Below are 45,924 nucleotides of genomic sequence, written 5' to 3' on the forward strand. Positions count from 1 at the left end.
GGCCATGCGCTCGATCGAGTCGGTGTCGATGGACCCGCGCACGCGCGAGACCTACACGGTGCGCATCCTGGGGCAGGCTCTCAAGGTGGTGCTGAGCAGCAACGCCCGGCCGGATGCCAGGGTGGGGTCACACCCGGCCACCGAGTCAGGGCTTCGCGACGGGCTCGAGCGGTCCTACCGGGCCCTGGCCCGTGACGCCACCGAGCACCGGCAACGTGTCGAGCTCGTCAACCAGGCCAACGCCGTAAGGATGTGGACGCTGACATGACCGACACCCAGACCTGTCCGGCCTGCGCGGCGGACATGCCCGCCGGCACGCTCTTCTGCGAGAGCTGCGGTGCCTCCCTCAGCGGTGCTGCCGCCCCGGACCCGGGTGCCCGCCCGGTGGACCTCAAGGGTGCGCTGCCCGCCGACGGCGCGACGCCGCTCGACGAGGCCGCCCCGATCAGCGCCGCCACCCGGCCGGCCGCGCCGGCAGCGGCTGCCGCGGCCGAGACCGTCCCGGCCCGGGTGCCCTGCCACAGCTGCGGCGGACCGATCGGGCCCGACGGCTACTGCGAGCAGTGCGGCACCAAGGCACCCAGCGAACGCGACCACTTCCGCGAGGCCCCCGCCGACTGGGTCGCCGGGGTCTGCGACCGCGGCATCCGCCACAGCCGCAACGAGGACGCGATGGCGCTGCTGGCCTCACCCGTGGCCGGGGAGCGCGCCCTGCTCCTGGTGCTCGACGGCGTCTCCAACACCGACGACTCCCACATCGCCTCGCTCGCCGGGGCGCGCGCCGCCCGCGAGGTGCTGCGTACGCCGCTGCCGCAGGGCATGGGCACGCCGGAAGGCCGGGTCGCCGCGGTGACGAAGGTGTTCACCGACGCGGTCGCGGCCGCCCAGGAAGCCGTCGTGGCGACCACCCCCGCGGGGTCGGTCAGCCCGCCGTCGGCGACGTTCGTCTGCGTGGTCGTCGAGGGCAACCGCCTGTCGTACGCCAACATCGGCGACTCCCGCGCCTACTGGTTCCCCGACGGCGCCCCCGGGGTGCAGCTCTCCGTCGACGACTCGGTCGCCCAGCAGATGATCGCGTCGGGGATCTCGCGCGCGCAGGCCGAGACGTCGCCGCAGGCGCACGCGATCACCAAGTGGCTCGGCCGCGACGCTCCCGACCTGGCCCCGACGGTCGGTGAGCTCGACGTCACCGGACCCGGGTGGGTGATGGTCTGCTCCGACGGGCTGTGGAACTACGCCTCGACTCCGGAGGAGCTCACGGCCCAGATGCAGGCGGCCGGGGTCACCGAGCCGGCCGCGCTCGCGCTCGCCCTGACCGACTTCGCCAACGCCCGGGGCGGCATCGACAACATCACCGTGACGTTGGCACGACTACCAGGCGCCCCGGCGGGGCAGAATGCCCCTGCTGAGACCGGTTCCGCCGGCTCTGTCGTCGATCCCGAGGAGAAGAACTGATGGCTGAGTTCACCGCGTCCGTCTACCAGAACGAGTTCCTGCCCGACGGCGGCACCGACGTCAACGCGATCGTCACCGTCACCTGCACCGGCGCGGGCACGGCCGGGCAGTCCGGCGGCGGCGCCGCGGGCGAGGTGATCATCGTCGACACGTCGGGCTCCATGGGTCCGCAGACGATGGCCGCGGCCAAGCAGGCCGCCATGGCCGCGATCGCCGAGATCGTCGACGGCACCTGGTTCGCGGTGATCGCCGGGTCCGACCGGGCGATGCTGGCCTACCCGCAGGTGCAGTCCGGGCCGGGCCTGGTCCAGGCCAACGACGCCACCCGGGCCGAGGCGACGACCGCGGTGAGCCGCTTCGTCGGCAGCGGCGGTACGGCGATCAGCACCTGGCTCGACCTCGCCGGCACGCTGTTCGCGTCGGTGCCCGAGGCGACCCAGCGGCACGCGATCCTGCTCACCGACGGCGAGAATCGCGAGCAGCCCGGCTCGCTCGACGCGGCCATCCGTCGGGCCACCGGCGTCTTCCAGTGCGACTGCCGCGGTGCCGGCACCGACTGGCAGGTCGAGGAGATCCGCCGGATCGCCCAGGCGCTGCTCGGCACCGTCGACATCATCCCGGAGCCCTCGCAGATGCAGGCGCAGTTCGAGGAGATGATGCGCAGCTCGATGGCGCGCGGCGTCGCCGACGCGCAGCTGCGGATCTGGACGCCCCAGGGCGCGCAGGTGCTGTTCGTCCGCCAGGTCTCGCCGACCGTCGAGGACCTTACCGACCGCCGGGTCGTGGTCAACCCGCTGACCGGCGGCTACCCGACCGGCGCGTGGGCCGACGAGTCGCGTGACTACCACGTGGCGGTGCGGGTCGCGGCCAAGGCGATCGGCCAGGAGCAGCTCGCGGCGCGGGTCCAGCTGGCGATCGGCGACAACGTCGCCACGCAGGGCCTGGTGAAGGCCACCTGGTCCAACAACTCCGAGCTGACCACGCGGATCGACCAGCAGGTCGCCCACTACACCGGGCAGACCGAGCTCGCCGCGATGATCCAGGAGGGGCTCGCGGCCAAGGCCGCGGGCGACGAGGCGACCGCCACCACCAAGCTCGGGCGCGCCGTGCAGCTCGCGGCCGAGACCGGCAACGACGAGGCCACCTCCAAGCTCAAGAAGGTCGTCGACATCCAGGACGAGCGCGAGGGCACGGTCCGGCTCAAGGCGGCCATCGCGAAGGCCGACGAGATGGCCCTCGACACCGCGTCGACCAAGACGACCCGGATCAAGAAGTGAACGTCTGCCCGGCGGGCCACGACACTGCTGCCACCGACTACTGCGACGTCTGCGGCATCGCCATGGGCGACCAGCCCGCATCGTCTACGGACGACACGGGCACCCTGCCGGTGGTCCCGCCGGCGGCGCCCGACACGACGTCGTGCCCCAACTGCTCGGCGGCCAACCCGGCCAACGCGCTGTTCTGCGAGGCGTGTGGCTACGACTTCACCACCGGCACGATGCCGCGCCCGCTCAACCCGCTCGACGTGTCGTCGGGCTCGACGCCGGCTGCGGGCGCCGCACCAGCTGCCCCGGCCGACCCCAATCCGGCGCCCGCGCTCACCGACGCGTGGGTGGCCGAGATCTGGATCGACCCCGACTGGTACACCGACCAGAAGAGCACCGACCCGCTGCCCTCGCCCGGCCTGCCGACCGTCGTACCTCTCAAGCACACGTCGGTGCTGATCGGCCGCGCCTCGCGCAGCCGCAACATCACCCCCGACATCGACCTGTCCTCCGACAACGGCATCAGCCGGCGCCACGCGCAGCTGACCACCGACGGCACCCGCTGGTGGGTCGAGGACCTCGGCTCCTCCAACGGCACCTACGTCGGCAGCTCGGTCGGCAGACTCCCGAGCACGCCGGTCCCGGTCGGACGGAAGTTGGAGATCGCCCCCGACGAGCGCGTCTACGTCGGCGCCTGGACCCGCATCGTCATCCGCCGCGCCACCGACGGGGAGGTGGCGTGACTTCGTCCCGCCATTGGGAGTACTCGCTGCGCTCGTACGTCCCGGTTTGAGGTTGACCCGCCCGAAACTTTCGGGCGGGTCAACGCACTAGGCGGTGAGTTTCGGGCGGGTCAACGCTTGGTGGCGATGAGGGTGGAGGCGTCGGAGGCGACCATGACCTCGACGGTGGTGAAGCGGTCGTCGGTCAGCCAGCTCTCGCGCAGGGTGTCGACGCGGCCGCCGGTGATCGGGGGCCACACCTCGCAGGGGGTGAAGTCGTCGAGCACCACGATGCCGCCGTCCTCGACCAGGTCGGCCACGGCGTCGACGCCCACCTCGCCCGGCTGACCGGAGTCGAGGAAGAGCAGCGAGAACGGGCCCTTGTCGAGCAGGGTCGACCAGTCGGCGGCGAGCACCTCGACCTGCGGGTCGTCGACGAAGATCTCCGCCGCGGCTCCGGCGAGCTTGGCATCGAGCTCGGCGGTGATGATCTTGGCGTCACCGCGTACGCCGGAGCGCAGCCACGCGGTGCCCACGCCGCAGCCGGTCCCGAACTCCGCCATCGTGCCCTCGCGGGTGGCCGCCAGGGTCGCGAGCAGGCGGCCGGTCTCGTTGCGGCAGAAGGACACGTAGCCCGCCTTGCGCGAGACGGCGAAGGCGCGGTTGACCACGTCGGGAAGGTCGGGGGAGGCGCTCACCCCAAGAGTCTTTCATCCTGGGACGGACGTCTCAGCATGCGAGCAGTTCCCCGAAGGCGTGGCCGACCGCGACGCGAGCCCCCTACTCTGACCTCACCATGCGGAGCGTATTCGTACTCATCGAGCGCCGCGGCGAGGCCTAGCAGTAGATCTGCTCATAGAGGCCACCTCGCCGCGGGTGTTCGGCGTCGTGCGGTCTCTTACCTCGTCTCTCGCTCCGCCGCAGGATCCCGATCAGCGTTCGCGCGATCCGCATCCTGCTCGGTCCAGCTCCTCTCACGCGATCCGTGGGTCCCGCCTCTCCTGCGGCGGAGCGAAGACGTTTCGTCTTCCCATCCGACGGTCCGGCCCATCCGGACCCAGCCAGTGAAAGCCAGGAGCAGCGCCATGTACGACATGTATCCCGAGTGGGGACCCGCCAGCCACAACCCGGACAACCCGCGCAGCCACGAGGCCGTCCAGGCCTCGCTTGACCTGCGAGACAACGGCGGCCTGCGCCCCGACGACAACTAACGTTCGCCCACATGACCACCACTGACTCGAACGCGCCCACCGGCGCAGACACCGGCTCGGGCACCCTCAAGCTCGCCGTCATCCCCGGCGACGGCATCGGGCAGGAGGTCACCGCCGAGGCCCTCAAGGTCCTCGAGCTGGCCGCCCCCGCGGGAGTGAAGTTCGAGCCGACCCGCTACGACCTCGGCGCGGAGCGCTACCTCGCGACCGGCGAGGTGCTGCCCGACTCCGTGCTCGCCGAGATCCGCGACCACGACGCCATCCTGCTCGGCGCGGTCGGCGGCAAGCCCAACGACCCGAACCTGCCGCCGGGCATCCTCGAGCGCGGCCTGCTGCTGCGGCTGCGCTTCGAGCTCGACCACTACGTCAACCTGCGCCCCTCGCGCATCTTCCCGGGCGTGGCCTCACCCCTGGCCAACCCTGGAGACGTCGACTTCGTCGTGGTCCGCGAAGGCACCGAAGGCCCCTACACGGGTAACGGTGGCGCCCTGCGCGTCGGTACGCCGCACGAGATCGCCACCGAGGTCTCGGTCAACACCGCGTTCGGCGTCGAGCGGGTGGTCCGCGACGCGTTCGCCCGAGCGCAGCGCCGCGCCCGCAAGAAGCTCACCCTGGTCCACAAGACCAACGTGCTCGTCAACGCCGGCTCCGTGTGGTGGCGGCTGACCCAGGAGGTCGCCCGCGAGTTCCCGGAGGTCACCGTCGACTACATGCACATCGACGCGGCCATGATCTACATGACGACCGACCCGTCGCGCTTCGACGTGATCGTCACCGACAACCTCTTCGGCGACATCATCACCGACCTCGCCGCCGCCATCACCGGCGGCATCGGCCTCGCGGCGTCCGGCAACATCAACCCGGACCGCACCGCCCCCTCGATGTTCGAGCCCGTGCACGGCTCGGCGCCCGACATCGCCGGGCAGGAGAAGGCCGACCCCACCGCCGCCATCCTCTCGGTGTCGCTCCTGCTCGACCACCTCGGGCACTCCGACGCCGCCGCCGTGGTCGAGGCGGCGGTCATCGCCGACCTGGCCGAGCGCAGCCCGGCGACCATCCGTCGTACCTCTGAGATCGGCGACGCCATCGCGTCACGAGTAGGCGGCTAGCCCCGCCAGCACCACGACGCAGGCGCCGGGCACGGGACACGTGCCCGGCGTTCGTCATTTCCCACACATCCCAATACCGAGGGGTCAGATACCGTGACGTCCATGCAGATCAGCACCACCGCCAACCCGTCGCCCGTCGACGACGCCCGCCTCGCGGAGATCCTCGCCAACCCCGGCTTCGGGGTGCACTTCACCGACCACATGTTCCTGGTCGAGTGGACGCCCGACGCCGGCTGGCACAACGCCCGGATCGAGCCCTACGGGCCGCTGTCGATGGACCCCGCGACCGCCGTCCTGCACTACGCGCAGGAGACCTTTGAGGGCATGAAGGCCTACCGGCACGACGACGGCTCGGTCTGGACGTTCCGGCCCGAGGAGAACGCCGCCCGGATGGTGCGCTCGAGCAAGCGTCTGGCGTTCCCCGAGCTGCCGGTCGAGGACTTCGTGCAGGCCGTCGACGCCCTGGTCGAGGTCGACCAGCGCTGGGTGCCCGACCAGGCGGGGGAGAAGAGCCTCTACCTGCGCCCGTTCATGATCGCCACCGAGGTGTTCCTCGGCGTGCGCCCGGCGCAGCACGTCACGTTCCTCGTCATCGCCAGTCCCGCGGGCGCCTACTTCAAAGGCGGCGTCAAGCCGGTCACGCTGTGGCTGACCGAGGACTACACCCGGGCCGGGCGTGGCGGCATGGGAGCGGCCAAGACCGGCGGCAACTACGCCAGCTCGCTCGTCGCGCAGCAGGAGGCGACCGCCCAGGGCTGCGACCAGGTCGTGTTCCTCGACGCCCAGGAGGGCAAGTACGTCGAGGAGCTCGGCGGCATGAACCTCTACTTCGTCCACGACGACGGCCGCATCGTCACCCCCGAGACCGGCACCATCCTCGAGGGCATCACCCGCGCCAGCATCATCGAGCTCGCCGGCAAGCTCGGCCACCAGGTCGAGGAGCGGAAGTTCTCGATCGACGAGTGGCGCGACGGGGTGAGCAGCGGCCGGATCACCGAGATCTTCGCCTGTGGCACCGCCGCTGTGGTCACGCCGGTCGGCTCCCTGAAGTGGGACGGCGGCGAGGCGCCGGCTCCGGCCAGCACCGACCTCACCATGCGGGTGCGGCAGGCGCTGGTCGACATCCAGTACGGCCGTTCCGAGGACACCTTCGGCTGGATGCACCGCGCCGTCTGAAGGTTGACCCGCCCGAAAGTTTCGGGCGGGTCAACGTCGGGGGCGGCGGATCTCGGTGTCGAGGGCATCGAGGCGCTGCTCCCAGAACGCGCGGAACGGGGTGAGCCACGCGTCCACCTCGGCCAGGGGTCCGGCCGACACGGCGTAGATCCGGCGGCGTCCCTCCGCGCGTACGTCGGCGAAGCCGTTGTCGCGCAGCACCCGGAGCTGCATCGACACGGCCGGCTGCCCGATCCCGAACTCCTCGGAAATCACCTCGACGACCTCACCTGCCGACTGGTCGCCCTCGGCCAGGAGCTCGAGGATGCGGCGCCGGACCGGGTCGCCCAGGACGTCGAGGGCGTGCACGTCACTCCTCGGGGGCAGCGGTATAGGCCTCGGCGGTACGACGGGCAGCGGCCCGGGCGGTGTCCGGGTCGGCGCCCGCATCGATGTCGACCTGACCCCACTCGGCGCTGGAGGCGACCATGTAGTCGGTGAGGTCGGGCATGGTCTCGCGCGGCGGGCGCTCGGCGTCCGGTGCCGCGAGGTGCTCGGCCAGCCCCATCAGGCCCAGCTCCCAGCCGATGCCGACCGCCCCGGGGCCGAACTGCTCCCACATCTCGGGCGGCACGGGGGCCGAGTGGTCGAGCTGGAGCAGCGTGCCGTCCGGGGTCGGGCGCAGGCTGAGGTCGACCCAGCTCACCTGACCGCCGTACTCCCACGTGAGCGCGAGCCGTTCCGGCGGGACGCATCCGAGGACCTCACCGCCGGCGTTGCCCTCGAGCTGGAAGCGCCCGCCGACCTCGAGGTCGCCGGTCACGGGCATCATCCAGCGCTCGATCCGCTCGGCCGTGGTGAGGGCGCTCCAGACCTCGTCGGGCGAGGCGTCGTACGTGCGCGTGACGGTGAGCAGTCGCAGCTCCTGCCCCTCGCGGGTGATCGTCGTGAGCTGGCGCTGCACCGCGCCCAGGTGGTCGGCAGGAGTGAAGGTCATGCGGCGAATATATCAGGATCAACTGATATGGCAACCACGAGTGGGCCTGCGGATCAGGCAAGGACTAAGGTTAACCTTGCCTAATAATAAGTCGGGCTGGGAAGGAGGGACGGGTGTCTCTGCTTGCGCCTCCGCGCCCGGCCCGTGAGTCCGTACGCCGTCCGCGCACGGCGCTGCGCGGCTCGCTGGCCGTGGTCGTGCTGCTCGCCCTGTTGGTGCTGCTGGCGTTCGCCAGCCTGATGTGGGGCGCCCGCGACATCGCGCCCGCGGACGTGTGGGCCGCGCTCGTCTCGCCGGTCACCGGCGGCAACGACCACGGCGTGGTGCGCAACGAGCGGGTGCCCCGGACCCTCATCGGGCTCGTCGCCGGCGCCGCGCTCGGTGCCGCCGGTGCGCTGATGCAGGGCGTGACCCGCAACCCGATCGCCGACCCCGGCCTGCTCGGCCTCAACTCCGGCGCCTCGCTCGCGGTCATCGTCGCGATCGCCGGCTTCCACGTGACCTCGGTCGACGGCTACGTCTGGTTCGCGTTCCTCGGTGCCGGCGTCGCTGCCCTGATCGTCTACGGCGCCGCCTCGATGGGCTGGGAGGGCGTCACCCCGGTCAAGCTGGCCCTGGTGGGCGCTGCCGTGACCGCCACCGCGACCTCGCTGATCACGGTCGTGCTGCTGATGGACCGCAACACCCTGCGCGAGTTCCGCTTCTGGCAGGTGGGCTCGCTGGCCAACCGGTCGCTCGACGCCCTTACCTCGGTGCTCCCGTTCGTGGCCGTCGGGCTGCTGGTGGCCCTGGCCGCCGGCCGGGTGCTCAATGCGCTCGCCCTCGGCGACGACGTCGCCCGGGGCCTCGGTCAGGACGTGACCCGCGGCCGCCTGCTCGTCGTACTCGCGGTGGTGCTGCTGTGCGGCTCCGCGGTGTCGCTGGTCGGGCCGATCGCCTTCGTCGGGCTGGTCGTGCCGCACGTCGCCCGGGCGGTCGTCGGCCCGGACTACCGCTGGATCGTCGCGCTCTCGATGCTGATCGGCCCGCTCCTCCTCCTCGCCGCCGACGTGATCGGCCGGCTGGTGGTGGCGGGGGAGCTGGAGGCCGGGCTGGTGGTCGCCTTCGTGGGCGCCCCCGTCCTCCTGGCTCTCGTGCGCGGCTCGCGGAGCGTGGCCGCGTGAGCGCCCTCCTGGTGCCAGATGCCGAGCGCGACACGACGCCCGCGGACGTCGCGCGCGCCGGGCTGCGTACGACGCGCCTCCGACGCCGAGCCCGGACGTTCGCGACCACCCTGACGCTGGTCGTCGTGGCGGCGGCAGTGGCGGTCACGGCGTTGATGCTCGGCGACTACCCGCTCTCGGCGACGGACGTCGTCCGTGCCCTGGTCGGCCTCGATGACGGGCCGGCCCGGATCGTGGTCTTCGACTTCCGGCTGCCCCGGGTGGTGCTCGGCATCCTCGTCGGCGTCGCCTTCGGCCTCGCGGGCGCGCTCTTCCAGTCGGTGCTGCGCAACACCCTGGCCAGCCCGGACGTGATCGGCGTGTCCCAGGGTGCGAGCGCCGGCGCTGTCGGCGCCCTGCTCCTCGCGGGCGTCACCGGCTTCTGGGTCTCGGTCGCGGCGTTCGCCGGCGGCGCCGCCGTCGGCCTCCTGCTGTACGCCGTGTCGTGGCGCGGCGGCATGACCGGCTACCGGTTCGTGCTGTCGGGGATCGGGGTGGCCTACGTCTGCACCAGCGTCGTGGGCTACCTGCTCACCCGCAGCGACGTCCAGGAGGCACAGGCGGCGCTGCTGTGGATGACCGGGAGCGTCGCCCAGGCCGACTGGCCGCTCGTCACCACGCTCGCCGTCGCCCTGGCCGCACTGGTGCCGCTGGTCGTCCTGGTCGCGCGCGGCCTGGACCTGTTGCTGCTCGGCGACGAGCAGTCGGCCGGTCTCGGGCTACGCCCCGAGCTCACCCGCGCCGCGGTCATCGCCCTCGGGGTCGCGCTGGCCTGCGCGGCCACCGCGGCGGCCGGCCCGGTGGCGTTCGTCGCCCTGATCGCCGCGCCTGTCGCGCGCCGGCTGCTCGGCGACGGCTCGCTCGCCCTCGTCCAGTCCGCGCTGGTGGGCGTCGTGCTCGTCACCGGCGCCGACCTGGTCGCCCAGCACCTCCTGCCCGCCCTGCTTCCCGTCGAGTTCTCCGTCCCCGTCGGCGTCGTCACCGGCGCCATCGGTGGGCCCTACCTGATCTGGCTGATGGCGGCCGGACGAACGTGCACCTCGTGAAGGAGCAGCCATGAGCCTCGTCGCCCACGACGTCCACCTCGCCTACGACCGCCGTACCGTCGTTCACGGCGTGGACTTCGCCGTCCCCACCGGCGAGGTCACGGTGATCGTGGGCGCCAACGGCTGCGGCAAGTCGACCCTGCTGCGTGGCCTGGGCCGGATCATGCGGCCCACCCAGGGCCGGGTGGAGCTCGACGGGACGGACCTGCGCCGGCTCCGTCCGCGCGACGTCGCCACCCGGCTGGGACTGCTGCCGCAGCAGCCCACGGCGCCCGACGGCATCACGGTGGCCGACCTGGTCGGTCGGGGTCGGCACCCCCACCAGGGCGCGTTCCGCCGGTGGAGCGCCGGCGACGCGGAGGCCGTCTCCAACGCGTTGGCGCTCACCAGCACCCACCAGCTCGCCGGCCGGCGCGTCGAGGAGCTCTCCGGAGGCCAGCGGCAGCGGGTCTGGATCGCGATGATGCTCGCCCAGGACCCCGGGACGATGCTGCTCGACGAGCCGACGACGTACCTCGACATCGCCCACCAGGTGGAGGTGCTGGACCTCCTGGCCGAGCTCAACGCCGAGCGCGGTACGACGGTCGTGATGGTGCTGCACGACCTCAACCTCGCCGCCCGCTACGCCGACCACCTCGTGGTGATGAAGGAGGGGCGGGTGCTGCGCTGCGGGCATCCCGGTGACGTGCTGGACGCCGACTGCGTGCGCGAGGCCTTCGGGCTCGAGTCGCGGGTGCTGCCCGACCCGGTGGCCGGGTGTCCGATGGTCGTGCCCATCGGACGCCACGTGCCGACCCTCCCGGCGACCGCGATGCCAGCATGAAGTAAGGTGAGGCTGACCTAATCATAACCGGGCATCCGGTCCGACCCCGAGGAGTGACGTGTCTCCGAACCGTCTCCCGCACCGCACCCGCCGATCCCGCGCCCGCGCCTTCGCGCCCCTGGCCGCCGTCCTGCTGGCGCTGCCGCTGGCCGCCTGCGGCTCGGAGGGCGACGCCGACGCCGACGCCTCCCAGGACGGCGCGTCGTTCGAGGCCGTCACCATCGAGCACGCCTTCGGGAGCACCGAGATCGACGACAAGCCCGAGCGCGTCGTGACCTGGGGCTGGGGCTCGCCGGACGCCGCGATCGCCCTCGGCGTGACGCCGGTCGCGATGGAGGCCCTCACCTACGGCGCCTCGGAGGACGGCTTCATGCCGTGGCAGGAGGAGGCGTTCGAGGAGTCCGGCGACGACGTGCCCACCACCCTGACGCCCGGTGAGGCGCCGCCGTTCGAGGAGATCCTCGCCGCCGAGCCCGACCTCATCCTGGCCAACTACTCCGGAATCACCCAGGCCGACTACGACAAGCTGTCCAAGATCGCCGACACCGTGGCCTACCCCGACCAGCCGTGGTCGACGCCGTGGCGCGACGTGATCACCACGGTCGGCCAGGCCCTGGGTGAGGCGGAGCAGGCGGAGACGCTCCTCTCGGACATCGACGCCGAGGTCGCGGCCGCCGCCGAGGCCCACCCCGAGTTCGAGGGCAAGACGATCGCGGCCGTGGCCATCGACCCCAGCGCGTTCTATGTCTACCGCGGCGCCGACCCGCGCGTGCAGTTCCTCGAGGACCTCGGCTTCACCCTCGCGCCCAGCGTCGGCGCGCTCGACACCGAGGAGGCCAGCTTCTACTACACGATCAGCCCCGAGGTGGTCGACCAGCTGACCTCCGACGTGTTGCTCTCCTACGTGCCCAACGAGGAGGCCGCGACCACGATCGCGGAGGACCCGACCTACCAGGTCATGTCGCAGTTCAAGGAGGACCGCGTGGCCACCGTGGTCGGCGAGGCCGTCGTCTCGTCCGTCTCGCCGCCGACCGCGCTCTCCCTCACCTGGGGCCTGGACGCGTTCGTCGAGGCGCTGGTGCCTGCCGTGGAAGCCGCCAGCTGAGACAGACCCGCCGCGCCTCGGCGAAAGCGCCGGGGCGCGGCAGCCACGGGTAGATTTCCTCCCGTGTCCGAGCTGCCCGTGCCCCCGCTCCAGCGGGTGGGCGCCTACACGCTGCTCTCCAAGATCGGCGAGGGCGGCATGGGCGTGGTCCACCTCGCCCGCCGGGAGGGCGGCGACCGGGTCGCGCTCAAGATGCTGCGTCCCCACATCGTGGGTGACGACGAGGCTCGCGCCCGGTTCGCCCGTGAGGTCAACTCGCTGCGCCGGATCCGCAGCCGCTGGGTCGCCGAGATCGTCGACGCCGACCCGTGGGCGCCGGTCCCGTTCGTGGCCACCCGCTACGTGCCGGGGCTCTCGCTGCACGACCACGTGGTCGAGGAGGGCCCGGTCGAGGGCCGCAACCTGACCTGGTTCGCCGGCTGCCTCGCCGAGGGGCTCGCGTCGGTGCACGACGTCGGCGTACTCCACCGCGACGTCAAGCCGTCCAACGTCCTGATGGAGGGCCGCACCCCGATCCTGATCGACTTCGGCCTGGCCCGGGTGGCCGACGACCCCAAGCTCACCCACACCGGCTGGCTGCTGGGCACGCCTGGCTACCTCGCGCCCGAGATCCTGTACGGCGACGACGCGACCGCCGCCTCCGACGTCCACTCGTGGGCGGCCACGGTTGCCTACGCCGGCACCGGCAACCCGCCCTTCGGTCGCGGGCCGAGCATGGCGATCATGGACCGCGTACGCCGCGGCGAGCACGACCTGACCGGGCTGCCCTACGACCTGCGCCAGCTGCTCGAGGCGGCGCTTGACCCCGACCCGGCGCGACGCCCCACCCTGGACTCGATCCTGGCGTGGCTGCGCCCGCAGACCACGCGCCCCGGGCCCGAGAGGCCGCCCGTGCCCACCGGCCCCGACGACCCGTTCACGATCCCGCTGGCGCTCGCGGGTGCCCAGGACGCCGAGGCTCCGACCGTCTACGAGGCGCGGGACACGCGGCTGCTGCCTCAGGACACGCGGGTCGAGGCCTATCCGCCCCCGCAGGCGTGGCCCCCGTTGGGACCTGAAGTCGTGGTGGCACCGCCGGTCCCGGTGGTGCAACGTCTGCGCCGGGCGGGGCTGTTGGTGACCGGCGCGCTCGCGCTCGCCGCCGCCCTCACTGCTGCCCCCTGGGTCACCTCCGCCGTGGTGTTCCTTGCCGTCTGGGTGCTGCGCAGCGGCTCGCTGGCGGCGAGCGCTGCCGGCGACCGCAGGCTGCGCCGCGGCCGCAAGTGGTACGACGGCGCCCAGTTCCTGGTGGCCGCCCCCTGGCACCTCGTGCAGTCCATCGGCGGCACCCTGATGCTGCTGCTGTGGAGCGCGGGACTCGCCGTGTCGGCCGCACTGATCTGCTACGCCCTCGCGACGGGGGTCGAGGCCACTCTGTTCGCCAGCGGTCTGGTCTTCGCGGTCTCGCTGTGGTGGGGCCCGGGCGGCACCCGCGTGCGCGGCCCGGTGTCGCGGGTCGTCCAGCCGCTCTCGCGCAGCCTCGGCCCGTGGGCGGCAGGGCTGGCCGTGCTCGCCGTCGTCGCCCTGCTGATGGGCATCCGGGTCGCCAACAGCGGTGTCGCCTGGGCGCCGGCGGGCGGGCAGCCGTTCGCCTCCACCACGTCGCTGCGTTGAGCTGCTGCGCTGCCGCCCGGATGGCGAGACCCCTGTCCACCGGCTGGGCGTCGTGGCACGATGGAGCCATGCAGCACCGCGTCATCATCATTCGCTAGCGCATCGAGCACCCCGCCCGATGCGCCACCTCTCGTACCCCGAGAGGTTTTTTTGTGCCCGAAAGAGACTCCGGAGGAACGACGGAGTCTCTTGAGAAGCTTGAAGATCAAGGACTCCCGATGGACCTGCACGGCGCCTTCCACGTCTACGACACCACCCTTCGCGACGGCGCGCAGCAGGAGGGTCTCAACCTCTCGGTCGCCGACAAGCTGAGCATTGCCCGCCAGCTCGACGGGCTGGGCGTGGGCTACATCGAGGGCGGCTGGCCGGGCGCCAACCCCAAGGACACCGAGTTCTTCCGCCGGGCCGCCCAGGAGCTCGACCTGCGCCACGCCAAGCTCGCGGCGTTCGGCGCGACCCGCAAGGCCGGCGTCCGCGCCGCCGACGACCCGCAGGTCGCGGCGCTGCGCGACAGCGGCGCCGGGGTCGTGACCCTGGTCGCCAAGTCGCACGACCGGCACGTCGAGCTCGCACTGCGCACCACGCTCGAGGAGAACCTCGAGATGATCCGCGACACCGTCAGCCACCTCAAGGCCGAGGGTCAGCAGGTCTTCCTCGACGCCGAGCACTTCTTCGACGGCTACCGCGCCAACCGCGACTACGCGCTCGAGGTCCTGCGGACGGCGTACGGCGCGGGCGCCGAGGTCATCGCGCTGTGCGACACCAACGGCGGGATGTTGCCGCCGTGGGTGTCCGACGTGGTCCACGACGTGATCGAGTCGACCGGCGTGCGCGTCGGCATCCACTGCCACAACGACACCGGCTGCGCGGTGGCCAACACGCTGGCCGCGGTCGACGCCGGGGCCACCCACGTGCAGGGCTGTATCAACGGCTACGGCGAGCGCACCGGCAACGCCGACCTGATCTCGGTGGTCGCCAACCTCGAGCTCAAGCTGGACCGCGAGGTGCTGCCCGCCGGGCTGCTCAAGGAGTCGACCCGGATCGCGCACGCCGTCGCGGAGGTCACCAACTTCCCGCCCGCGTCTCGTCAGCCGTACGTCGGCACCTCGGCGTTCGCCCACAAGGCCGGGCTGCACGCCAGCGCGATCAAGGTCGACCCCAACCTCTACCAGCACATGGACCCGGTCGGCGTCGGCAACGACATGCGGCTGCTGATCTCCGACATGGCCGGCCGCGCCTCGATCGAGCTCAAGGGCAAGGAGCTCGGCTTCGACCTGTCCGGCGACCGCGAGCTGGTCGGCCGGGTCACGGCACGCGTGAAGGAGCTGGAGCAGCGCGGCTACACCTTCGAGGCCGCGGACGCCTCGTTCGAGCTGCTGCTGGTCGAGGAGGCCGAGGGCACGCGGCCGTCGTACTTCGAGGTCGAGTCGTGGCGGGTCATCACCGAGACGCTCACCCACGCGCAGGCGGGGGAGGAGGCGGTCTCGGAGGCCACTGTGAAGCTGAAGGCCGCCGACGTGCGCTACGTCGTGACCGGCGAGGGCAACGGCCCGGTCAACGCACTGGACTCGGCGCTGCGCACGGCGATCGTGCAGGCGTTCCCGGAGGTCGCGAAGTTCGAGCTGATCGACTACAAGGTGCGCATCCTCGACCAGGGGCACGGCACCGACGCGATCACCCGGGTGCTGATCGAGACCACCGACGGCGAGTCGTCGTGGGTGACGGTCGGCGTCGGGCACAACGTCATCGAGGCGTCGTGGGGCGCCCTGGTCGACGGGCTGACCTACGGGCTACGGCGCCACCACGTCGACTGAGTCGGGCGGGTCGGCGGTGACCACCCGTCGTACGAGGTCGTCCCAGCCGCGGCGGATCCGGTCCAGCGGCAGCTGCTCGATGTGGGTCTGCTGCTGGAGGATGACCTGCTCCAGGGGCGCGAGCAGCGCGGTGGTCAGGATCGGGATGTCGCCGCACACGCCGATCTCGTTGAGCAGGTAGCGCACGTGCATCGCCGCGAACGACACGGCGGCGAACGCCCTCGCGCCGGAGTGGCCGGCGGCCTGGATCAGGTCGCCGTGCAGCAGGTTGGTCTCCATGCGGGAGTGGCCGAACGCCAGCAGGCGCTCGAGCGGCGGGGCGCCGGGCCCGAGCGGCGGGGGACCGGACAGGACGGAGGCCTGCCACGCCGTCTCGGAATGGTTGAGCAGGGCGGCCATCAGGCCCTCGCGGCTCTCGAAGCGGCGGTAGACGGTCCCCTTGCCCACGCCGGCGCGGGCGGCGACGGCGTCCATCGTCACGGCCTCCACCCCGCAGCGGCTGACCAGCTCCTGGGCCGCGGCGAGCAGCGCCTCGCGGTTGCGGGCCGCGTCGCTGCGCTCGACGGGAGCGCCGTCGAGGAGCGGCAGCAGTCGGAGCCCGTCCATGCCCGAACTCTAGGGCGAAGGAAAACCTCGCGCCTCCGGGAATAGAAAGCGGACCACAGTCCGTTTAGTCCAGCATGACTCAGACACCCACCCGCATCGTGGCCCTCGTCGGCAGCCTCCGCGCCGACTCCCTGAACCGTCGCATCGCCGAGGCGCTGCGTGACCAGGCTCCCGAGGGAGTCGTCGTCGAGATCGCCTCCGGGCTGGCCGACCTGCCGTTCTACAACGAGGACGTCGACGCGACCCAGACGCCCGCCGCCGCGGCTGCGCTGCGTGAGCTCGTCGCCGGCGCGGACGCGGTGCTCGCGGTGACGCCGGAGTACAACGGCACCATGCCGGCCGTGCTCAACAACGCCATCGACTGGCTCTCGCGGCCCTACGGTGCGGCCGCCCTCTCCGGCAAGCCGTTCGGTGTCGTCGGCGCCACCCCCACGCCGTACGGCGGCAAGTGGGCGCACGAGGACGCCGTCCGGTCCTTCGGTGTCGCCGGCGCGGTCGTCGTCGACGGTGCCGTGCACTCGCAGTCGGCCATCGACGTCAACGTGCTCGAGGACGCCGACATCCTCGGTCGCCTCCAGGCGGTCGTCGAGTCGCTCGCGGCCTTCCAGCCCACCGCTGCCTGACCCTTCGACTAGTGCGGTGCCCCCTCGGGGGGCCTGCCGTGCCGGGCGGCGTACTCCGCGGAGTACGCCGCCACGGCCGTCGGCAGCGTGGGGTAGATCCGCTCCGGACCGATCCGCTCGCTCAGCCCGTAGCGGTCGAGGTCCACGCGTAGGTCCTGCTTGACCCGGGTGAGCGCGAGCGTCGTACCGGACGACGCGAGCTCCTCGCGCAGGTCCTCGAGCGCGTCGAGCGCGGTCAGGTCGACCTCCACGTTGGCCTCCATGTTGACCAGCAGCCAGGCGACCGGCTCGTGGGTCGCCCGCTCGGCGTCGGTGACGGCGGCCAGCGCCCGGTGCCGGAAGTCCTCCGCGTTGGCGAAGAACAGCGGTGAGTCGTAGCGGTAGACGACGAGCCCCTGCACCGTCGTGGCGACGGGGTAGTCGTCGACGTCGTGCATGCCCGGCAGGTCGGGCACGTAGCCGAGGATGCCGTCGTGCCCGCGTGCCACCCGGCGCAGCAGGTCGAGGATCGAGAGGCCGATGGCGAGCCCGATACCGGGCAGGATGCCCAGCGTCAGTACGCCGGCGGTCGTGGTCGCGGTGAGCACCAGCTCGCTGCGCCGGAACCGCGCGATCCGCCGGACCTCGGCCACGTCGACCAGCCGGATGGCGGCGTAGGCCACCACCCCGGCCAGGGCGGCGTTGGGGAAGGTGGACAGCACCGGCGCCAGCGCCACCATCACCACGAGCACCGTCGCCAGCGCCACGAGCGAGTGCAGCTGGGTCTTGACGCCGAGGGTGTCGCCGATGACGGTCCGGCTACCACTGCTGCTGACCGGGAAGCCCTGGGTCAGGCCGACGGCGATGTTGGCCGCGCCCAGGGCGAGCAGCTCCTGGTCGGCGTCGACGTGCTCGTGGTGGCGGGCCGCGAACGCGCGCGCGGTCAGCACGTTGTCGGTGTAGCCGACGACCGCGATGCCGAACGCGGGCAGTGCCAGCTCGAGCATCACGTCGAGGGGTACGTCGGGCAGGCCGGGCGTCGGCAGCCCGCGCGGGATGTCGCTGACGGTGGAGACCCCCCGGGCCTCGAGGTCGGCCAGCCAGGTGACCGCGGCCGCGAGCAGCATGGCCACCATCGGGCTGGGCCAGCTCGGCCGGAACCGCTGCGCGACCAGCAGCCCGAGGGTGACGGCCAGCGCCATCGTGATCGTCGGGCCGTGGACGTCGGGCAGGTGCCGGGCGGCGTAGGCGACCTGCTCCAGCGGGTCGTCGGCCTCGATGGTGAGCCCCGTGAGCTTGCCGAGCTGGCCCGCGATCATGAGCACGGCGATCCCCGCCATGTAGCCGATCAGCACCGGTCGCGACAGCAGGTCGGCCACGAACCCGAGCCGGACCAGGCGACCGACCAGGCACATCAGGCCGACCAGCACCGCCAGCATCGCCGCGGCGGCGGCGTACCGATCCGGGTCGCCCGCGGTGACCGCGCCGACGGCTGCGGCGCTCATCAGCGCGGTCGTCGACTCCGGACCGACCGACAGCCGCCGCGACGACCCGAGGAGCGTGTAGACGAGCAGCGGCGCGAGCGCGGCCCACAACCCCGCGACCGGCGCCAGCCCCGCGACCGCGGCGTACGCCATCACCTGCGGCACGAGGTACGCCGCCACGGTGACGCCGCCGAGCAGGTCACCGCGCAGCCACGTGCGGTCGTAGTGGCGCAGCACCGCGAGCCCGGGCAGTAGTGGGCCGGGCGCCGAGCGGTTGCGGGTGAGCTGGTGGGCCACGTGGCCAGTCAACCGCGTCGATGACCACTAACGTCGTGGCATGGCCGAACTGCACGACCTGACCGCGCTCGAGCAGGGCGCACTCGTGCGCGCGGGGGAGGTCTCCGCCCTCGAGCTGACCGAGCACTACCTCGACCGGGCCGCACGGCTGGACGACGTCGGCGCGTTCGTCACGCTGACGCCGGACCTGGCCCGCGAGCGCGCGCGGTCGCTGCCGCCCGGCGACGGCCCGCTGCACGGCGTGCCGACGGCGATCAAGGACCTCAACCTCACCGCCGGCGTGCGCACGACCTTCGGCTCGGCGGCGTTCGCCGAGTTCGTGCCGGACGTCTCCGACGGCGTGACGCTGTCGATCGAGGCCGCGGGCCTGGTGAGCATCGGCAAGACCAGCACGCCGGAGTTCGGCTCGCCCTGCTACACCGAGCCCGAGGGCCGACCGCCCGCGGTGACCCCGTGGGACCGCACCCGGATGGCCGGCGGCTCCTCCGGCGGCGCGGCCGCGGCCGTGGCGGCCGGGCTCGTCCCGGTGGCGCAGGGCTCCGACGGAGGTGGCTCGATCCGGATCCCCGCGTCGTGCTGCGGTCTGGTCGGGCTCAAGCCCTCGCGCGGCCGGATCTCCGGCTTCCCGATGTACGGCGACCCGGTCGGGCTGGCGACCTCCGGCTCGATCGCGCGCACGGTGCGCGACGCGGCGGCCCTGCTCGACGTGCTCGCCGGGCGGCGTCCTGGTGACCCCTCGTGGGCCCCACCTCCGTCCTCGACCTTCCTGAGTGCCTGCGACCGCGACCCGGGGCGCCTCCGGGTCGCTCGCTTCATCACACCAGTGATCGCCGACATCGCGGTCGACCCCGAGTGCGTGCAGGCCTACGACGACGCCTCGCGGCTGCTGGAGTCGCTCGGCCACGAGGTCGTCGACGTACCCGTCCCGCTGCCGCGCGACTCGGTGCCGCTCTTCGAGACCTGCTGGGCGGTCCTGACCGCGCTCTCCGTCGTGCCGCCCGAGCAGGAGCCGCTGCTGCGGCCGCTGACCCGCTGGCTGAGCGCCCGCGGCAACGCCGTCAGCGGACCGGAGTTCGGGCTGGCGATCGGCGCGATCCGCCGCCTCGCCGCCCAGGCGCTGACCGCGCTGGCGCCGTACGACGCGGTGCTGACGCCGACGCTAGCGACGCCGCCGCTGCCGGTAGGTGCCCTGCGCAACGACGACGAGCCGGAGGCCGACTTCGAGGCGCAGAAGGCCTTCACGCCCTGGACCTCCGCGTGGAACGTCACCGGCATGCCCGCCGTGTCCCTGCCGCTGCACTGGACGGCGGAGGGGCTGCCGGTCGGTGTCATGCTCGCGGCCCGGCCGGCGGAGGAGGAGCTGCTGCTGTCGCTCTCCGCGCAGGTCGAGGCGGCGGCGCCGTGGTCCCATCGCAGGCCGCCGCGGTGGTGACGCGGTGGTGACCAGTCTGGTGATGTGCCACACCGCCGAGATGACGCCTGAGGAGCTCGGGGCCGTGCGGGCGCTGATGGACTCCGCGTTCGGCGACTTCACCGACCACGACTGGGACCACGCGCTCGGCGGCCAGCACGCGCTGGTCATCGACGACGGCGAGGTGGTCGCCCACGGCGCCCTGGTGATGCGCCGGTTGCTCCACGCGGGCCGCTCGCTGCGCTGCGGTTACGTCGAGTCGGTGGCGACCACGCCCGCGCGCACGAGGGAGGGGCACGCCGCCACCGTGATGGCCGCGCTCGAGAGCCTCGCCCCGGCGTACGACGTGCTGGCGCTGTCGGCGACCGAGGCGGGCGTGGTGCTCTACGAGGCGCGCGGCTGGCACCCGTGGCGCGGCCCGACGTCGGTGCTCGCCCCGACTGGCATCGAGCCGACCCCCGACGACGACGGGTCGGTCTACGTGCTCGGTGGCGCCGGGCTCGACCTCGACGCCGAGCTCATCTGCGACTGGCGCAGCGGCGACGTCTGGTAGCCGGGTGTTCGGCACGAGACGTCATACGGACGGGAGCAGGCGCTTCCACCGTACGTATGACGTCCAGGCTCAGTCGTCGCCGATGCCGCGCGCGTGCAGCGCGTCGCCGGTCTCGTGGGCGCGGGCGACCACCCGGATCACGAACGGCGTGAGGTAGGCGCGCGGGTGCCTGCCCAGGCCGCGGGCGCGGGCCGCGTCGCGGGTCTCGAGGGCCAGTGCCACCGTGCCGGGCAGCGACTGGATCGCGAGCGCGAACGTCAGCGCCACCCGCTCGGGGTCGACCCCCACGTGGCGCAGCGGCCGCACCCAGCGGATCAGGGCATCGAGCATCGCGTTGACCGGTGTGGTGGCGGAGACCACGATGGCGGCGAGCGCCAGCGCGACCAGGTCGACCAGGGTCTCGATGGCCTTGTCGCGGCCGTACCACCACCACTGGAGCGCGGCGACGAACACCGCGAAGAGCAGGACGACGCGGGCGGCGCGGGCCAGCACCCCGAGGCGGACCCGGGCCAGCAGCGCCAACCCGAGCGCCACGGCGAGGAAGACCCAGGAGGCGCGCACGTCGCGGACCAGGACGACGGTCAGGCTGAACGCGCCGAGTCCGAGCACCTTCACGCCCACCGGAAGCCGGTGCAGCAGGGTCTCGCCCGGTTGGTAGACGCCGACCAGGATCGAGCTGCTCATGTCGCGACCGACGTGACGTAGTGCTCGACGGCCGCCTCCGCCGCGCCGTCGAAGACCACTTGGGCCTCGTCGACGACCAGCACCCGGTCGCAGCGCCGAGCCAGGTCGAGGTCGTGGGTGACCAGGACCAGCTGCTGCTCCAGCCCGAACAGCAGCTCGGCCACGCGTCGGGTGTTGGCGAGGTCGAGCAGGGTCGTGGGCTCGTCGGCGACCAGCACCGTCGGCTCGGTGGCGAGTACGCCGGCCAGCGCGAGCAGCTGCTTCTGGCCGCCCGAGAGGGCGTGCACGCTGACGTGCGCGTGGTCGGCCAGGCCGAAGCGCTCCAGTACCGCCAGGGCGAGCTCGCGCCGCCGGTCGGCGTTGCGCTCCTTCTTGCGCAGCGACAGCTCGACGTCCTCCACGCAGGTCGGCATGACCAGCTGTGCGGCCGGGTCGGTGAACGCGAACGCGACCGTCCGCCGTACGGCGGAGCCCTGGCGCGCGACGTCCATCCCGTCGACCAGCACCCGCCCCGAGGTGGGGGAGACCAGGCCGTTGAGCAGCCGCGCCAGCGTCGACTTGCCGGACCCGTTGGCGCCGATGACACCGACCCGGCGCTCGGTCAGGGTGAGCGTCGTGGGGGCGAGGATGACGCGCTCGCCGTCGGGGACGTCGACCGCGACGGTCGCGCCGTCGAGCTCGATCGTCGCCATGCGCGGAGACTAGCGGCGCGGATGCAGGAGCTGCGGGAACGCCCGGTGCACCTCGGCGGCGATCAGCGCGACCAGGGTGGTCTTGACGACGTCGCCCAGCCAGAACGGCGTGTCGTAGCCGACCGCGTCGGACCACGAGACGTCGAAGAACAGCTTCATCCCGGCGATGCCCATCGGGTGGATCACCAGCACGCTGCCCACGAGCGAGCACAGGAAGACGAAGACGGCGCGGGTCTTGCGCTCGCGGCCGGCGACGTACTTGACGAGGAACCCGGCCAGGGCGGCGGCCAGCGGGAAGGACCACAGGTAGCCCGCGCTCGCGCCGGTGAAGACGCCCAGGCCCGAGGAGTGCTCGGCGAAGACGGGCAGGCCGATGGCGCCGAGGCCGAGGTAGAGGGCGGCCGCGAGGAAGCCGCGCACCGGCCCGAGCAGGCAGCCGCCGAGCATGATCGCGAACGTCTGGAGCGTGATCGGCACTCCGGAGCCACCGACCGGGATCGCGCCGACGTAGGCGACCGCGGAGGTGAGCGCTGCGAAGGCCGCGATCAGCGCCAGGTCGGTCGTGCTGAAGCGCGCGCGGCGCTCGTCCTGCTGCTCGTCCTGCTGGGCGGGGGTCTCGCTCATGGTCATGCTCGTCCTTCGGGTTCGGTCCCTGAACACCAGGTGAACGGTGTTCAGGTTAGGTGTCGGCGGAGGACGCGGTCAAAAGCCGAGGAGCCAGCTCGCAGCCTGAGCGCAGAAGTCCGCCCGGGCGAGGGCGCCCGCCCCGGCCGGCACCACCCCGATGAGCGGTACGCCGGTCACGCGCGGCAGGTCGTCGAGGTTGCAGGTCTCGGCCAGGTCGGGCTCGGTCGGCCACGAGCCGATCACCAGGCCGGCCGGCTCCAGGCCCCGGGCGCGCAGCGCGTCGACGGTGAGCTCGGTGTGGTTGAGGGTGCCCAGACCGGCGGCCGTGACGACGACGACCTCCACCGGCAGGGTCTCGGCCAGCTCGACGGCGAGGTCGAGGAGCGTGCCGCCGGCGGCGTCGAGCCGGACCAGCAGTCCGCCGGCACCCTCGACCACGACGGTGTCGTGGTGAGCGGCCAGGTCGCGGATGTGGTGGGCGTGGTCGGCCACCGGGGGGATCGACACCCCGGCCCGGCGGGCCGCCGTGTCGGGGGCGAGCGGCTCGTCGAGGGTGGTGAGCTCGTGCACCGCGCAGCCGGTGAGTGCGTGCACCACGGCCGCGTCGCCGGGGGAGCCGTCACCCGTGCCGGTCTGCACAGGTTTCACGACGACCACGCGGCCGTTGGTCGAGGCGGTCGCGGTGGCGGCGAGCGCCGCGGTGACGACAGTCTTGCCGACGCCGGTCGAGGTGCCGGTGACGACCACGACCCGTGCGGTCACCCGTGCTCCTTGACGACCGCGACGAGCACCTCGGTGGCGCGCGCCCAGTCGTCGTCGGAGATGCCGGCGTTGACGGTGATCCGCAGCCGGGACACGCCGTCCGGCACCGACGGCGGCCGGAAGCAGCCCACTCGCAGCCCGTGCGCGAGGGCCTCGGCCTGGGCCGCGACGGCGACCTGGGGCGACGGCATCGGCACCGACAGCACGGCGCCGGCCGGCGGCTCGACGCCGAGGGCGGCAGCGAGGTCGAGCACCCGACGTCGTACCAGGTCGGGCAGCTCGGGGTGCTCGCGCAGGATCCCGAGAGCGGCCAGCGCCCCGCCGGCGGCAGCGGGTGCGAGGCCGGTGTCGAAGATGAACGGCCGGGCCCGGTTGACCAGGTGGTCGATGAGCTTGGGCGAGCCCAGCACCGCGCCGCCCTGGCTGCCGAGCGCCTTGGACAGGGTGGCGGTGACGACGACGTGCGGCACCCCGGCCAGGCCGTGCGCGTGCACCAGGCCGGCGCCGTGGACCCCGAGTCCATGGGCCTCGTCGACGACCAGCAGGGCGTCGTGCTCGGCCGCGACGGCCGCGAGGTCGGTCAGCGGCGCCTCGTCGCCGAGCACGGAGTAGACCGACTCGGCGAGCACGATCGCGCGTTTGTCGCTGCCCGCGAGCGCGGCGCTGACGGCGGTGACGTCGCTGTGGGGGACCACGACCAGCTCGGCCCGGGAGAGCCGGACGGCGTCGACCAGCGAGGCATGGATGTGGGCGTCGGAGACGACGAGCGTGTCGCGGTCGGCCAGCGCGCTGACGATCGCGAGGTTGGCGTGGTAGCCGGTCGAGAAGACCAGCGCGGCGGGCTGGCCGAGGTAGCCGGCGAGCTCGGACTCGAGCTGTTCGTGCAGCCGCAGCGACCCGGTGACCAGCCGTGAGGCGCCGGCCCCGGCGCCCCACATCAGGGCCGCGTCGGCGGCCGCCGCGGTGACGATCGGGTCGCGCGACAGCCCGAGGTAGTCGTTGCCCGCGAGGTCGACGGTGTCGTCGGCCGCCGGCCGGGGGCGCAGCGTACGGCGGAGCCCGGCGGCGTCGCGGGTCGCGGCCTGGGCGGCCAGCCAGTCGGTCCATGTTGTTCGGTCAGGGTGCCTCATGCGACCTCCGCCGCTCGGGTGACGGCCGCGCAGATGAGCGCGAGGTCGTCGTCGTCGGTGATGTAGGGCGGCATCGTGTAGATCAGGTCGCGGAACGGCCGCAGCCACACGCCCAGCTCCGCGGCGGCGTCGGCCGCCTTCACGACGTCGACGGGGTGGTCGAGCTGGACGACCCCGACGGCGCCGAGGGTGCGGACGTCGACCACGGCCGGGTTGTCACGCGCACCGGCGAGGCCGTGCTCGAGGCCGCGGTTGATCCGGGCGAGGTTGCCGGCCCAGTCCCCGCTGGTGAGCAGGTCGAGGTTGGCCAGGGCGACAGCGCAGGCCAGCGGGTTGCCCATGTAGGTGGGGCCGTGCATGAGCACCCCGGACTCCGACGCGGAGATGCCGGCGCCGACGGCGGCGGTGGTGAGGACGGCCGCGAGCGTCAGGTAGCCGCCGGTGAGGGCCTTGCCGACACACATGATGTCGGGGGAGACGCCGGCCGCGTCGGCGGCCCACATCGTCCCGGTGCGGCCGAAGCCGGTCGCGATCTCGTCGAAGACCAGCACCAGGCCGTGGCGGTCGGCGACCGCGCGCATCACCCGCAGGCACTCGGCCGGGTAGGGGTGCATCCCGCCGGCGCCCTGGAGCAGCGGCTCGACGATGATCCCGGCGACCTCGCCGGCGTACTCGTCCGCGAGGGCCTCGAACGCCTCCGCCCACCCAGGTACGCCGTCAGCGGTCGCCGGCGGGCGCGGGGCGAAGACGTGCTGCGGCAGGACCGCGGCGAACATCGAGTGCATGCCGCCGACCGGGTCGCACACGCTCATGCAGCCGAAGGTGTCGCCGTGGTAGCCGCCCTCGATCGTCAGCATCCGGGTGCGCTCGGGGCGACCCAGGCCGCGCTGGTGCTGGATCGCCATCTTCAGCGCGACCTCGACCGAGACCGAGCCGGAGTCGGCGAGGAACACCTTCTCGAGACCGGCGGGGGCGAGCTCGACCAGGCGCTCGGCCAGCCGGACGGCGGGCGCGTGGGTCAGCCCGCCGAACATCACGTGCGCGAAGTCGCCGGCCTGGCGGGCCAGCGCCTCGTTGAGCACCGGGTGGTTGTAGCCGTGGATCGCCGCCCACCACGACGACATCCCGTCGACCAGCTCGCTGCCGTCGGCCAGGGTCAGCCGCACGCCGGACGCGCCGGTGACCAGGCGCACTGGCGTCGGGTCGGTCATCGACGTGTAGGGGTGCCACAGGTGCCCGCGGTCGTAGGCGAGCAGCTCCTCGGTCGTGGCGGCCATGGGTGCGGAGCCTCAGGCGTTGGGGAGCGCGGCGGTGCCGGCTCCGCGCCGACGAGCGGTGGGGGTGTGCTGGCTGTTGGCGCCGTCGGGGCCGGGCTCGGTCTCCGCGCCGAGCACCACGAAGCCGTTGTCGCGGATCATCTCGAGGTCGGCCTCGGCCGCCTGCCCCTCGGAGGTGAGGTAGTCGCCGAGGAAGATCGAGTTGGCCACGTTGAGCGCCAGCGCCTGGAGCGAGCGCAGGTGCATCTCGCGACCGCCGGCGATCCGGATCTCCTTGTCCGGGCACACGAAGCGCGCCATCGCGAGGATCTTCAGACAGCGGGTGGGGGAGAGCTCCCACGTGTTCTCGTACGGCGTGCCGTCGAACGGCATCAGGAAGTTGACTGGGATCGAGTCGGACTCGAGCGCCTTCAGCGCGAAGAGCGCCTCGACGAGCTGCTCGTCGGTCTCGCCGAGCCCGGCGATGAGCCCGCTGCACGGCGACAGGCCGGCGGCCTTGACCTTGGTGACGGTGTCGACCCGGTCGGCGTACGTGTGGGTCTGCACGATCGTGTCGTGGTGGGACTCGGCGGTGTTGATGTTGTGGTTGTAGGCGTCGACGCCGGCGTCGCGCAGCCGCTCGGCCTGGCCGTCCTTGAGCAGGCCGAGACAGGCACAGATCTCGACCTGGGGGTTCTCGGCCTTGATCGCGCCGACCATGTCGGCGACCCGGTCGACGTCCTTGTTGGTCGGGCCGCGGCCGCTGGAGACCATGCACACCCGGGTGGCGCCGCCGCGCAGCCCGGCGGCGGCCTGGGCGAGCGCCTCGTCGGTGTCGAGCCACTTGTACTTCAAGATGTCGGCGGTCGAGCCGAGCGCCTGCGAGCAGTAGTTGCAGTTCTCGGGGCACAGGCCGGACTTGAGGTTGACCAGGTAGTTGACCTTGACCGTGTTGCCGAAGTGCCGGCGGCGCAGGCGACCGGCCGCGGCCACCACGTCGAGCAGCGCGTCGTCGGGGGCGCGCAGGACGGCGAGGGCGTCATCCGCGGTGGCGGGAGTGCCGTCGAGGATGCGGCTCGCGAGCTGGTCGAAGGTCGTGGTCAAGGCGCGCTCCTCGTGAGGTGAACAGCGTTCAGGTGAACGCCGTTCAGGCTAGGGTGTGGTCGGGAACGCCGTCAAAGGTGTCCGCCATCTGTCAGGCCGGAGGAGCGACATGGGTCATCACCGCCACGACGTGGTCGAGCAGGCGCTGGTCGTGCTCGACGCCTACGGGCTGGCCGACCTGACCATGCGCCGGCTCGGGTCCGAGCTCGGCGTCCAGCCCAGCGCGCTCTACCACCACTTCACCAACAAGCAGTCGCTGCTGGCAGCGGTGGCCGACGAGATCCTCGCCCGCGGGGCCCGCCCGCTTCCGGACGGCGCGTGGGACCGGCGCGCGGCCGCGGTCTGCGGGCAGCTGCGCGACGCGATGCTCGCCTACCGCGACGGCGCCGACCTGGTCGCCACGGTCTACGCGTTCGGCCTCGGTGCCTCCGCGCCGTACGACGCCCTGGTCGACGCGCTCGCCTCAGCCGGCTTCTCCGCCGACCTGTCGCGTACGGCGGCCCGCACCCTGCTGCACTTCGTCTTCGGCCACGCCGCCGACGAGCAGACCCACCTCCAGGCGGGCAGTGCCGGCGCCATCACCGACGAGCCCCGCGACGCCTCCGACTTCGACCTCGGGCTCTCCCTGGTCCTCGACGGCATCCGGCTGCGTCAGCCTACCGACCTCCACCAGCCCCTCTAGAAATCCGCCTCGCCGGGATAGTCCCTAACCTGAGAGCGAATAAGAGGGCTCTCATTCGCCCTGGTGTTGGGGACTACCCCGCCGCAAGCGCCTCACGGCGGAGCTCGGAGAGCTGCTCGCGGAGGTCGGGGTCGTTCATGACCAGCCAGACCAGGCCGCAGTCCTCGGGACCGTGGGCACCGGGGACGCACAGCGAGCAGGGTTCGCCCAGTCGGACCGGGCACTGGGGGATCGGTCTGTTCATCTTTTCCTCCTGGCCCCACGATGCTCCGGAGAAACGGGCATTCCCAGAGGCCAAGGTCACCGATGCGGCGTGATGGGGTTCACCAGCGTGCCGGCGTAGAGCAGGGACTCGGCCTGGTCGGTGAGGTCGACCATCTGCAGGGTGTTGCGCAGCTGGAGCCGGTTGAGACAGCTGTGGTCGAACTCCTCCCGGAACAGGTCGTACGACGCCGCGGCCGGTGCCAGCACTCCGCGGGCCAGCCCGCGACGGTCCGCGAGAGCGACGCCTCGTCGAGCGCCCAGTGGTCGAGGGCGAGCCGCCGGGCGCGGAAGGAGTACGACGTGGAGCGGTCCGGCGTGGTGAGGACGTAGCCGTCGCCAGCCACGACCGGCGCCAGCAGCCGCTCGTGCGCGAACTCCGCGATCGCCTTGGCGACCAGGTGCCGTTGCGCGACCGCGAGCGTCCCGGGGTTGAGGTGGTCGACGTTCATGCGCCCTCCTCCGGCCGGACCAGGGGAGAGGCGAGGAAGGCCTCGCGGGTGCAGAACGACAGGGCCGCGGTCTTGGCCGGCAACGTGATCGCGCGCTCGACCTCGAAGCCCGCCTGGGCGTTGAGCACCTTGATCTTGTCGTTGCGCACGTCGGGGTCGACCACGACGCGGCGTACGGCGGGGTCGGCGAAGCAGTGCTCCATCACCGCGCGGAAGACCCGCCGCGTGAAGCCCGGTACCGGCTGGTCGGTCGGCGCGACCAGCACGTGCATCCCGAGGTCGCCCTCGCGCAGCTCTGGCGTGCCCGCGAGCAGCGAGTGCGCGGGGTCGTAGGTCTCGGCGAGGAACGCCGGCTCGCCGTCGACGCGGCCCAGCCACGCGTGGTGGTGGGGGTTGTCGCGCATCTGGGTGTACTCCTGCGCGACCTCCTCGACGCTCGCCTCCGGCATCTCCCAGTAGACCGAGCCGGGGTGCGTGACCCAGGCGTGCAGCCGGCCCACGTGGGCCTCGACGTCCAGTGGCTCCAGCGTGATCCCAGTGCTGGTCATCGGGCCCTCCTCAGGTGGTCGGGCACGCCGAAGCTCTGCACGGCGATCCGCTTCTCGACCGGGTAGACCTCGCGCCCGGTCAGCGCGGCGACGATGACCGAGTTGCGGTAGGCGCCCATGCCGAGGTCGGGAGCGACGAAGCCGTGCGTGTGCTCCTCGGCGTTCTGCACGAAGATCTCCTGACCCCAGTGGTCAACGGCGTACGACGACGAGGCGACGTAGCGTCCCTCAGCGTCCCACGCGATCCGGTCCCGCACGCCGTCGAGGAAGGCTGGGACCCGCGCCTCGTAGCCGGTCGCGAGCACGAGCCCCTGCGTGCGCAGGCCGAAGCTCTCGTCGGTCTCGGTGTGGTGCAGCTCCAGGTCGTACGCCGTGCCGTCCCACGCCGCGCCGGTCACCGCCGTGTTGGTGACGAGCGTCGTGCGCGGGCCGTCGCCGGTGACCCGCTGCTGGTAGTGGAGGTCGAAGATCGCGTCGACCAGGTCGCCGCTGATCCCCTTGTAGAGCGCGCGTTGCTCGCGCAGCAGCCGGGCGCGGGTGAGCTCGGGAAGGCCCTGGAAGTAGGCGGTGTACTCCGGGGACGTCATCTCCAGCGTGAGCTTGGTGTACTCCATCGGGAAGAACCGCGGGCTGCGCGTCAGCCAGGTCAGCGCGTAGCCGTGGTCGGGTGCCTCGGCGAGCAGGTCGAGGTAGATCTCGGCCGCGCTCTGGCCGCTGCCCACGATCGCGATCGAGTCCAGGTGCTGCAGTGCGGCCTTGTGCGAGAGGTAGTCGGCCGAGTGGGTCGCGGGCCCGCCCGCGTCGTGGACGCACTCGAGCACCCGCGGCTGCGTGCCGGTGCCGAGCACGAGCCGCCGGCCGACGTACTCCTCCCCGGTGCCGGTGGTGACGACGTAGGCGGCCGCGCGGCAGTCGTCGACGTGCTCGACCGAGACCACGGCCTGGCCGAAGCGCACGCTGCTCAGCCGCTCGGCGGCCCAGCGGCAGTAGTCGTCGTACTCACGGCGCAGCGGGTAGAAGGACTCGCGGATGTAGAAGGGGTAGAGGTTGCCGGTCTCCTTGAGGTAGCTCAAGAACGACCAGCGCGACGTGGGGTCGGCCATCGTGACCAGGTCGGCCAGGAACGGCACCTGGAGCGTCGCGTCGTCGAGCATCATCCCGGGGTGCCAGGCGAGCTCGTCGCGGGCCTCGAGGAACACCGCGTCGAGGTCGAGAGGGTCGGTGAGGCTGGCCAGCCCGAGGTTGAACGGGCCGACGCCGATGCCGATCACGTCGTACGTCGTCACGCGACCGCCTCCTCGAGTGCGAGCTGGTTCCCGAAGGACACGATCCGAGCGCAGATCCCCAGCACCTGCTCGGTCGTGGCCATCGGGTTGAGCAGCGTGAGCTTGAGCCAGCACCGCCCGGAGACCTTGGTGGCGGCCACCATCGCGGTGCCGCTCTCGTAGAGCGCGGTGCGGATCAGCGGCGTGAGCCGGTCGGCCTCGTCCTCCGAGACGCCGTCGGGTCGGTAGCGGAACACCACGGTGGACAGCTGCGGCGTGGCCGCGACCTCGATCGCCGGGTCGGCGTCGAGCCGCAGGGCGACGTCATGGGCCAGGTCGACCACGGTGTCGACGTAGCCGCCGATCTGGTCCGGCCCCATGATCCGCAGCGTCAGCCACAGCTTGAGCGCGTCGAAACGGCGGGTGGTCTGCAGGCTCTTGTCGACCTGGTTGGGGTGGCCGGTGCCGTCGGGGTCCTTGGGGTTGAGGTAGTCGGCGTGCCAGGTGACGTGGCCGAGGTGGGCGCCGTCGCGCACGAGCAGGCCCGCCGCCGTACGCCGCGTCGACGTGGAACCACGCGCCGTACAGCTCGCCCAGGGCGGCGACCGTGCGCAGCGGGTCGATCGCCCCGAAGTCGGTGGTGCCCGCGGTGGCCACCACAGCCATCGGGACCAGCCCGGCCGCGACGCAGTCGGCGAGCGCCTTGCCGAGCGCGCCGGCGTCCATCCGCCGGTCGCCGTCGACGGGCACGGTCACCACGGCGTCGTCGCCGAGGCCGAGCACGCGGGCCGCTTTCTGGACGCTGAAGTGCCCGTCGACCGACGCGAAGATCCGCAGCAGTGTCGGGTCGTCGGTGGCCGTCAGCAGGGCGCGGTCCCGCGCGAGCAGCAGCCCCTGGAGGTTGGACTGGGTGCCGCCGCTGGTGAAGATCCCGTCGGCGCCCGGCCCGAAGCCGATCCGGCCGCAGGTCCAGTCCACGAGGTGCCGCTCGACGAACGTGCCGCCGACGGACTGGTCGAAGGTGTCCAGGCTGGAGTTGACCGCCGACACGAACACCTCCGCCAGCAGCGCCGGGATCACGACCGGGCAGTTGAGGTGGGCCGCGTACGACGGGTCGTGGAACCACACCGCGTCGTCGAGGTAGAGCCGGCTCATCTCGGCCAGTGCCAGCTCGGGGTCGTGCAGCGGCTGATCCAGGTCGACGGCGGTGATCGGTGGCGCGGCCTGCTGTGGCGCGGTGCCCGTCGCGGGACCGGTCAGCCGGCGCATGATGCCGGCCAGGTGGTCCACCCCCAGCGTCATGGTCGCGACGTAGTCGTCGACGTGGCGGGGGTGGAACAGGTGGGAGAGCGGGTGCGGGGCGGGAGCAGCCACCGGACATCCTTCCGAGAGATTTAGGTAAGGCTCACCTTAGTAACACTCGAAGGTCGCTCCGCAAGGCCGCGTCCACCCTTGGGACATTCGTCACAGGTGCCGTCGCCGGCGCCATGTGGCTGCTGATGAGCGGTGGGCTTTGGGCGGTTGCGGGTCGGTCGAACCGCCCTCTTCTCGGGAGCTGTCGGCCCGCGCTCTAGCAAACCGGGTCTCGCCGTCAAGGTAAAAAGTTAGAAAGTTCCGAAAGTCCTTGTGGACAGAGGGTTCTGAGGCCTCTGACCGTCGGTGGGCAGTGCTGGAGTAGGTCCATGACCAGCACCGGACACCGCACCGATCGGGACCACCCGATCGCCGCTGCGCTGTCCGCGATCGAAGCCGAGCTCGACCACGTTCAGCACGCCCGCGCCTGGTCGATGAGCGACGACGACACTCGCCGGGCGCTGGTCCGAGCCACCCGCTTGGTCGCGCGACTTGCGGCGTTGGAGCTGAAGGTCGCTGCGCATGCCGACCGCAACCGTGTCGGCGACGCCTCCGGCGCCACGTCGGCGGGCGTGTGGTGGGCCAACGCGACCCACATGACCCAGGCCGAAGCGCATCGCAAGGTCAAGCTCGCCAAGGCGCTCGATCAGCACGAGCCCGTCGGAGAAGCGCTCGCCGGCGGCGATGTGCTTCTCGACCAGGCGGCCGTGATCACCCAGGCCTTCGACGCGTTGCCCGATGACGTCGACCCAGACATCAAGTCGCTGGCCCGTGACCACCTCCTTGCGGCGGCGAAGGACTACGACGCCAAAGCGCTGCGCATCCAGGGCCGCCGCATCCTCGACGTCGTCGCCCCCGAGGTCGGCGAGGCCGAGGAAGCCAGACAGCTCGCCAAGGAAGAACGCGAGGCCGAGGCGAAGGCCCGGCTCACGATGCACGACGACGGCCACGGCATGACCTACGGCCGGTTCGCGATCCGCACCGCCGAGGCCGACATGCTCCGCAAGGCACTCCGCGCGATCGCCGCACCCCACGCCGGCGGCCACGGGTTCGACCCGCACGGGATGGGGCTCGCGTTCATGGACTACATCCGCCGCAACCCCGCCGAGAAGCTCCCTACTGCCGGCGGCGTCTCCGCCACCGTCGTCGTGACGATGACCCTCGAGACCCTCATGGGCGGACTCAAAGCGGCTCAGCTCGACACCGGCATCAGGATCAGCCCCGGCCTCGCGAGGAAGCTCGCCTGCGAAGCCGGGACCATCCCGGTCGTCCTCGGTGGCAAGTCCGAGGTCCTCGATGTCGGCCGCCGACGCCGCTTCCACACCAAAGCCCAGCGCATCGCGATGGCCGTACGTGACAAGGGCTGCGTGACTCTCGCCTGTGAGCGTCCCGCCTCCTGGTGCGAGGCCCACCACCTCACCCAATGGGCCCACGGCGGCCACACCTCCGTTGATGACGGTGCACTCCTCTGCCCAAGACATCACACCCTGGCCCACCACCCCGACTACCAGCTCACCCACAACACAAGCGGCAAGGTCAGCTTCACGAGACGCCAATAGCCTTGATGCGTGCCGGGAGGCCTACGTCGCGACTCCTCACGATCCGCTGACGTAGCGGCGCGCCTCGTCACGAACTCCCGCTGCGCCTCGACGTACGCCGTTGATGTTCGACGGTCCTACGCGACGCCGCTCGACTCGTGTAGTCCCTGCCTGTACTCCAACGCTTCTGGCTCTTCGACGAACGTCATCAACTCACCTGATAGGCGGGCAAGAGCGTCGCGGGCCTCAGCAGGACCCACTCGGAAGAACTCCTTGCGGTTGTTGACGCGGTTGACTCGCCGGTCCGCGAACGCCAGGTGCATCTCGCGTTCGATCTTGACCGCGTTCTCGGAGAAGTAGAGCGCGTGCACGTCGAAGATGAAGGGCACGGAGGCGTCCCCCAGCTCCTTGACTCGGTCCATGGGCTCCAGTCGCCGGGTCATGCCGATCTTCAACACTCCTTCACCGAAGGACCCGATGTTCGAGATCACGTAGACGTGGCCGGCTGTGAGCGTGCGGGCGCGGAAGTCGACGGCTTCGATCTCCCCCATCACGCCTTGGAGCTGTACGCGGAGCCTTTCGGCGCCCTCCGCGTCACCCTGAGCTTCGAGTTGGCGAATCGCCTGCTCGAACTGTTGCTGCTCCTTGCGCAACCGTTGGCGCTCGCGTTCGATCTCCTGCTCAACCTTGCGCTCCTCGCGAAGTCGTTCGCGTTCTTCGCGGTCCCGCTCCTTCTCCTCGGTGACCTTCTCCAAGTAGTCGGCAGTCAGTTCAAGTTCCCGCAACCTCAATTCGTGGTAGGGAACGGACACTCGGATCGACATTGAGCTGCCGAGGTTGGCGATCGTGTGCGCGACCTTGGTGAGTCGGTCCTTCGCGGACTGGACCTTGTAGGGCTTGAGACTGCGCACAAGATTGTCGGCTTCAGCGTTGTAGGCACGGAGCATCAGCTTGGAGATGTCGTTCACCATCTTGCGGCCCTTCACGACCGACCCGTCGACCTGCCACGTGGTCGATGCCGAGATCGCTCCGCCGTCCTTCTTGACCATCGCTTTGATTCGATCCTGCAGCCGAGACAGTTCCGACTTGTAGGCGACGGAGTCGTCGAGTGGGTGGTGGTAGGCGTAGACGCCGACCTCCTGCAGGATCGCGGCTTCGTTGGTCTCGACCACACGTTGACGCAGCAGCATGAGCTCGTTCTCGACCCGCTGGCGCTCGACCAGGGCAGCGGATTGCTGCTGGGCGAGGTCTGCATGAGCCGCGCCGATCTCATTGCTCAGCCGGTCGAGCTCGGCTGACTTCTGAACGACATCCCAAGCTCCGACCCGAACGAGTTCAGCACGCAGGCGCTCGATCTCGGCGTTCGCCTCATCAAGTGCCTGACCCTTGCCGAAAAGGCGAGGGCGCTGCGGGCGAGACCCATCGCCGGGTGTTGTGGTCGGCTCCGCAACTCGGGGTGGCGTCCCTGTCGTGCCTTCCGATGGAGGACCCGCAGGCTGGCGCGGTCGAGTGTGCTCGGTCCACTGGTGCCCGTCCCACCACCGGATCATCGATGGATCGTTCGCGTCGGGGAACCAACCGGCGGGTGTTGGGGATGTCACTGCGTGCCTCCAACGCTCATGGGACCGAGCAGCTACTACACCATCCAGGACTCCTTTCCGCGGGTGATCCGAACAGAGGGGAGGGCGGCCCGTCGCGGTCAGTACGCGAGCAGCCGCTCGCACTCCTCGACGAGGCGCGTGCGCAGGGGCGGGCCCCTGCGCACGAAGTCGCGCTGCGCCTCGACGTACGCCGTCTTGCCCTCGGGTGTCTCGATGCGCACGGGCTCGAAGCCGAGGTCCGCGAGGTCGTACGGCGCCGCGCGCATGTCGAGCTCGCGGATGTCGCGGGCCAGCTCGAAGCAGTCGGCGACGACGTCGGACGAGATCATCGGGGTGAGCCGGAACGCGTGCTTGTAGAGGTCCATGCCCGCGTGGAGACAGGCCGGCTGCTCGAACGCGGCGCGGTCGTCGCGGCCGGGGGACAGGGTGTTGAGCGGCCGGGCCGGCCCGGTGAAGAAGCGGAACGCGTCGAAGTGTGAGCACGCCACCTTGTGCGACTCGACGACCGCGTCGGTGCCTGCGCCGCCGAGACGCAGCGGCCAGTCGGCGTGCCGGGTCTCGTCCTCGCCGAGCCGGTAGACCATCGCCCACTCGTGCAGCCCGAAGCAGCCGAAGTGGGCCGGCCTCGCGGCGGTCGCGCTGAGCAGCGCGTGGATCGACTCCACCAGCGGCCGCTGTGACGCGACGTACGCCGCCGAGACGGTGCCGTCTTCGTAGCCCTTGAGCCCGTCGTACTCCGGGGCGTCTGCGAGCCGCACGCCGTAGCCGGGGTGCCAGCGCCGCAGCTGGGCAGGGCGCTGGGAGTAGTAGGTGAAGAGGAAGTCGTGGACGGGGTGCTTGACCCGCGCCCCGCGGCGCTCGAGGTGCGGACGCACGAACGTGTCGACGCGCGCCTCGTGAGCGGCCGCGCGGGCGCGCCAGGCTGGCTCGTCGAGCACCTCGATCTCCACCCACCAAGGGTAGGTGCCGCGTAGTCGGCGGATAGGGTCAAGGGGTGCGTATCGCGAGGTTCACCACTGGTTCAGAGCCGTCCTACGGCGTCGTCACGGGCGAGGTCGACGAGTTCGGCCAGCCGGCCGAGGACAGCGTCATCGTCGCGATCTCCGGCGACCCGCTCTACGTCGGCATCAAGCTGCTCGACCAGGAGCACCGGCTCTCCGACGTCAAGCTGCTGGCGCCCGTGCTGCCGCGCTCCAAGGTCGTCGGCATCGGCCGCAACTACGCCGCCCACGCCGCCGAGATGGGCAACGACCTGCCCGACGAGCCTCTGATGTTCCTCAAGCCCAACACCAGCGTGGTCGGTCCCGGCGACCCGATCTACTACCCGCGCCAGACGCAGAACCTCCACTACGAGGGCGAGCTCGCCGTCGTGATCGGCCGGATCTGCCGCGACGTACCTCCCGAGCAGGCGACCGACGTCATCCACGGCTACACGATCGCCAACGACGTCACCGCGCGCGACCTGCAGAAGTCCGACGTGCAGTTCACGCGGGCCAAGGGCTTCGACTCGTTCTGCCCGCTGGGTCCCTGGATCGAGACCGACCTCGACCCCCAGCACTTCATCGACGGCGTCGCGATCCAGACCCACCTCAACGGTGAGCTGGTCCAGGACGGCACCACCGCCGACATGATCTTCGACATCCCCGCGCTGGTCGCCCATGTCTCCAGCGTCATGACGCTGCTGCCCGGCGACGTCATCCTCACCGGCACCCCCGAGGGTGTCGGCCCCATGGAGGTCGGTGACGAGATCGAGATCTCGGTCGCCGGCCTCGGCACCCTCACCAACAAGGTGGCATTTCGATGAGTGACGTTCGCGTCCGGTTCTGTCCGTCCCCGACCGGCTCGCCGCACGTCGGCCTGGCCCGTACGGCGCTGTTCAACTGGGCCTTCGCCCGTCATCACGGGGGCACGATCGTCTTCCGCATGGAGGACACCGACAAGGAGCGCAACACCCAGGAGTCCTACGACGCCATCCTCGAGCTGTGGCGCTGGCTCGGGCTCACGTGGGACGAGGGGATCGAGGTCGGCGGTCCGCACGGCCCCTACAAGCAGAGCGAGCGCGGCGAGATCTACGCCGACGCACTGGCGCGTCTGCGCGACTCGTCCTTCACCTACGAGTGCTTCTGTACCAACGACGAGGTCGACGCGCGCCGCAAGGCGTCCGGCTCCAAGATCATGGGCTACGACGGCTTCTGCCGCGAGCTCTCCGCCGACCAGCGGGCCGCGTTCGAGGCCGAGGGGCGTCGGCCGATCGTCCGCTTCCGGATGCCCGACGGCTCGATCACCTGGACCGACCTGGTCCGCGGCGACATCACCTTCGAGACCGAGAACGTCCCCGACTACGCGCTGTGCCGCGCCAACGGCGACCCGCTCTACACGCTGGTCAACCCGGTCGACGACGCCCTCATGGAGATCACGCACGTCCTGCGCGGTGAGGACCTGCTCTCCAGCACGCCCCGCCAGATCGCCCTCTACGGCGCGCTCGTCGAGCTCGGGATCGCGAAGACGACCCCGCTGTTCGGTCACCTGCCCTACGTCATGGGCCAGGGCAACAAGAAGCTGTCCAAGCGCGACCCCGAGGCGCACGCGCTGGCCTACCGCGACCAGGGGTTCATCCCCGAGGGCCTGCTCAACTACCTCGCGCTGCTGGGGTGGGCGATCTCCGGTGACCGGGACATCTTCACGATGGACGAGATGGTCGAGGCGTTCGACATCGGCGACGTCAACCCCAACCCCGCGCGTTTCGACCTCAAGAAGGCCGACGCGATCAACGCATCGCACATGCGCCTGCTGTCCGTCGAGGACATCACCCACCGGGCGCTGCCGTTCCTCAAGGCCGCGGGGGTCGTCTCCGACCCGGTTTCCGACGCCGACGCGAAGTTGCTCGAGCTCGCGATGCCGCTGGTCGCCGAGCGGATCAACAAGCTCACCGAGGCCGTCGACATGCTGGGCTTCCTGTTCGTCGACGAGGCCGAGTTCGCGCTCGACCCGGCCGACGCCGAGAAGCTGCTGAACGACGACGGCCGCGCTGTCGTCGCCCGGAGCATCCCGCGGCTCGAGGCCCTCCGGGAGTGGTCGACCGCCGCCATCCAGGAGGCGCTGCAGTCGGAGCTCGTCGACGGGATGGGGCTCAAGCCGCGGGTGGCGTTCGGCCCGATCCGCGTCGCGATCACCGGCCGCCGGGTGTCGCCGCCGCTGTTCGAGTCGATGGAGCTGCTCGGGCGCGAACGCAGCCTGAGCCGGCTGCAGAGCGCGCTCGCCTGAGATGAGCGACCCCACCCTGCCCGCGCCGGTCGGGCTGCCCTACCACCGGGTGCTGCGCGGCGGGCGCTGGGCGTGGTGGCGCGCGCTGCTGGGTCTGGCGTCCGTGGTCGGGTTCATCTTCGTCCTCCAGGTCGTCGTCGTGGCCGTCGTCGGTGGCTACCTCGCCACCACCGGGCTCCCGCTGTCGGAGATCGAGGACCGGCTCTCCGGCAAGGGCGAGGTGATGCCGTCGTACCTCGCCGTGGTCAACCTGGGCTGGGCCACCGCGATCCCCGCGATCTGGATGGTCGTCTGGATGGTCCACCGGGTCCGCCCGCGCTGGCTGGCGTCGATCGCCCCGAAGATCCGGTGGCGCTGGTTCGCGGTGTGCCTGGGCCTGTCGATGCTGGCGCTGGTCGCGACCCTGATCGTCGCGGCGTTCCTCCCGACCGCCGACTCCGACGTGAGCGGCGACCTCAACGACTTCACCAGCCGGACGCGTGACTTCCTGCTCGTCGTGCTGCTGCTGACGCCGCTCCAGGCCGCGGGGGAGGAGTACGCGTTCCGCGGCTACCTGACCCAGACGGTCGGCGCCTGGTTCCCGGCCGGCCGGGTGTCCCTGATCGCCGCGGTGGTCGTGCCGTCGGTGCTGTTCGCGCTCGCGCACGGCGCCCAGGACCCGCCGATCTTCGTAGACCGGCTGGCGTTCGGGCTGGTCGCCGGGACGCTCGTGGTGCTCACCGGAGGCCTCGAGGCGGGCATCGCGATGCACGTGCTCAACAACTTCCTGGCGTTCGGCGTGGCGCTCGCGTACGGCGACATGACGTCGGCGCTCAACCCCACCGGCGGCACCTGGTGGAGCCTGCCGGTGACACTCACCCAGTCGTTGACCTACCTCGGGCTGGCCCTCTGGGTCGCACGTCTGATGGGGCTGCGGAGCACCAGCGAGCAGGCCGTTTTGGAACCGCTCCGACCTCGCATGTAAGGTTTCTCCTCGGCTCCTGGACCGCGGTCAGGGGAGCCGAACAGCACTAAAACCATTGGGATATGGTGTAATTGGCAACACGACTGGTTCTGGTCCAGTTATTCTAGGTTCGAGTCCTAGTATCCCAGCGAAAACCGAGGTGGAGACCTCGGTTTGGTCCCCTGCGAGGGGCTTCGCTAGACTCTCGCAGGTTGTCCCAGCAGCACCACTCGCACGACAACAGCGTCACAGGCCCCCGTTGTGTAGCGGCCTAGCACGCCGCCCTCTCACGGCGGTAGCGCCGGTTCGAATCCGGTCGGGGGTACAGCATGCGAGGGGCCCGGTCACCAGACCGGGCCCTTCGTCGCTCTCGTCAGGCTTCCGGCAGCGCCGTAGGCCTACGCGCAGAGGCCGGCGGCGAGCCGCTCGGCGGCCTTCGCCTCCGCGTCGGCGGACTCCTCGGCGGTCGGCGAGCCGTCGCCGGACGGTGCGCCGCTCGTCGTACCGACGGGGTCGTCGGCGCTGAGGCTGTCGCCGCTGAACTCGCGGCCCAGGCGGCGGTCGTTGCGGATCCGCTCCCACAGGTCGTCGGCCTCGTCGGTCCACACCAGGCGGTTGGGGTCGGGCTCGTACTCCGCGAACGGCACGGTGATGAACTTGATGTCGTCGAGGCCGGTGTTCTTGAACTGCAGCGCGAGGTCGACCAGGGACTTCAGGTTGGCGAGCTCCTCGTCGAGCATCAGCGAGCTGGTCGCCGCGTCGAGGAACGAGTAGACCCGGTCGGGGCGAGAGAGCGTGCCGGCGGAGACGACCTTGTTGATCATCGACGCGATGAACGCCTGCTGGCGCGTCATCCGGCCGATGTCGCCGGTGACCGACAGGACATAGCGCTCGCGCACGTAGTTGAGCGCCTGCTGGCCCGACAGCGTCTGCTCGCCGGCGTCGAAGTGGATGTTGTGCTCGTCGTCGTCGACGTCCTTGGGGATGCAGACGTCGACGCCGTTGACCGCGTCGACCATGTCCTTGAACCCGTTGAAGTCCACGACGATCTGGTGGTCGATCCGGATGTCGGTGAGCTTCTCGACCATCTGCACGGTGCACAGGGGACCGCCCAGCGAGAACGCCTCGTTGAACATCGCCAGCTGCTCGGCCGGGATCTTCTCGCCGTCCGCCATCACGCACTCCGGACGGTCCACCAGCGCGTCGCGCGGCAGGCTCACGCCGTACGCGTCCTCACGGTCCGCGGAGATGTGCAGCAGGATCGTGGTGTCGGAGCCCTCGCTCCCGGACTCGCCGTCGATCTGGTTGCCCTCGCCGTCGCGGGTGTCGGAGCCCATGATCAGGATGTTGATCGGCTGCTTCGGGCCCTCGACCTTCACCTTGTCCGGGCGGTCGACCTCGTCGGGGATGCCCGGGAGCGTCTCGATGTTGCCGTTGAGCTGCTGGTAGCCCACGGCCACGCCGACGCCGGTCAGCAGCGCCAGGACCAGGTGGGTCACGAGGATGACGCGCAGGACCATCCGGCGGTGCTTGGGGTGCATCGTCTCGGTCGCCGGCACATCGGCCGGCGGCATCTGGTCGTCGGCCACGTTCACATCATCACAAACACCTGGTTGGCTCAGGTGACATTCGCGTAAACCCCGGATCGACAGGCGCACGCCCTCGTGTCCGATTTCCGCCAGTGATGGTCGGTGCGGTGGGACATGATGGACCTATGCCGACAGTGGAGCGATGGGACGCCGAGTCCTGCTACCGCGCCGTCAAGTCCCGTGACCGGCGCTTCGACGGCGTCTTCTACACCGCCGTGCGTACGACGGGCATCTACTGCCGTCCGTCGTGCCCGGCGCGCACCCCCGCCTTCGTCAACGTCACGTTCCACCCGAGCCCGGCCTCGGCCCAGGCGGCCGGCTACCGCGCCTGCAAGCGCTGCCTGCCCGACGCGACGCCCGGCAGCCCCGACTGGGACGTCGCGGCCACCGCGGCCGGCCGCGCGATGCGGCTGATCTCCGACGGCGTGGTCGACCGCGAGGGCGTCGAAGGCCTGGCCCGCCGGGTCGGCTACACCCCGCGCCACCTGTCCCGGTTGCTCGTCGCCGAGCTCGGCGCCGGTGCGCTCGGCCTGGCCCGGGCCAAGCGGGCCCAGACCGCCCGCGTGCTGATCGAGACCACCGATCTCAGCTACTCCGACATCGCGTTCGCCGCCGGCTTCTCCAGCATCCGCCAGTTCAACGAGACCGTTCGCGAGGTCTACGCCACCTCCCCGACCGACCTGCGTGGCCGTCGCGGCGGCCACGCCGCCACCGGCAGCGTCACCATGCGGCTGGCCGTGCGCACACCGTTCGCCGGCGCCGCGCTGCTCGACTTCCTCGCCACCCGCGCGGTCCCGGGCGTCGAGGAGGCCGGGCCCGGCTGGTACGCCCGGACCCTGTCCCTCCCACACGGTTCCGGCACGGTGCGGCTCGACGTCCCCGACGTGCCCGAGGTGGGGCAGACCGCGTTCGTGACGGCCACGTTCGCGCTCGAGGACCTGCGCGACGTCGCGGCGGCCACCGAGCGGACGCGCCGGCTCCTCGACGCCGACTGCGACCCGGTGGCAGTCGCCGACGCGTTCGCCGGCGACCCCGTCATCGGCCCGCTCGTCCGACGCACGCCCGGCCTACGCGTGCCCGGCCATGTCGACGGCCACGAGGTCGCCGTGCGCGCCGTGCTCGGACAGCAGGTGAGCGTCGCCGGCGCGCGCACGGTCGCGGCCCGGCTCACCGTCACCCACGGTGAGCCGCTGGCGCATCCGGCGGGCGAGCTGACCCACCTCTTCCCGAGCGCCGCCGTCCTGGCCGGGCTCGACCCCGACGACCTCCCGATGCCCCGCGCCCGCGGTCGCGCGCTGGTCGCCCTGTGCGAGGCGCTGGCGTCGGGGGACCTGGCGCTCGACCGCGGCGCCGACCGGGACGGCGTACGACGTGCGTTGCTGGCGATCCCGGGCATCGGCCCGTGGACGGCCGACTACATCGCCCTGCGCGCGCTCGGGCACCCCGACGTCTTCCTGCCGACCGACATCGGCATCCGCGACGCCCTCGTCGCCCTCGGCCGGGACCCGGCCGACGCCACCGAGCTCGCCGAGGGCTGGCGGCCCTGGCGGTCCTACGCCCAGCTGTACCTCTGGCACTTACTCAAGGAGCACTGACATGTGGACGACCATGGACTCATCGATCGGCGAGCTGCGCCTCGTCGAGCAGGCGGGCGCGATCACGGCGATCGAGTTCTCGCCGTTCCGCGACCCCGACGGTCGGGTGCGCGGGGTCCGCGACGACAGCCACCCGCTGCTCGTGGAGACCAAGCGGCAGCTGACGGCCTACTTCGCCCGCGACCTCAAGGAGTTCGACCTGCCGCTCGCACCGGCCGGGACCGACTTCCAGAAGCGGGTGTGGGAGCAGCTCGTCGGCATCGCCTACGGCCAGACCGCGTCCTACGGCCAGATCGCCGCGCAGCTCGGCAAGACCAACGCCGCCTCGCGGGCCGTGGGCCTGGCCAACGGCAGCAACCCGATCCCGATCGTGATCCCGTGCCACCGCGTCATCGGCGCCAACGGCACGCTCACCGGCTACGCCGGCGGCATCGAGCGCAAGCAGACCTTGCTGGAGCTGGAACAGGATGCCTTGTTCTGAGCTACTCGGCCGCGGCGCGGCGCAGCGACTCGGACAGCCGCTCCGCGGCGGCGAGTACGGCGGGGGCGTGCATGCGGCCGGGCTGACGCGAGAGGCGCTCGAGCGGGCCGGAGACGGAGACGGCGGCGATGATCTTGCCGCCGGGGGAGCGGACCGGGGCCGAGACCGAGGCCACGCCCTGCTCGCGCTCGCCGACCGACTGGGCCCAGCCGCGGCGGCGGATGCCGGACAGGGCGGCGGCGGAGAAGGCGGCGTTCTGCAGACCGCGGTGCATGCGCTCGGGGTCCTCCCAGGCGAGCAGCACCTGGGCGGCGGAGCCGGCGCGCATCGTCAGCTGCGACCCGACGGGGATGGTGTCGCGCAGGCCGGAGGGGCGCTCGGCGGCGGCGACGCAGACGCGGTGCTCGCCCTGGCGGCGCCACAGCTGGGCGGACTCGCCGGTGATGTCGCGCAGGCGCGCGAGGACGGGGCCGGCGGTGGCGAGGAGGCGGTCCTCGCCGGCGGCGGCCGACAGCTCGGCCAGACGCGGGCCGAGCACGAAGCGGCCCTGCATGTCGCGGGCGACGAGGCGGTGGTGCTCGAGGGCTACGGCGAGCCGGTGGGCGGTCGGTCGGGCCAGGCCCGTGCCGGCCACGAGACCCGCGAGGGTGGCCGGTCCGGACTCGAGCGCGGTGAGCACCAAGGCGGCCTTGTCGAGGACGCCGACACCACTGGAGTTGTCCATATGGCAATACTGCCGTCTCACTCCATGGGATGCAAGGGGTAGGGTTCGGGTCGTACTGAGAAGCGCGTCACGATCGGCATGAAGGAGTGGTCATGGGCAGGACGTTGTCCGAGAAGGTGTGGGACGAGCATGTCGTCCGGTCCGCCGCGGGAGAGCCCGACCTCCTCTTCATCGACCTCCACCTCATCCACGAGGTGACCAGCCCGCAGGCCTTCGACGGCCTGCGCATCGCCGGACGGACCGTCCGCCGCCCCGACCTGACGATCGCGACCGAGGACCACAACGTCCCGACCGTCGACTGGGACAAGCCGATCGCCGACCCCGTCTCGCGCACGCAGGTCGAGACGCTGCGCAAGAACTGCGCCGAGTTCGGCGTCCGGCTGCACCCGCTCGGCGACGTCGAGCAGGGCATCGTCCACGTCGTCGGTCCGCAGCTGGGGCTGACCCAGCCCGGGATGACGATCGTGTGCGGCGACAGTCACACCAGCACCCACGGCGCGTTCGGCGCGATCGCGTTCGGCATCGGCACGTCCGAGGTCGAGCACGTGCTCGCGACCCAGACCCTGATGCAGGCCAAGCCCAAGACGATGGCGGTCACCATCAACGGCTCGCTGCCGCCGGGCGTCACCGCCAAGGACATGGTGCTCACCCTGATCGCCCACACCGGGACCGGTGGCGGACAGGGCTACATCGTCGAGTACCGCGGGCAGGCCATCGAGGAGCTCTCGATGGAGGGCCGGATGACGGTCTGCAACATGAGCATCGAGTGGGGCGCCAAGGCTGGCCTGATCGCTCCCGACCAGACCACGTTCGACTACATCGAGGGCAAGCCGGAGGCGCCGAAGGGCGCCGACTGGGACGCCGCCGTGGCCCACTGGAAGACGCTGGTCACCGACGCCGACGCGGAGTTCGACGAGGAGATCGTCCTCGACGCGAGCGAGATGACGCCGTTCGTCACGTGGGGTACCAACCCCGGGCAGGGCGTGCCGCTCGGCGCCTCCGTGCCCTACCCCGCGGACTTCGCGGACGCGCAGGACCGGGTCGCGGCCGAGAAGGCGCTGCAGTACATGGCGCTCGAGGCCGGCACCCCGATGCGCGAGGTCAAGGTCGACACCGTCTTCGTCGGCTCCTGCACCAACGGCCGGATCGAGGACCTGCGCCTCGCGGCCGAGATCATCCAGGGCCACACGGTCGACCCCGACACCCGCCTGCTCGTCGTACCCGGCTCGGTACGCGTGCGCCTCCAGGCCGAGGCAGAAGGCCTCGACGCGATCTTCAAGGCCGCCGGCGCCGAGTGGCGCGGAGCGGGCTGCTCGATGTGTCTCGGCATGAACCCCGACACCCTGGCTCCCGGTGAGCGCAGCGCGTCGACGTCCAACCGCAACTTCGAGGGCCGGCAGGGCAAGGGTGGCCGCACCCACCTGGTCTCCGTGCCCGTGGCCGCGGCCACTGCCGTGCGCGGGACGCTGTCGTCCCCGGCCGACCTCGAACCCTTCGAGAAGGGTGCTTCGCACCCACCTCAGGAACCACCCGTCACCGTGGGGAGCAACTGACATGGAGAAGTTCTCGAGCCACACCGGCGTCGGCGTGCCCCTGCGCCGCAGCAACGTCGACACCGACCAGATCATCCCGGCCGTCTACCTCAAGCGGGTCACCCGTGACGGGTTCGAGGACGGGCTGTTCAGCGCCTGGCGCAACGACCCGACGTTCGTCCTCAACAACGAGGCGTACGCCGCCGGGTCGGTGCTCGTCGCCGGACCCGACTTCGGCACCGGGTCGTCGCGCGAGCACGCGGTCTGGGCCCTGCAGAACTACGGGTTCAAGGCCGTCATCTCCTCACGCTTCGCCGACATCTTCCGAGGCAACTCCGGCAAGGCCGGACTGCTCGCCGCGCAGGTCGACGAGAAGGTCGTCCAGCGACTCTGGGACCTGCTCGAGGAGTCTCCCGGGACCACGGTCACCGTGGACCTCGAGTCACGCACGGTGCGTGCCGGTGAGGGTGTCGACGCCGTCGAGGACTCCTTCGACATCGACGACTACACGCGCTGGCGCCTGCTGGAGGGTCTCGACGACGTCGGGATCACCCTGAGCCACGCCGACGACATCACGGCCTACGAAGCGACCCGCCCGAGCTGGAAGCCCGCCACTCTCTGAGGCAGTTTCCCCAACCAGGCTTGGGGATTCCCCACCCACATATCGCGGTGCATGCGCCCGACAGTGCAGATCTCCGCGCACCTGCGGGGGATTCACGGTGCGACGCGCCGAAAATAGGTGTGCGTTTACACGGCGTGGTGATTGTGACAATCGCCACCAATGCCTAGCGTGCCTTGATGAAAGTCGAGCAAAGTCTCGGCGCCGTTAGTTCATTGGAAGGGAAGCTAGTGAACAAGTCACAGCTCATCGACGCACTCGCCGCTCGCTACGAGGGGAACCGCAAGGCTGCATCCCACGCGCTCGAGTCCGTGCTCGACACCATCACCCGGGAAGTTGCCAAGGGCGAGAAGGTCGCCATCACGGGCTTCGGCTCGTTCGAGAAGAGGATCCGCGAGGCACGGTGGGTCCGCAACCCGCAGACCGGTGCCCGCATCAAGGCCAAGAAGACGGCGGTGCCGAAGTTCAGTGCCGGCGCCGACCTGAAGAACGTCGTCTCCGGTGCGAAGAAGCTGCCGAAGCTGACGCTCTCTGCTGCGGCACCCGCGGCCAAGAAGGCAGCTGCGCCGGCCAAGAGGGCGGCGGCCGCTGCCAAGAAGGCGGCCCCTGCCAAGAAGTCGGCTCCCGCCAAGAAGGCGGCACCGGCCAAGAAGGCGGCACCGGCCAAGAAGGCGGCACCGGCCAAGAAGGCGGCACCGGCCAAGAAGGCGGC

General features: G+C 71.4%; 46 protein-coding genes, 2 tRNA genes and 1 pseudogene (1 of these 49 running past the window's edge). 28 read left to right on the forward strand and 21 right to left on the reverse strand.

Going from position 1 to position 45,924, the window contains the following annotated elements; genetic code table 11:
- The 4 genes in view from BLR90_RS00275 to BLR90_RS00290 are tightly spaced (each overlapping or abutting the next) and all read left to right on the forward strand, a layout consistent with a single transcriptional unit that may run on beyond the window.
- A protein-coding gene (locus BLR90_RS00275) for a serine/threonine-protein kinase (RefSeq protein ID WP_091021524.1) crosses the window boundary here: on the forward strand, positions 1-268 show its 3' portion. Its footprint begins 2,114 nt before the window's first position; only the last 268 of its 2,382 coding nucleotides appear in the window; the start codon falls outside the window, past its left edge; it ends in the stop codon at positions 266-268.
- Positions 265-1,455, forward strand: a complete 1,191-nt coding sequence (locus BLR90_RS00280) for a PP2C family protein-serine/threonine phosphatase (RefSeq protein WP_091021526.1) — start codon at positions 265-267, stop codon at positions 1,453-1,455. The genes BLR90_RS00275 and BLR90_RS00280 overlap by 4 nt, the downstream gene beginning before the upstream one ends.
- Positions 1,455-2,732: a vWA domain-containing protein gene (locus BLR90_RS00285; RefSeq protein ID WP_091021528.1), complete on the forward strand. Its 1,278-nt coding sequence runs from the start codon at positions 1,455-1,457 to the stop codon at positions 2,730-2,732. Before BLR90_RS00280 ends, BLR90_RS00285 begins: the two co-directional genes overlap by 1 nt.
- Positions 2,729-3,463 (forward strand): FHA domain-containing protein, encoded by a 735-nt coding sequence (locus BLR90_RS00290; RefSeq protein ID WP_245715069.1) that lies wholly within the window; start codon positions 2,729-2,731, stop codon positions 3,461-3,463. Before BLR90_RS00285 ends, BLR90_RS00290 begins: the two co-directional genes overlap by 4 nt.
- 110 nt (positions 3,464-3,573) lie before the next feature.
- Here the strand turns inward: BLR90_RS00290 and BLR90_RS00295 are convergent, their stop codons facing one another.
- Positions 3,574-4,140: an O-methyltransferase gene (locus tag BLR90_RS00295; RefSeq protein ID WP_091021530.1), complete on the reverse strand. Its 567-nt coding sequence runs from the start codon at positions 4,138-4,140 to the stop codon at positions 3,574-3,576.
- Positions 4,141-4,527: 387 nt separating this feature from the next.
- On the opposite strand from BLR90_RS00295, the gene BLR90_RS21595 reads away from it, so the two are divergent.
- The 3 genes from BLR90_RS21595 (at position 4,528) to BLR90_RS00305 (ending at position 6,938) form a co-directional block, all read left to right on the forward strand.
- Positions 4,528-4,653: a hypothetical protein gene (locus BLR90_RS21595; protein WP_281245363.1), complete on the forward strand. Its 126-nt coding sequence runs from the start codon at positions 4,528-4,530 to the stop codon at positions 4,651-4,653.
- Positions 4,654-4,664: 11 nt separating this feature from the next.
- Entirely contained in the window at positions 4,665-5,762 is a 1,098-nt protein-coding gene (locus tag BLR90_RS00300) for a 3-isopropylmalate dehydrogenase (protein ID WP_091021532.1), read from the forward strand.
- 102 nt (positions 5,763-5,864) lie between these two features.
- Positions 5,865-6,938, forward strand: a complete 1,074-nt coding sequence (locus BLR90_RS00305; RefSeq protein ID WP_091021534.1) for a branched-chain amino acid aminotransferase — start codon at positions 5,865-5,867, stop codon at positions 6,936-6,938.
- Positions 6,939-6,968: 30 nt separating this feature from the next.
- On the opposite strand, the gene BLR90_RS00310 is transcribed toward BLR90_RS00305, so the two are convergent.
- Together BLR90_RS00310 and BLR90_RS00315 are read right to left on the reverse strand one after the other, a co-directional pair.
- The gene (locus tag BLR90_RS00310) at positions 6,969-7,286 is read right to left on the reverse strand and encodes an ArsR/SmtB family transcription factor (RefSeq protein ID WP_091021536.1); all 318 of its coding nucleotides are present in this window, start codon (positions 7,284-7,286) and stop codon (positions 6,969-6,971) included.
- Between the two features lies 1 nt (position 7,287).
- Positions 7,288-7,914 (reverse strand): SRPBCC family protein, encoded by a 627-nt coding sequence (locus BLR90_RS00315; protein WP_091021537.1) that lies wholly within the window; start codon positions 7,912-7,914, stop codon positions 7,288-7,290.
- A 113-nt stretch (positions 7,915-8,027) separates the two neighbouring features.
- On the opposite strand from BLR90_RS00315, the gene BLR90_RS00320 reads away from it, so the two are divergent.
- From BLR90_RS00320 to cimA, 6 genes are all read left to right on the forward strand, one after another.
- Positions 8,028-9,077 carry a FecCD family ABC transporter permease gene (locus BLR90_RS00320; RefSeq protein ID WP_218029329.1) on the forward strand — a complete coding sequence of 350 codons (1,050 nt, stop codon included), beginning with the start codon at positions 8,028-8,030 and terminating at the stop codon, positions 9,075-9,077.
- Positions 9,074-10,162, forward strand: a complete 1,089-nt coding sequence (locus tag BLR90_RS00325; protein ID WP_091021542.1) for a FecCD family ABC transporter permease — start codon at positions 9,074-9,076, stop codon at positions 10,160-10,162. The genes BLR90_RS00320 and BLR90_RS00325 overlap by 4 nt, the downstream gene beginning before the upstream one ends.
- Positions 10,163-10,172: 10 nt before the next feature.
- Positions 10,173-10,985, forward strand: a complete 813-nt coding sequence (locus BLR90_RS00330; RefSeq protein ID WP_091021544.1) for an ABC transporter ATP-binding protein — start codon at positions 10,173-10,175, stop codon at positions 10,983-10,985.
- 58 nt (positions 10,986-11,043) lie between these two features.
- A complete protein-coding gene (locus BLR90_RS00335; RefSeq protein ID WP_218029328.1) occupies positions 11,044-12,090 on the forward strand; it encodes an iron-siderophore ABC transporter substrate-binding protein in 1,047 nt (348 codons plus the stop codon).
- 63 nt (positions 12,091-12,153) lie between these two features.
- On the forward strand, positions 12,154-13,743 hold the full coding sequence (locus BLR90_RS00340) for a serine/threonine-protein kinase (protein ID WP_091021546.1): 1,590 nt from the start codon (positions 12,154-12,156) through the stop codon (positions 13,741-13,743).
- A 218-nt stretch (positions 13,744-13,961) separates the two neighbouring features.
- On the forward strand, positions 13,962-15,557 hold the full coding sequence (gene cimA / locus BLR90_RS00345) for a citramalate synthase (RefSeq protein ID WP_091021547.1): 1,596 nt from the start codon (positions 13,962-13,964) through the stop codon (positions 15,555-15,557).
- Here the strand turns inward: cimA and BLR90_RS00350 are convergent.
- Positions 15,534-16,163, reverse strand: a complete 630-nt coding sequence (locus tag BLR90_RS00350) for a TetR/AcrR family transcriptional regulator (RefSeq protein WP_091021549.1) — start codon at positions 16,161-16,163, stop codon at positions 15,534-15,536. The genes cimA and BLR90_RS00350 overlap by 24 nt on opposite strands.
- 74 nt (positions 16,164-16,237) lie before the next feature.
- On the opposite strand from BLR90_RS00350, the gene BLR90_RS00355 reads away from it, so the two are divergent.
- Positions 16,238-16,786 carry an NADPH-dependent FMN reductase gene (locus BLR90_RS00355; RefSeq protein ID WP_091021551.1) on the forward strand — a complete coding sequence of 183 codons (549 nt, stop codon included), beginning with the start codon at positions 16,238-16,240 and terminating at the stop codon, positions 16,784-16,786.
- An 8-nt stretch (positions 16,787-16,794) separates the two neighbouring features.
- On the opposite strand, the gene BLR90_RS00360 is transcribed toward BLR90_RS00355, so the two are convergent.
- Positions 16,795-18,546 carry a SulP family inorganic anion transporter gene (locus BLR90_RS00360; RefSeq protein WP_218029327.1) on the reverse strand — a complete coding sequence of 584 codons (1,752 nt, stop codon included), beginning with the start codon at positions 18,544-18,546 and terminating at the stop codon, positions 16,795-16,797.
- 40 nt (positions 18,547-18,586) lie between these two features.
- Between BLR90_RS00360 and BLR90_RS00365 the strand changes: the two genes are divergently transcribed.
- Positions 18,587-19,978: an amidase gene (locus BLR90_RS00365; protein ID WP_091021553.1), complete on the forward strand. Its 1,392-nt coding sequence runs from the start codon at positions 18,587-18,589 to the stop codon at positions 19,976-19,978.
- A gap of 22 nt (positions 19,979-20,000) precedes the next feature.
- Positions 20,001-20,510 (forward strand): GNAT family N-acetyltransferase, encoded by a 510-nt coding sequence (locus BLR90_RS00370; protein ID WP_091023102.1) that lies wholly within the window; start codon positions 20,001-20,003, stop codon positions 20,508-20,510.
- Positions 20,511-20,579: 69 nt separating this feature from the next.
- Here the strand turns inward: BLR90_RS00370 and BLR90_RS00375 are convergent, their stop codons facing one another.
- From BLR90_RS00375 to bioB, 7 genes are all read right to left on the reverse strand, one after another.
- The gene (locus BLR90_RS00375; protein WP_091021555.1) at positions 20,580-21,194 is read right to left on the reverse strand and encodes an energy-coupling factor transporter transmembrane component T family protein; all 615 of its coding nucleotides are present in this window, start codon (positions 21,192-21,194) and stop codon (positions 20,580-20,582) included.
- A complete protein-coding gene (locus BLR90_RS00380) occupies positions 21,191-21,886 on the reverse strand; it encodes an energy-coupling factor ABC transporter ATP-binding protein (protein WP_091021557.1) in 696 nt (231 codons plus the stop codon). Before BLR90_RS00380 ends, BLR90_RS00375 begins: the two co-directional genes overlap by 4 nt.
- 9 nt (positions 21,887-21,895) lie before the next feature.
- On the reverse strand, positions 21,896-22,510 hold the full coding sequence (locus BLR90_RS00385) for a biotin transporter BioY (RefSeq protein WP_091023104.1): 615 nt from the start codon (positions 22,508-22,510) through the stop codon (positions 21,896-21,898).
- Between the two features lie 78 nt (positions 22,511-22,588).
- Entirely contained in the window at positions 22,589-23,275 is a 687-nt protein-coding gene (gene bioD / locus BLR90_RS00390) for a dethiobiotin synthase (RefSeq protein ID WP_091021559.1), read from the reverse strand.
- Positions 23,272-24,405: an 8-amino-7-oxononanoate synthase gene (locus BLR90_RS00395; RefSeq protein ID WP_091021561.1), complete on the reverse strand. Its 1,134-nt coding sequence runs from the start codon at positions 24,403-24,405 to the stop codon at positions 23,272-23,274. The genes bioD and BLR90_RS00395 overlap by 4 nt, the downstream gene beginning before the upstream one ends.
- Complete coding sequence (locus tag BLR90_RS00400; RefSeq protein ID WP_091021562.1) at positions 24,402-25,682, reverse strand: adenosylmethionine--8-amino-7-oxononanoate transaminase; 1,281 nt, start codon at positions 25,680-25,682, stop codon at positions 24,402-24,404. The genes BLR90_RS00395 and BLR90_RS00400 overlap by 4 nt, the downstream gene beginning before the upstream one ends.
- Positions 25,683-25,694: 12 nt before the next feature.
- Positions 25,695-26,765 (reverse strand): biotin synthase BioB, encoded by a 1,071-nt coding sequence (gene bioB / locus BLR90_RS00405; RefSeq protein WP_091021564.1) that lies wholly within the window; start codon positions 26,763-26,765, stop codon positions 25,695-25,697.
- Positions 26,766-26,874: 109 nt separating this feature from the next.
- Here bioB and BLR90_RS00410 point away from each other — a divergent pair, with 109 nt between their 5' ends.
- On the forward strand, positions 26,875-27,447 hold the full coding sequence (locus BLR90_RS00410; RefSeq protein WP_091021566.1) for a TetR/AcrR family transcriptional regulator C-terminal domain-containing protein: 573 nt from the start codon (positions 26,875-26,877) through the stop codon (positions 27,445-27,447).
- A 73-nt stretch (positions 27,448-27,520) separates the two neighbouring features.
- Here BLR90_RS00410 and BLR90_RS20810 read toward each other — a convergent pair whose 3' ends face one another.
- The 5 genes and pseudogenes from BLR90_RS20810 to BLR90_RS00425 all read right to left on the reverse strand — a co-directional run bounded on the left by BLR90_RS20810 (position 27,521) and on the right by BLR90_RS00425 (position 31,275).
- Positions 27,521-27,691 carry a DUF6767 domain-containing protein gene (locus tag BLR90_RS20810; protein ID WP_170254232.1) on the reverse strand — a complete coding sequence of 57 codons (171 nt, stop codon included), beginning with the start codon at positions 27,689-27,691 and terminating at the stop codon, positions 27,521-27,523.
- A gap of 56 nt (positions 27,692-27,747) precedes the next feature.
- Complete coding sequence (locus BLR90_RS20815) at positions 27,748-27,918, reverse strand: hypothetical protein (RefSeq protein WP_170254230.1); 171 nt, start codon at positions 27,916-27,918, stop codon at positions 27,748-27,750.
- Between the two features lie 238 nt (positions 27,919-28,156).
- Complete coding sequence (locus BLR90_RS00415; RefSeq protein WP_091021568.1) at positions 28,157-28,708, reverse strand: GNAT family N-acetyltransferase; 552 nt, start codon at positions 28,706-28,708, stop codon at positions 28,157-28,159.
- Entirely contained in the window at positions 28,705-29,994 is a 1,290-nt protein-coding gene (locus BLR90_RS00420; protein WP_091021570.1) for a lysine N(6)-hydroxylase/L-ornithine N(5)-oxygenase family protein, read from the reverse strand. The genes BLR90_RS00415 and BLR90_RS00420 overlap by 4 nt, the downstream gene beginning before the upstream one ends.
- A pseudogene (locus BLR90_RS00425) lies at positions 29,991-31,275 on the reverse strand (pyridoxal phosphate-dependent decarboxylase family protein). Before BLR90_RS00425 ends, BLR90_RS00420 begins: the two are co-directional and overlap by 4 nt.
- Positions 31,276-31,655: 380 nt before the next feature.
- On the opposite strand from BLR90_RS00425, the gene BLR90_RS00430 reads away from it, so the two are divergent.
- Positions 31,656-32,885, forward strand: coding sequence for an HNH endonuclease signature motif containing protein (locus BLR90_RS00430; RefSeq protein WP_091021572.1), 1,230 nt, complete (start codon positions 31,656-31,658; stop codon positions 32,883-32,885).
- Positions 32,886-33,001: 116 nt separating this feature from the next.
- Here the strand turns inward: BLR90_RS00430 and BLR90_RS00435 are convergent, their stop codons facing one another.
- Together BLR90_RS00435 and BLR90_RS00440 are read right to left on the reverse strand one after the other, a co-directional pair.
- Complete coding sequence (locus BLR90_RS00435) at positions 33,002-34,465, reverse strand: SNIPE associated domain-containing protein (RefSeq protein ID WP_170254231.1); 1,464 nt, start codon at positions 34,463-34,465, stop codon at positions 33,002-33,004.
- A 98-nt stretch (positions 34,466-34,563) separates the two neighbouring features.
- Positions 34,564-35,415, reverse strand: a complete 852-nt coding sequence (locus BLR90_RS00440) for a 3-methyladenine DNA glycosylase (RefSeq protein WP_245715071.1) — start codon at positions 35,413-35,415, stop codon at positions 34,564-34,566.
- Positions 35,416-35,459: 44 nt separating this feature from the next.
- Here BLR90_RS00440 and BLR90_RS00445 point away from each other — a divergent pair, with 44 nt between their 5' ends.
- The 5 genes from BLR90_RS00445 to BLR90_RS00465 all read left to right on the forward strand — a co-directional run bounded on the left by BLR90_RS00445 (position 35,460) and on the right by BLR90_RS00465 (position 38,997).
- A complete protein-coding gene (locus BLR90_RS00445; RefSeq protein WP_091021574.1) occupies positions 35,460-36,269 on the forward strand; it encodes a fumarylacetoacetate hydrolase family protein in 810 nt (269 codons plus the stop codon).
- Positions 36,266-37,729, forward strand: coding sequence for a glutamate--tRNA ligase (gltX, locus tag BLR90_RS00450; protein WP_091021576.1), 1,464 nt, complete (start codon positions 36,266-36,268; stop codon positions 37,727-37,729). Before BLR90_RS00445 ends, gltX begins: the two co-directional genes overlap by 4 nt.
- Position 37,730: 1 nt before the next feature.
- The gene (locus BLR90_RS00455; protein ID WP_091021578.1) at positions 37,731-38,693 is read left to right on the forward strand and encodes a CPBP family intramembrane glutamic endopeptidase; all 963 of its coding nucleotides are present in this window, start codon (positions 37,731-37,733) and stop codon (positions 38,691-38,693) included.
- A 56-nt stretch (positions 38,694-38,749) separates the two neighbouring features.
- Positions 38,750-38,821: transfer RNA gene (locus BLR90_RS00460), tRNA-Gln, on the forward strand.
- 103 nt (positions 38,822-38,924) lie between these two features.
- Positions 38,925-38,997, forward strand: a tRNA-Glu gene (locus tag BLR90_RS00465).
- A gap of 73 nt (positions 38,998-39,070) precedes the next feature.
- Here BLR90_RS00465 and BLR90_RS00470 read toward each other — a convergent pair.
- Positions 39,071-40,261 (reverse strand): LCP family protein, encoded by a 1,191-nt coding sequence (locus BLR90_RS00470; RefSeq protein WP_091021580.1) that lies wholly within the window; start codon positions 40,259-40,261, stop codon positions 39,071-39,073.
- A 125-nt stretch (positions 40,262-40,386) separates the two neighbouring features.
- On the opposite strand from BLR90_RS00470, the gene BLR90_RS00475 reads away from it, so the two are divergent.
- Both BLR90_RS00475 and BLR90_RS00480 read left to right on the forward strand, forming a co-directional pair.
- Positions 40,387-41,856, forward strand: coding sequence for a DNA-3-methyladenine glycosylase 2 (locus BLR90_RS00475; protein WP_091021582.1), 1,470 nt, complete (start codon positions 40,387-40,389; stop codon positions 41,854-41,856).
- A gap of 1 nt (position 41,857) precedes the next feature.
- Positions 41,858-42,337 (forward strand): methylated-DNA--[protein]-cysteine S-methyltransferase, encoded by a 480-nt coding sequence (locus BLR90_RS00480; protein WP_091021584.1) that lies wholly within the window; start codon positions 41,858-41,860, stop codon positions 42,335-42,337.
- Position 42,338: 1 nt separating this feature from the next.
- Here the strand turns inward: BLR90_RS00480 and BLR90_RS00485 are convergent, their stop codons facing one another.
- Positions 42,339-43,061, reverse strand: coding sequence for an IclR family transcriptional regulator (locus BLR90_RS00485; protein WP_091021586.1), 723 nt, complete (start codon positions 43,059-43,061; stop codon positions 42,339-42,341).
- A gap of 92 nt (positions 43,062-43,153) precedes the next feature.
- On the opposite strand from BLR90_RS00485, the gene leuC reads away from it, so the two are divergent.
- The 3 genes from leuC to BLR90_RS21600 all read left to right on the forward strand — a co-directional run.
- Positions 43,154-44,614 (forward strand): 3-isopropylmalate dehydratase large subunit, encoded by a 1,461-nt coding sequence (gene leuC / locus BLR90_RS00490; protein WP_091021588.1) that lies wholly within the window; start codon positions 43,154-43,156, stop codon positions 44,612-44,614.
- Position 44,615: 1 nt separating this feature from the next.
- Positions 44,616-45,215 carry a 3-isopropylmalate dehydratase small subunit gene (gene leuD / locus BLR90_RS00495; protein ID WP_091021590.1) on the forward strand — a complete coding sequence of 200 codons (600 nt, stop codon included), beginning with the start codon at positions 44,616-44,618 and terminating at the stop codon, positions 45,213-45,215.
- 176 nt (positions 45,216-45,391) lie between these two features.
- Positions 45,392-45,924 (forward strand): HU family DNA-binding protein (locus BLR90_RS21600; RefSeq protein ID WP_281245364.1); only part of this gene is annotated, 533 nt, incomplete at its 3' end.

This window comes from Nocardioides szechwanensis (assembly GCF_900103935.1).
Lineage (GTDB): Bacteria > Actinomycetota > Actinomycetes > Propionibacteriales > Nocardioidaceae > Nocardioides > Nocardioides szechwanensis.

What these genes read in the sequence shown, in the direction of transcription:
- BLR90_RS00280 (WP_091021526.1), top strand. Translation starts at nt 265, where the DNA reads ATGACCGACACCCAGACCTGTCCGGCCTGCGCGGCGGACATGCCCGCC.
- BLR90_RS00285 (WP_091021528.1), top strand. Translation starts at nt 1,455, where the DNA reads ATGGCTGAGTTCACCGCGTCCGTCTACCAGAACGAGTTCCTGCCCGAC.
- BLR90_RS21595 (WP_281245363.1), top strand. Translation starts at nt 4,528, where the DNA reads ATGTACGACATGTATCCCGAGTGGGGACCCGCCAGCCACAACCCGGAC.
- BLR90_RS00300 (WP_091021532.1), top strand. Translation starts at nt 4,665, where the DNA reads ATGACCACCACTGACTCGAACGCGCCCACCGGCGCAGACACCGGCTCG.
- BLR90_RS00305 (WP_091021534.1), top strand. Translation starts at nt 5,865, where the DNA reads ATGCAGATCAGCACCACCGCCAACCCGTCGCCCGTCGACGACGCCCGC.
- BLR90_RS00315 (WP_091021537.1), bottom strand. Translation starts at nt 7,914, where the DNA reads ATGACCTTCACTCCTGCCGACCACCTGGGCGCGGTGCAGCGCCAGCTC.
- BLR90_RS00330 (WP_091021544.1), top strand. Translation starts at nt 10,173, where the DNA reads ATGAGCCTCGTCGCCCACGACGTCCACCTCGCCTACGACCGCCGTACC.
- cimA (WP_091021547.1), top strand. Translation starts at nt 13,962, where the DNA reads ATGGACCTGCACGGCGCCTTCCACGTCTACGACACCACCCTTCGCGAC.
- BLR90_RS00350 (WP_091021549.1), bottom strand. Translation starts at nt 16,163, where the DNA reads ATGGACGGGCTCCGACTGCTGCCGCTCCTCGACGGCGCTCCCGTCGAG.
- BLR90_RS00355 (WP_091021551.1), top strand. Translation starts at nt 16,238, where the DNA reads ATGACTCAGACACCCACCCGCATCGTGGCCCTCGTCGGCAGCCTCCGC.
- BLR90_RS00365 (WP_091021553.1), top strand. Translation starts at nt 18,587, where the DNA reads ATGGCCGAACTGCACGACCTGACCGCGCTCGAGCAGGGCGCACTCGTG.
- BLR90_RS00370 (WP_091023102.1), top strand. Translation starts at nt 20,001, where the DNA reads ATGTGCCACACCGCCGAGATGACGCCTGAGGAGCTCGGGGCCGTGCGG.
- BLR90_RS00375 (WP_091021555.1), bottom strand. Translation starts at nt 21,194, where the DNA reads ATGAGCAGCTCGATCCTGGTCGGCGTCTACCAACCGGGCGAGACCCTG.
- BLR90_RS00380 (WP_091021557.1), bottom strand. Translation starts at nt 21,886, where the DNA reads ATGGCGACGATCGAGCTCGACGGCGCGACCGTCGCGGTCGACGTCCCC.
- BLR90_RS00385 (WP_091023104.1), bottom strand. Translation starts at nt 22,510, where the DNA reads ATGAGCGAGACCCCCGCCCAGCAGGACGAGCAGCAGGACGAGCGCCGC.
- BLR90_RS00395 (WP_091021561.1), bottom strand. Translation starts at nt 24,405, where the DNA reads ATGAGGCACCCTGACCGAACAACATGGACCGACTGGCTGGCCGCCCAG.
- BLR90_RS00400 (WP_091021562.1), bottom strand. Translation starts at nt 25,682, where the DNA reads ATGGCCGCCACGACCGAGGAGCTGCTCGCCTACGACCGCGGGCACCTG.
- BLR90_RS00410 (WP_091021566.1), top strand. Translation starts at nt 26,875, where the DNA reads ATGGGTCATCACCGCCACGACGTGGTCGAGCAGGCGCTGGTCGTGCTC.
- BLR90_RS20810 (WP_170254232.1), bottom strand. Translation starts at nt 27,691, where the DNA reads ATGAACAGACCGATCCCCCAGTGCCCGGTCCGACTGGGCGAACCCTGC.
- BLR90_RS00415 (WP_091021568.1), bottom strand. Translation starts at nt 28,708, where the DNA reads ATGACCAGCACTGGGATCACGCTGGAGCCACTGGACGTCGAGGCCCAC.
- BLR90_RS00430 (WP_091021572.1), top strand. Translation starts at nt 31,656, where the DNA reads ATGACCAGCACCGGACACCGCACCGATCGGGACCACCCGATCGCCGCT.
- gltX (WP_091021576.1), top strand. Translation starts at nt 36,266, where the DNA reads ATGAGTGACGTTCGCGTCCGGTTCTGTCCGTCCCCGACCGGCTCGCCG.
- BLR90_RS00455 (WP_091021578.1), top strand. Translation starts at nt 37,731, where the DNA reads ATGAGCGACCCCACCCTGCCCGCGCCGGTCGGGCTGCCCTACCACCGG.
- BLR90_RS00475 (WP_091021582.1), top strand. Translation starts at nt 40,387, where the DNA reads ATGCCGACAGTGGAGCGATGGGACGCCGAGTCCTGCTACCGCGCCGTC.
- BLR90_RS00480 (WP_091021584.1), top strand. Translation starts at nt 41,858, where the DNA reads ATGTGGACGACCATGGACTCATCGATCGGCGAGCTGCGCCTCGTCGAG.
- BLR90_RS00485 (WP_091021586.1), bottom strand. Translation starts at nt 43,061, where the DNA reads ATGGACAACTCCAGTGGTGTCGGCGTCCTCGACAAGGCCGCCTTGGTG.
- leuC (WP_091021588.1), top strand. Translation starts at nt 43,154, where the DNA reads ATGGGCAGGACGTTGTCCGAGAAGGTGTGGGACGAGCATGTCGTCCGG.
- leuD (WP_091021590.1), top strand. Translation starts at nt 44,616, where the DNA reads ATGGAGAAGTTCTCGAGCCACACCGGCGTCGGCGTGCCCCTGCGCCGC.